Genomic DNA, 56,223 nt, shown 5'->3' with positions numbered 1-56,223 from the left:
CCGCCGTGGACGACGTGATCCTGGGCTGCGCCAACCAGGCGGGCGAGGATAACCGCAACGTCGCCCGCATGGCCGTGCTGCTGGCCGGGATGCCGGTCGGCGTGCCGGGAACCACGGTCAACCGCCTTTGCGGGTCGGGCATGGACGCCATCGGCATGGCCGCGCGCGCGATCAGGGCCGGCGACTGCGACTTCGTGGTCGCGGGCGGGGTCGAGTCGATGACCCGCGCGCCCTTCGTCATGCCCAAGGCGGAAACCGCATTCGCGCGGGCGAATGCCGTCTATGACACCACCATCGGCTGGCGCTTCCCGAACCATGCGCTGCGCAAGGCTTACGGCACCGATTCGATGCCCGAAACCGCCGACAACGTGGCCGCCGATTACGGCATCAGCCGCGCCGACCAGGACGCCTTCGCGGCGCGGTCACAGGAACGCTGGGCCGCAGCCCAGGCCGAAGGTCGCTTCGCGGACGAGATCGTGCCGGTGCATGTGCCCCAGAAGAAGGGCGACCACGTCACCGTCGATACCGACGAACATCCCCGTCCCGGCACCACGGTCGAGACGCTGGCCAGGCTGAAGGGCGTGAACGGTCCCGACCTGACGGTAACGGCGGGCAACGCGTCCGGCGTGAACGACGGGGCGGCGGCGCTGGCCATCCTGTCCGGGGAAGCCGCCCGCGCGCAGGGCCTGACGCCCAGGGCGCGGATCGTCGGCATGGCCGCGGCGGGCGTGGAACCCCGCATCATGGGCGTGGGTCCGGTGCCTGCGGTGCGCAGGGTCCTGGCGCGCACGGGCCTGTCGCTTACCCAAATGGATGTGATAGAATTGAACGAAGCCTTTGCCGCACAGGGGCTGGCCGTGCTTCGCGACCTGGGGATTGCCGACGACGACCCGCGCGTGAACCCGAATGGCGGCGCCATCGCCATCGGCCATCCCTTGGGCATGTCCGGCGCCCGCCTTGTCACCACCGCGATGTACCAGCTGATCCGCACCGGCGGACGCTATGCCCTTTGCACCATGTGCGTGGGCGTCGGCCAGGGCATCGCCATCATCATCGAACGCGTCTGAAGGGGAAGACTGCCATGTATGCACAGCTGGTCAAATCCGAAGGGTCCAAGTCCCGCGACGAGATGACGCCCGAGGAGATCGCCTTCCAGGAGCGCATCGACCGGGGCGAGAAGATCGAGCCCAAGGAATGGATGCCCGAGGGCTATCGCAAGACGCTGATCCGCCAGATCGGCCAGCACGCCCATTCGGAAATCGTGGGCCAGTTGCCCGAGGGCAACTGGATCACCCGCGCGCCCACCCTGGAACGCAAGGCGATCCTGCTGGCCAAGGTGCAGGACGAGGCCGGGCACGGCCTTTACCTTTACTGCGCCGCCGAGACGCTGGGCGTCAGCCGCGACGAGCTTCTGGAAAAGCTGCACAGCGGCAACATGAAGTATTCGTCGATCTTCAACTATCCGACGCTGACCTGGGCCGACATGGGCGCGGTCGGCTGGCTGGTCGATGGCGCGGCCATCATGAACCAGGTGCCGCTGCAGCGCACGTCCTATGGTCCCTATTCCCGCGCGATGATCCGCATCTGCAAGGAGGAGTCGTTCCACCAGCGGCAGGGCTACGACATCATGATGAAGATGTGTTCGGGCACGCCCGAGCAGAAGGCGATGGCCCAGGATGCGATGAACCGCTTCTGGTATCCGGCGCTGATGATGTTTGGCCCGTCCGACAAGGACTCGGTCCATTCCGCGCAGTCGATGGCGTGGAAGATCAAGATCAACACGAACGACGAGCTGCGCCAGAAATTCGTGGACCAGACTGTTCCGCAGGCCGAATACCTGGGCCTGACCATTCCCGACCCGGACCTGAAGTGGAACGAGGAAAAGGGCGGCTATGATTTCAGCGAGCCCGACTGGTCGGAGTTCTTCGCGGTGATCGCCGGCAACGGCCCCTGCAACGAGGAACGCCTGGGCGCCCGCGTCAAGGCCTGGGAAGACGGCGCCTGGTTCCGCGACGGCCTGATGGCCCACGCCACCAAGGCCGAGGAACGCCGCCGGTCCGCCCGCCACGCCGCCGAATAACGGCGCAAGCATACCATCCGGGCGCGGCGACGCGCCCGTCCCAGCCACATCCCCGCAGCTTTGGGAGGAGAAGTCATGCCCAGCGAATGGCCGCTTTGGGAAATCTTCATTCGAGGCCAGCACGGCCTGAACCACCGCCATGTCGGCAGCCTGCACGCCCCGGACGCGGAAATGGCGATCCGTCATGCCCGTGACGTTTATACCCGTCGCAACGAAGGCGTGTCGATCTGGGTCGTGAAGGCCAACGACATCACCGCCTCCGCGCCGTCGGAAAAGGGCCCGTTGTTCGATCCGTCGAACAGCAAGGTTTACCGCCACCCGACCTTTTATGACATTCCCGATGAAGTGGGGCACATGTGATGCCGTCGCTTCCCGACATGACCACGCCGAACCTGTCGGAACTGGCAGGCAAGGCCCTGGCCGAAAGCGGCCACGTCACCGTGCCGGCGCCCGACGCCGGGCAGGAACAGTTCAGCGAATGGTTGCAGCGCATGGGCGACAACGCCCTGATCCTGGGTCATCGCGCATCCGAATGGTGCGGCCATGCCCCGGCCCTGGAGGAGGACATCGCGCTTGCCAACCAGGCGCTTGACCTGATCGGCCAGTGCCAGTTGTGGCTGGGCCTTGCGGCCGAGGTCGAGGCCAAGGGCGGCGATGCCGACAGGCTGGCCTATCTGCGCGACGCGGGCGCCTTCCGCAACCTGCTGCTGGTGGAGCTGCCGAACGGCGACTTCGGCATGACGCTGATGCGCCAGTTCCTGTTCGACGCCTTTCACCACACGCTTTTGCTGGCGCTGAAGACCTCGTCCGACAGCCGCGTGGCCGACATCGCCGCCAAGGCGGAAAAAGAGGTCGCCTATCACCTGGAACGGTCCGCCGACCTGGTGATCCGCCTGGGCGACGGCACCGCCGAAAGCCACAACCGGATGCAGGCCGCCCTGACGAAGCTGTGGTCCTATACCGGAGAGATGTTTGCCGACGATGCCGTCGATCAGGCCATGGCCGACGCGGGCATCGCGCCCCTGCCCTCGACCCTGAAGGCCGCCTGGGAAAAGACCGTGACGGCCGTCCTGGACGAGGCGACGCTGGTCCCGCCCGCCAGTGCCTGGCAGCACGGGATCACCGGATCGGGCGGCGGCAAGAAGGGGGTCCATACGGAACATCTGGGCTATATCCTGGCCGAGATGCAGTTCCTGCAGCGCGCCTATCCCGGCGCCCGGTGGTGATGCCATGGCTGCCGCGACCTTGCCCGACACGGACCAGATCTGGGAATGGCTGTCGCAGGTGCCGGACCCGGAAATCCCCGTCATCAGCCTGACCGACCTGGGCATCATCCGCGATGTCGCCTGGCAGGGCGACACGCTGGTGGTGACGGTGACGCCGACCTATTCCGGCTGTCCCGCCACCAGTGTCATCAACCTTGACATCGAAGCGGCGCTGCGCGGCCACGGGATCGAGAAGCTGGAACTGAAACGCCAGCTTGCCCCCGCCTGGACGACCGACTGGATCACCCCCGAAGGGCGCGACAAGCTGCGCGCCTATGGCATTGCGCCCCCTGTCGATGGCACCGCGGCGGATGGCGTCCTGGCAGGCCGCATCGCGCGGCTGACCGGTGAATCCAATCTGACCATCCAGTGCCCGCGCTGCGGATCGACCCATACCCGGAAGGTCAGCCAGTTCGGGTCCACGCCCTGCAAGGCCAGCTATCGCTGCAACGACTGCCTGGAACCCTTCGACTATTTCAAGTGCATCTGACTGCACATCCAAGGAAAGACACCCCCATGGCACGCTTTCTGCCCCTGAAGGTCACCGAAGTGCGCCGCGAGACCCGCGATGCGGTCGTGGTGACGCTGGCCCCGCGCGACGAGGACCGCGCGCTCTTCGACTTCACCCAAGGGCAATACCTGACCTTCCGCCGCGATTTCGATGGCGAGGAACTGCGCCGGTCCTATTCCATCTGCGCGGGCGTGGATGACGGCTGCCTGCAGGTCGGCATCAAGCGCGTGGATGGCGGGGCCTTCTCGACCTGGGCCAACGAGAACCTGGCCCCGGGCGACATGATCGAGACGATGCCGCCCATGGGCAAGTTCTCTCTGCCGCTGGACCCGGATGCGGCGCGCCACTACGTGGGTTTCGCCGCAGGGTCCGGGATCACGCCGGTCCTGTCCATCGTCAAGACGGTGCTGCGGCGCGAACCGAAGTCGCGCTTCACGCTGGTCTATGCCAACCGCCAGATCAGCAGCATCATGTTCCGCGAGGAGCTTGAGGATCTGAAGAACCTTTACCTCGGCCGCTTCTCGGTCCTGCATGTGCTGGAGAGCGAGGCGCAGGAGATCGAGCTGTTCACCGGCCGCATCGACGAAGGCAAGATGACCGCGCTGTTCCAACGGTGGATCGATCCCACTTCCGTGGACGCAGCCTTCATCTGCGGCCCCGAGCCGATGATGCTGACCGTGGCGCAGTCGCTGCGCGACCACGGGCTGCGCGACGATCAGATCCGGTTCGAGCTGTTCGCCTCAAGCCAGCCCGGCCGCGCCAAGGCCCGCCCGGTCTCGAAAGCCACCGAGGCAGGCGAGGGAACGCAGGCCACCGTCACGCTCGACGGCGCCACCCGCAGCTTTTCCATGCCGCGCCAAGGCGAGACGATCCTGGATGCCGCCATCGCCAACCACCTGGACGCCCCCTATTCCTGCAGGGCGGGTGTCTGTTCGACCTGCCGCTGCAAGGTGCTGGAGGGCGAGGTCGAGATGGCCGTGAACCACGCGCTGGAGGATTACGAGGTCCGCGCGGGCTATGTCCTGTCCTGCCAGGCCTATCCGCTGACCGACCGCGTGACCGTCACCTATGACGAATGAGGGGCTACCCATGTCTGAGACGATGAACATCGAGGACTATCTGGCCCAGGGCGGCGTGCTGACCGCGCCCGGCAACGTGCCTGCGCGCTATCGCGGAGAGCTGATGCGGCTGATGTCGTCCTTCGTGGACAGCGAACTGGCGGCATCGGCCGGATTCGCGGGCTCGATCAACTTCGCGCCCGGCATCAAGGAACGGATCGCGGCCAGCCGCATCACCCTGGAAAAGGCCGACCATGCCGAACGCGTGCTGGCGGTGATGGGCGATTTCGGCACCGACACGCGCCGCTATCAGGCCCAGCACGACTGGGCCGCCCGCGTGGACCGCGACAGCGACCTGGGCGCCACCCGGCGCGAAGGCGACATGCGCCTGTCGGTCTTCCATTACCCGATCACCGGCTGGACCGACGCCGTGGTGATGAACGTCCTGCAGGGGCTGGCGACCGGCGTGCAGATGACGGAACTGACCCGCATCTCCTACGCCCCGCTGGCCGAGGTCTTCCGCGACATCGCCCCGCGCGAGGCCCGCCATGCCGAACTGGGGCTGGAGGGGCTGGCCCGGATCGTCGAGAGCGGCGGCCAGCCCGAAGCGCAGGCCAGCCTGGCCTATTGGCGCCCCCGCGTGGCGGCGGGCTTCGGGGTGGCGAACTCGGGCCGCTACGATACGCAGGCGCGCTTCGGCATCCGCCACACCCCGAACGAGACGCTGCTGGCCCGCTGGAACGCGCTGGCCGACGAACATCTGGCCGCCTTGGGTCTGTGACCCGGCTGCTTACGAAGAACTGGAAGGACAAGCCATGACCATCACGCTTCGCGCCCCGCGCCGCCTGGAAAGCCATGTCTGCGGGGAATGGGTGCCCGGCGCGAAAGAAGGGCAGACCCTTCTGGACGCCGCCACCGGCGATCCGGTGGCGACCATCGATTCGACCGGCATCGACTTTGCCGCGGCGCTTGACTATGGCCGCACGAAGGCCGGGCCGAAGCTGCGCGCCATGACCTTTCACGAACGCGCCGGCATGTTGAAGGCCCTGGGCCTGGCCCTGATGGCGCAGAAAGAGGAGTTCTACGCCGAAAGCCTCCATACTGGCGCGACCCGCCCCGACGGCTGGGTCGATATCGAGGGGGGCATCGGCACGATGCTGACCTTCGCCTCCAAGGGCCGCCGGGAACTGCCGAACGCCCGCGTCCTGACCGACGGCGACGTCGAGCCGCTGTCGCGCGACAACAGCTTCAGCGCCCAGCATATCCTGTCGCCGCTGCAGGGCGTGGCGATCCACATCAACGCCTTCAACTTTCCCGTCTGGGGGATGCTGGAAAAGATAGCCCCGACTCTGCTGGCGGGCGTGCCCTGCCTGGTCAAGCCCGCGAGCCAGACCGCCTACCTGACCGAACTGGTGGTCCGCCGCATCGTGGAAACCGGCATCCTGCCGGAAGGCGCGCTGCAACTGGTCTGCGGATCGGTGGGCGACCTGCTGGACCACGTCACCGAACAGGACGCCGTGACCTTTACCGGATCGGCCCACACGGGGCGCAAGCTGAAAACGCATCCGGCGATCGTGCAGCATTCCGTCCGCTTCACGATGGAGGCTGACAGCCTGAACGCGACCATCCTCGGCCCTGACGCCGTGGCGGGCACGCCCGAATTCGACCTGTTCGTGAAGGAAGTCGCGCGCGAGATGACCAGCAAGGCGGGCCAGAAATGCACCGCCATCCGCCGCGTCATCGCCCCGCGCGGCCAGGTGGACGCGCTGATCGCCGCCCTGCGCGACCGGCTGGACAAGACCGCCCTTGGCCTGCCGGGGGACGAGGGAACCCGCATGGGACCGCTTGCCAGCCTGGGCCAGCGGGACGAGGTCCGGGCGCGCATCCGCGAATTGCAGGCGGTGGCGGAAATCGTCGCGGGCAACCCTGACGATGTGCGCATTGCCTCCGGCGATGCTGGGAAAGGCGCCTTCCTGAACCCGGTCCTGCTTTATGCCGACAAGCCCTTCGAGGCGGCTGCGGTCCATGACTGCGAGGCCTTTGGCCCGGTGTCCACCGTCATGGCCTATGACGACCTGGACGAAGCGGTCGCCTTGGCCGCGCGCGGGCGGGGGTCGCTGGTGTCCTCGGTCTTCACCGACGACAAGGACGTGGCCGAACGGGTGGTATTGGGCGTCGCGCCCTTTCACGGGCGGGTGCTGATCGGCAACCGCGCCTCGGCCAAGACCTCGACCGGGCACGGCTCGCCCCTGGCGCCGCTGGTCCACGGCGGCCCTGGGCGCGCAGGTGGAGGCGAGGAAATGGGCGGCATCCGCGGCGTCAAGCATTTCATGCAGCGCACCGCCGTCCAGGGCACGCCGCGCCTGCTGTCCGCCGTCACGGGCCGCTGGATCAAGGGCGCAGACACGCAGCAGGGCACCCATCCCTTCCGCAAGTCCTTGGCGGAACTGCGCATCGGCGACCAGTTGGTCACGGCGGCGCGCAAGGTGACGCAGGAGGATGTCGAGCATTTCGCCAACTTCACCGGCGACACCTTCTACGCCCACATGGACAGCGACGCGGCCAAGGCCAACCCCTTCTTCGACGACCGCGTGGCGCATGGCTACCTGATCGCCAGCTTCGCGGCGGGGCTGTTCGTCGAACCCAACCCCGGCCCGGTGCTGGCGAACTATGGCGTGGACAACCTGCGCTTCCTGACCCCGGTCTATTTCGGCGACACCCTGCAGGTCCGCCTGACCTGCAAGGAGATCAACCCGCGCGAAAACGCCGGTCACGGGGAAGTCCGCTGGGACTGCCAGGTCACGAACCAGAAGGCCGAGGTGGTCGCGCAATACGACGTGCTGACCATGGTGGCGAAGCAGTGGCCGCAGGTCTCGTGATGGCCAAGGTCTATTCCTGGGACGGCATCGTGCCGGTGATCGACGCATCGGCCTTTGTCCACCCCGAGGCCGTGGTGATCGGCGACGTGATCATCGGCCCCGGCGTCTATGTCGGCCCCTGCGCCGTGCTGCGCGGCGATTTCGGCCGCATCGTGCTGGAACAGGGATCGAACGTGCAGGAAACCTGCGTGGTCCATTCCTTTCCCGGCAAGGATGTCGTGGTCGAGGAATCCGGTCATATTGGCCACGGCGCCGTCCTGCATGGCTGCCATATCGGCAAAAACGCCATGGTCGGCATGAACGCCGTGATCATGGACGAGGCGGTCGTGGGCGAGAACAGCATCATCGCCGCCATGGCCTTCGTGAAGGCCGGCGCGCAGATCCCGCCGAATTCGCTGGCCGTCGGATCGCCCGCGAAGGTCGTCCGCGAACTGTCGGCCGACGAGATCGCCTGGAAGCGGCAGGGGACGGGCGTCTATCAGCAGCTTGCAGCCGAGGCGCGTGAGAAGCTGGCCCCCGCAGTCGCGCTGGCGACGGTCGAGCCGGACCGCCGCCGGGCCGAGGCGCCGCGCTATGATCCGCTGGTGATGGCGCGGAAGGGGTTCGAGCAGTAGGCTGCGTGCCTGCCCGCGCGATCCAGCACGCCCTTGGACAGCGCGCAGAAGCAGGCACCCAAGCGTCGCGGGAAGGTGTCTGCCTTGCGGATCAGACATCCGCTGCCAGAAGGACCGGCTCGCCGCCATGGCCACGAAAGCCATGATGAATTGTAAAATCTCGAAAATGTATATCGGGGATTACGGTGCAAATCCCGCGTAGGCAAACCGAAACCAATCAGGATATATATCTATGGAATATATATAGGCCTGTATATATAGGAAATTCCATTTAGTTTTTGGTTTATTTCCCAAATGAATTTTTTTGACTCTTTAATATCTATATTGTTGCGATCTTTGCGTGAATGAATTAATATGCGTGCAATGCCGCCGCCTCTGTGGCCCGATCGAATTTTTCCTGGATGGATATTTACAGGATATTCGCTTCCTCGGTCACGGGAGCATCGGCAGTCTGGCAAACTACACGCGGGGTGCTTCGATGAAAGGTTTTCCGAAGCAAGTTAGTTTCTGAACGCATGCCCTTGTTTCTGGCGGAAGAGCCAAGACGAACTTGGAGCAGCAGCGGGACGCCGGCATAAGCCCGGACGTCCGGCAAAGCCGTTCGCCTCACATGCCCATTCCGTGCTTCAGGCTGTCGCATGCATCCCTGATCGCCAAATAGCGGGTGGATGCGCGCCAGCCGGCAAGTCCGTCGTGCCCTCCTGACTGCAGGGCGGCAGCGAGGCTCCTCAAAACAGGCGTGCCACAACGCCCTTAACACCGGCGTTGCCAAATCCGGTGCCCTCTCGATACCGCCCTGCCGAACTGGCCGTGCTGCGGAGAGAAGGCACTTTCATTCTCAACAGTCGAGTGCGCGCAGCGCCTCAGTCAATGGAGTTCGCAATGTCAAGGTTACTCGTGTTTGCCGCCACAGCGTCGCTGCTTTCGGTCACAGGGCAGGCAGCCCTGTCGCAAGGGGTTCATGAACATCCCGAATCAAAGCCGGGAACCTCGGTAGTGACCCGGGTCGAGGTCAGGGCGGGCAGTGTGTATGACTCGCACGACCTTGCCAACAACGGCATGGCCGCAGGAGACAGGATCTGGGTCACGAAATTCCCGTCCTCGGGGATGATCGACGGTCCCAGCCGTGATGATTGATGACACGGCCAGCGTCCTGCTGGCAGCCGGCGTGCCGTCGCGGTGACCGCGCGGCCCCGACAAACGCATCGGCCCCGGATGAGGCGTAGTGCGCGAAGATCCTGCCAAGGGCTCTTGGCGTCTCATCCACATCTTTGTCGGCGCGCTCAGCGCACCGCCTTGATCCCCTCCAGGATCAATGTCGTTGCCACGTCCGCGTAATCCTCGCGGCTGATCCGCCCGCCGTCCTTGAACCACATGTAGACCCAGTTCATCATGCCGAACAGTGACATGGTCACGGGCATCAGCAGCGGGCGCTCGCGGGTGTTCAGGTCCGGGTTGATCTGTTCCAGCACCGCCGAGAACCGCTTCACGATCCCCCGCTCGACCGCCATGATCTGGGCCTTCTGGTCCTCGGTCAGGGCAGCGGTGGCGTTCAACTGCACCTTGTGCTGGTTGTCGGCGCCGCGATAGCTTTCCAGGACCGCGCCGACCAGGCTGCGCAGGCGCTGGTGCGGGGGCAGCGCGGGGTCGTCGGCGGCTTCGATGGCGTCCTGCAACTCCTCCAGATGCGTCATGATGATCGCGAAGATCAGCGCGTCCTTGGAAGGATAGTAATGATACAGCAACGCCTTGCTGACCTGGGCCTGCTGGGCGATCTGCGACATGGACGCCTTTTCCATGCCCTGTTCGGCAAAGACAAGCGCCGCATGATCCAGGATGCTGCGGCTCTTTTCCTCGAAATCCTGTGCTCGCGTCCGAGCCATGTCCAATGTCCTGCCTGCGTCTTGCCACGCCGCTTTAGCCGGGGGTCGGGGCAAAGTCACCACCACCCCCGCAAGACGGGTTACTCTTTCGGGCGGTTGTCGATCACGCGCTTGGCCTTGCCTTCCGAGCGGGCAACCCCGCCGGGATCAAGCACCGTGATCCGGGTCGAGACACCCACGACCGACTTGATGTGATGCGCCAGTTCCTTGGCGGACGCGGCGCGGGCCTCGGACGCGCAGTATTCCTCGACGCATTCGACATGCACGGTCATGCAGTCCATCCGCCCCTCTCGGGTCAGCTCGATCTGGAAATGGGGCGCGAGGCCGCGGCATTTCAGGATCTGCTCTTCGATCTGGGTCGGGAAGACATTGACGCCACGCAGGATGATCATGTCGTCGCTGCGGCCGGTGATCTTCTCGATTCGGCGCATGGACCGCGCTGTGCCGGGCAGAAGGCGGGTCAGGTCGCGGGTGCGGTAACGCACCATCGGCAGGCCTTCCTTGGTCAGCGTGGTGAAGACCAGTTCGCCCATCTCGCCGTCGGGCAGCACTTCGCCGGTCACGGGGTCGATGATTTCGGGGTAGAAATGGTCTTCCCAGATGTGCAGCCCGTCCTTGGTTTCCACGCATTCCATGGCAACGCCGGGGCCCATGATTTCCGACAGTCCATAGATGTCGACGGCGTGCATGTCGAAGGCCTCCTCGATTTCCTGGCGCATGGCATTGGTCCAAGGCTCGGCGCCGAAGATGCCGACCTGCAGAGAGGATGCACGCGGATCAAGGCCCTGGCGGCGGAACTCGTCCAGGATCGACAGCATGTAGGAGGGCGTCACCATGATGATGCGCGGCTTGAAATCGTTGATCAGCGTCACCTGGCGTTCGGTCATGCCGCCCGACATGGGAACGACCGTGCAGCCCAGACGCTCGGCCCCGTAATGCGCGCCCAGCCCGCCGGTGAACAGGCCATAGCCATAGGCGTTGTGCAGCATGTCGCCGGGGCGCCCGCCGCCCGCGCGGATCGACCGGGCGATCAGGTTCGCCCAGTGATCGATATCGGCCTGGGTATAGCCCACGACGGTCGGCTTGCCGGTCGTGCCCGACGATCCGTGGATGCGCACCAGCTTTGATTGCGGTACGGCGAACATGCCGAAGGGATAGCAGTCGCGCAAATCCTGCTTCACGGTGAAGGGGAATTTCGCGATGTCCTTCAACGACTTCAGTTCCTCGGGTTGGACATCGGCCTCGATGAACTTCCTGCGATAGAAGGGAGAATTCTCGAAGGCGTGCTTCAGCGACCGCTTCATGCGGTGGAATTGCAGCGCCTCGATTTCGTCGCGTGACGCGGTCTCGATCGGGTCGAGATCCTTGGGGTTCGGGGTCAGGTCTTCCATGGTTCTCCTCCCTGGAATGCGGATCAGGCGGGCAGGTGCGTGCCCTTGACGGTGCGCGAATGGCCGCGGAACTCGGCCACGTGGTCGCCGTCCTGGTTGGTGATGCGGATGTCGTAGATGCCCGACCGGCCCCGGCGCGAGGTTTCCGTGGCGGTGGCCGTCAGCCGGTCCCCGATGCGGCCGGGGATCAGATAGGTGACCGAGCAATGCTGCGCCACGGCCATCTGGTTGTAGCTGTTGCAGGCGAATGCGAAGGCGCTGTCGGCCAGCGTGAAGATATAGCCGCCATGGCAGTTGCCGTGCCCGTTCGACATGGCCTCGGTGATGGTCATGGACAGGGTCGCCTCGCCGGGGGCGATGCGGTCAAGCGTCATGCCCAGCCGCTGGCTGGCGGCATCGTCGTTCCACATGGCCTGGGCCGAGGCTTCGGCGACTTCCTGCGGGGTCATGTCGGAAACGGGTTTCATTTGCCGCTGAACCTCGCCGGGCGCTTTTCCAGGAAGGCGGTCACGCCCTCGGCATAATCCGCGCTGCGGCCTGCCTGCTGCTGGGCGTCCCGTTCCGCGTCAAGCTGCTGGTCGAGGCTGTTGGTTGCGGCCTCCTGGATCAGCCGCTTGGTCAGCCCAAGGCCCAGGGTCGGCCCTGCCGCGAGGCTTGCCGCAAGGGCCTGCGCCTCGGCCATCAGCGATGCGTCCTCGACCGCCTTCCAGATCAGGCCCCAGTCGGCGGCCTTTTCGGCCATCAGCGGTTCCGCCGTCAGCGCCAGCGCCTTGGCGCGGGGTTCGCCCAGGATGCGCGCCAGGGACCAGGTGCCGCCCGCATCGGGGATCAGGCCGATCTTCGCAAAGGCCTGGATGAACTTCGCCGATTTCGCCGCCAGCACGATGTCGCAGGCAAGGGCGATATTGGCGCCCGCCCCCGCCGCCACGCCGTTGACGGCGCAGACGACGGGCTTTTCCAGCGAGCGGATCAGCCGCAGGGTCGGGTTGTAGAACGTCTCGAGCGTATGCCCCAGGTCGGGCGCGGGCCCACCCTTGCGCGGGTCGCGGTCGCCCAGATCCTGTCCGGCGCAGAAGCCCCGCCCGGCCCCGGTCAGCAGCACCGCGCGCACTTCCGAATCGTCATGCGCCCGCCTGATCCCTGCGCGCAGGGCCAGGTGCATCTCCTCGTTGAAGGAATTCAACTTCTCGGGGCGGTTCAACGTCAGCGTCAGAACGCCATCGGCCAAGGCCGACAGCACCGTGGGGGATGCGGTCATGGTCTTCTCCCTTGCGCACCGATTTCTCGGGCTCCTCGAAGAAATGTGTTGCATAGACCGACCGGCCGGTCAATGATATTTCCAAGCCGGAGGAGGAACCGGCGGAGGAGCCCATGACCGAGTTTTTCGCCCGCCATCGTCGGATGCTGGATGACGCCGTTCAGGCGCTTCACGCGCGGACATTCTGGACGCCCTTCCCCGAGGTGCCCAGCGGCAAGATCTATGGCGAAAGCGCCAGGGCGGACGGCGAGGCTGCCTATGCCGCACTTCCGGGCCAGCCCTTCGCACTGCCAGGCCATCCCGAACAGCGCCGCCTGGGGGCTGAAGTGTCGCCTTGGGGCGAGGCGCTGCGAATCACCTATCCGGCGGCGGATGCGCCCGCGCTGATCGCGGCGGCGCAGGCTGCGGGTGACGATCTGGCGGCGGCAAGCGTGGAACAGCGCGTCGGCGCCTGCCTGGAAATCCTGGTGCGGCTGAACCGGATCAGCTTCCTGCTGGGCCATGCGACGATGCACACCACGGGGCAGGCCTTCGCCATGGCCTTCCAGGCAGGCGGGCCGCACGCGCAGGATCGCGGGCTGGAAGCCGTTGCCGTGGCCTGGACCGAGATGACCCGCTTCGCCGAGGCCGCCCGCTGGGAAAAGCCGCAGGGCAAGGCCCCTGCCCTGGTGATCGACAAGCAGTGGACGCTGGTGCCCGCCGGGGTTTCGCTGGCCATCGGCTGCAACACCTTCCCCACCTGGAACAGCTATCCCGGCATCTTCGCCAGCCTGGCGACGGGCAACCCGGTGATCGTGAAGCCGCACCCCGCCGCGATCCTGCCGCTGGCGCTGACGGTGCAGGTCGCGCGCGAGGTTCTGGCCGAGGCCGGCCTGCCTGCCGACGCGATCCTGCTGGCCGTTGACGAGCCGGGAGCCGAGATCACCAAGCAGCTTGCGACCGACCCCGCCGTGCGGCTGATCGACTATACCGGGTCTGCCACCTTCGGAACCTGGCTGCGAGAGAATGCCCGGCAGGCGCAGCTTTTCTCCGAGGAAACCGGCGTCAACAGCGTGGTCATCGCCGCGACGGACGATTTCGACGGCATGTGCGCGAACCTCGCCTTCTCGCTGTCGCTCTATTCCGGGCAGATGTGCACCTCGCCGCAGAACCTTTACGTGCCGAAGGACGGGATCGAGACGGACGGGGGGCACAAGTCCTTCGATCAGGTGGCCGAGGGTCTGGCCCGGGCCATCGACGTGCTGCTGGGCGATCCCAAACAGGCGGCGGGCATCTGCGGCGCCATCGCAAACCCGGCCACGCGCGACCGTGTGGAGAAGACCCGCGCCCAAGGCCGCGTCATCCGCGACGGCACGCCGCTGCTGCTGGTGGTGGATGCCGATGCGCCCGTCGCGCAGGACGAATGCTTCGGACCGGTCGTCTTCATCATCCCCTGCGCGGATGCCGACGACGGCATCGCCCGCGCGGCCGGGCTGGCTGCGGCCAAGGGCGCCATCACCGCCGCACTCTACGATACCGACGAGGCCCGCATCCGCCGCGCCGTCTGGGCCTTCGCCCGCGCGGGCGTCAACCTGTCGGTCAACCTGACCGGCAACATCTTCGTCAACCAGTCGGCGGCCTTCAGCGATTTCCACGTGACCGGCGCGAACCCCGCCGGCAATGCCAGCCTGACCGACACCGCCTTTGTCGCGACCCGCTTTCGCCGCGTGATGTGGCGCAGGCCCGCCGCCGCCACCGCTTGAACACGTTCTCTGGGGAGGAGACGACCATGCAGAAGACCCTGACCACCACGGCCCTTGCCACGCTGCTGGCCCTTGGCGCGACCGCCGCATCCGCCGAAATCCGCATCGGCGCGTCCCTGTCCGCGACCGGCCCCGCCGCCTTCCTGGGCGACCCCGAGGCGAAGACGCTGGAGATGCTGGTCGAGCAGATCAACGAAAAGGGCGGCATCAACGGCGAGGAAGTCGCCCTGACGCTCTATGACGACGGCGGCGATCCGAACAAGGCGCGCACCTTCGCCACCCGCCTGATCGAGGATGACGAGGTCGTGGCGATCATCGGCGGCTCCACCACCGGCACCTCGATGTCGATCCTGTCGGTCGCCGAGGACAACGAGATCCCCTTCATCTCGCTGGCCGGGGCCATCGAGATCATCGACCCGGTCAAGCCCTTCACCTTCAAGACGCCCCATACCGACCGCATGGCCTGCCAGAAGATCTTCGAGGACATGCAGAAGCAGGGCATCACCAAGATCGGCATGATCTCGGGCACCGACGGCTTTGGCGCATCGATGCAGGCGCAGTGCAAGGAGGTCGTCGGCGAATACGGGATCGAGGTTCTGGCGGACGAGACCTACAACCCCACCGACGCCGACATGACCACGCAGCTGACCAAGATCCGCAACACCGAAGGGGTGCAGGCGGTGCTGAACCCCGGCTTCGGCCAGGGGCCGTCGATCGTCACGCGCAACTATCGCCAGCTGGCCATCGACCTGCCGCTTTACCAATCGCATGGCGTGGCCTCGGACGGCTTCATCGAACTGGCGGGGGCGGAAGCCGCCGAGGGCGTGCGCCTGCCCGGCACCGCCCTGCTGATCGCGGACCAACTGCCCGCGGACGATCCGCAGAAACCCGTCGTGGACGCCTACAAGGCCGCCTTCGAGGAAAAGACCGGCACGGCGGTCGGCACATTCGGCGGCTATGCCCATGACGCCTTCCTGATCCTGACTGACGCCATCACCCGCGCGGGCAGCGCCGAGCCGCAGGCCATCCGCGACGCCATCGAGCAAACCAGCGGCCTCGCCGGCACCACCGGCGTCTACACCATGTCGCCCGAAAACCACCTGGGCCTGGACCTGTCCGCCTTCCGGATGCTGGAAATCAAGGGCGGCGAATGGGCCGTGGTGGAATGATCCGCTGACCGCCGCGCCCCATCCGGGCGCGGCATCCCCTGCCAGAAAGGGTCATCATGCCGGAACTGCTGCAATTCCTTTTCTCGGGCGTGACGGTGGGCGCGGTCTATGCGCTTGTCGCGCTTGGCTTCACGATCATCTACAACGCATCCGACGTGGTGAACTTCGCCCAGGGCGAATTCGTCATGCTGGGAGGCATGCTGACCTTTGTCTGCCACGCGGCGGGCCTGCCCCTGCCGCTGGCCGCGCTGATCGCCATCGCCGCCACCTCGGCCATCGGCGTCTTGATGAACAAGCTGGCGATCGAGCCCGCGCGCGGCGCGCCGGTCGTGTCGCTGATCATCATCACCATCGGCGCGTCCATCTTCATCCGGGGCGGGGCGCAGCTTCTGTTCGGCAAGCAGATCCACAGCTTTCCGGCGTTCTCGGGCGACACGCCCCTGCGTATCGGGGGCGCCACGATCCTGCCGCAAAGCCTGTGGGTGATCGGCGGCGCGGTGGTGGTGTTCATCGGGCTGTGGCTGTTCTTCACCCGCACCCTGACGGGCCGCGCGGTGCTGGCGACATCCAACAACCGGCTGGCCGCGCAACTGGTCGGCATCAACACCAATTTCGTGATGACGCTGTCCTTTGCGCTGTCGGCGGGCATCGGCGCGCTTGCGGGCGTGCTGGTGACGCCGATCACGCTGACCTCTTATGACGTGGGGCTGGCGCTGGCGCTCAAGGGCTTTGCCGCCGCCATGCTGGGCGGGATGGGCAACCCCAAGGGCGCGCTTGCGGGCGGCATCATGCTGGGCCTGCTGGAGTCGCTGACGGCGGGCTATCTGTCCTCGCAATACAAGGACGCGGCGGCCTTCGTGGTGATCCTGCTGGTGCTGTTCTTCATGCCGCAGGGCCTGTTCGGCCAGAAGTCGGTGGATCGGGTGTGACCATGAGACTGTCTGCCAAATCCGCGACCCTGCTGGTTCTGATCGCCCTTGTCGCGCTGTCGCCCATCCTGTTTCCCTCGGGCTATTACTACCGGGTCGGCGCACTGATCTTCGTCAACGCCATCGCCGTCACCGGCATCGTGATCCTGACCGGATACGCGGGGCAGATCAGCTTGGGCCATGCGGGCTTTGCCGGGATCGGCGCCTATGCCTGCGCCTTGGCGCCCGTGCATCTTGGGCTGCATCCGTCGCTGGCGCTGGTCCTGGGCGCGGCGATCTCGGGCGTCATCGCCTTCCTGGTGGGCCGCCCGATCCTGCGGTTGAAGGGATACTACCTGGGCGTCGCCACGCTGGGCCTTGGCATCCTGGTGTCGATGGTGCTGAACAACGAACGCCAGCTGACCGGAGGCCCGGACGGGATGGAGGTGCCGGACCTGGGCCTGCGCGGGCTGCTGAAGGACGCGGGCCTGGACCTGACCAACGGCCAGTTCTGGTATTTCTTCTGCGGCCTGGCCCTGATCCTCGGGGCCTGGCTGGCGCTGAACCTGTATAACAGCCCCACCGGCCGCGCGCTCCGCGCCCTGCACGGATCCGAGGTCGCGGCCCGCACCGTGGGCATCGACGTGGCGCAGTTGAAGCTGCGGGCCTTTGTCATCTCGGCGGTCTATGCGTCCGTGTCCGGCTCGCTTCTGGCGCTGCAGAACAAGTTCATCACGCCGGACGTCGCGGGCTTCATGCACTCGATCGAGATGGTGACCATGGCCGTCCTGGGCGGCGTAGGCTCCATCCTGGGCGCGATCTTCGGGGCCGCCGTGCTGACGTTGCTGCCCCAGGTGCTGACGGTCTTTGCCGAATACGAACAGCTGGTGCTGGGCCTGGTGATGATGCTGGTGATGATCTTCCTGCCGCAAGGATTGCTGCCGTCGATCCTGCGCAAGGTCCGGGGGAAAGGCGAATGACCGCGCTTCTGTCAGTCGAGGGACTGGGCATCAGCTTCGGCGGCCTCAAGGCCGTGAACGATGTCAGCTTCACCGTCCGGCCCGGAGAGATCGTGTCGGTGATCGGGCCGAACGGCGCGGGCAAGACCACGCTGTTCAACATGATCTCGGGCGTCTACCAGCCTGGCAGCGGGCGCGTCGTGCTGGGGGGTGAAAACGTCACCGGCATGGCCCCGCATCTGCTGGCCCGGCGCGGCATGTCGCGGACCTTCCAGAACCTGCAGATCTTCCAATCCATGACCGTGCTGGAAAACGCCATCTCGGGCTATCACCTGAAGGAACGCGGGCCGGTGCTGGCGGACCTGTTCGGCCTGCCGTCCTCGCGCCGCCGCGCGGCCGAGGCGCAGGCCGGAGCGCGCGAGTTGCTGGCCCGCGTCGGCCTCGACCGCGCGGCGGAGCGAGAGGCCGGGAACCTGTCCTATGGCGCGTTGAAGCGGCTGGAGATCGCCCGGGCCCTGGCGCTGTCGCCGAAAATCCTGCTGCTGGACGAACCCGCCGCTGGCTGCAACGCCGTCGAGACCGAGGAGATCGACCACCTGATCGCCGAGGTCGCGAAGTCGGGCGTGGCGATCCTGCTGGTCGAACACGACATGAAGATGGTCATGCGCATTTCCAACCACATCGTCGTGCTGGACCATGGCGAGAAGATCGCCGAGGGCGATCCTGCCACGGTCAGCCGCAATCCGGCGGTGATCGCCGCCTACCTTGGCACTGATGCAGGAACGGAGGCCGCCCATGCTGACGGTTGAAGGGCTGCGGTCGCGCTATGGCCGGATCGAGGTCCTGCACGGGATCGACCTGACCGTGGACTCGGGCGAGATCGTCACGGTGGTCGGCGCCAATGGCGCGGGCAAGACGACGCTGCTGAAATGCCTGTCGGGCACGCAGCCGGTATCGGGCGGCACCATCACCTTCCGGGGCGAGACGCTGACGGGCGTTCCCGCGCATCGCCGCCCGGCACGCGGTCTGACGCAATCGCCCGAGGGGCGCCAGATCTTCACCAACCTGACGGTCGAGGAAAACCTGCGCCTCGGCGCGTACCTCTTCACCGACGACCGCGTGGAAAAGGACATGGAGGACGCCTTCCGGATGTTCCCGATCCTGCGCGAGAAACGCAACCTGCCGGCGGGCGGGCTGTCGGGCGGGCAGCAGCAGATGCTGGCCATGGCCCGCGCGCTGATGGGGCGTCCGTCCTGCCTGCTGCTGGACGAGCCGTCCATGGGCCTTGCACCGATCATCGTGCAGCAGATCTTCGACGTGGTCAGCGGGCTCAAGGCGCTTGGCGTCACCGTGCTGCTGGTCGAACAGAACGCCTTCGGCGCGCTGAAGATCGCGGACCGGGGCTATGTCATGGAAACCGGCCGCATCACCATGTCAGGCGCGGCGGATGAGCTGATCGCCGACCCCCGCATCCGCGAAGCCTATCTGGGGATCTAGCATGTCCGTTGTCAGCATCGACCATCAGGGCGACATCGCCATCGTCACCGTGGACAACCCACCCGTCAACGCGCTGTCGAAGGCGCTGCGGCAGGGGCTGTGGGATGCCGTCGAGACGCTGGACGCCGACCCTTCTGTTCGCGCCGCCGTGCTGATCTGCGCGGGCCGGACCTTCATCGCCGGGGCCGACGTGACCGAGTTCGGCAAGCCCCCGCAGGAACCCCACCTGCCCGACCTGGTGGACCGGATCGAAGGCGCGGAAAAACCATGGATCGCCGCCATCCACGGCTCGGCCCTGGGAGGTGGTTTCGAGGTTGCCATGGGCTGCCGCTTCCGGGTGGCGCTGGACAGCGCCTCGGTCGGCCTGCCCGAGGTGTCCTTGGGCATCGTGCCCGGCGCATCCGGCACCGTGCGGACGCCGCGCCTGGCGGGGGTCGAGGCCGCCGTCGACCTGGTCACCTCGGGCAAGCCCGTGCGGGCCGCGAAGGCGCTGTCCCTCGGCCTGATCGACGCGGTTTTCGCGGGCGACCTGCAAGCCAGCGCGGTGGCCTTTGCCCGTGACGCGCTGACCCGCGACCTGCCGCCGCCGGTATCGGAGCGTCCCGTTACCGCCCCGGACGACGCCTTCTGGGACGACCGCCGCAAAACCGTCGCCAAGGCCGCCAAGGGTGCCGACGCACCGCTGCGCGCGCTCGACTGCCTGCGCAAGGCGGCCGAAGCGCCCTTTGCCGAAGCCATGGCCCATGAGCGCCAGACCTTTCTGGAGCTGCGCGGATCGGACCAGGCGGCGGCCCTGCGCCACGTGTTCTTTGCCGAACGCGCCGCGCCGCGTCCCCCCCATTTGCGCGACGTGGACCCCCTGCCCCTGCGCCGCGTGGGCGTGATCGGCGGCGGCACCATGGGCGCGGGCATCGCGGCCGCCCTGCGCGACGCCGGTCTGCCGGTGGTGCTGGTCGAACGCGACAGCGAGGCCCTGGCGCGCGGCACGGCCAACCTGCGCGCGATCTTCGAGGGCGCCGTGAAGCGCGGCAAGCTGTCCGACGCGCAGGCCGAAGCCCGCATGGCGGGCGTCACGGCCACCACCGATTACGCCGCCCTTGCCGATGCCGATCTGGTCATCGAGGCCGTGTTCGAGGAGATCGCCGTCAAGCGCGCCGTCTTCGACCAGCTTGCCACCGCCTGCCGCCTGGATGCGGTGCTGGCCACGAACACCTCCTACCTCGACCCCCGGCTGATCGCCGACGGGCTGCCCAATCCCGACCGCTTCCTCGGCCTGCACTTCTTCAGCCCCGCCAACGTGATGCGCCTGCTGGAGATCGTGCCGGTCCCCCAAACCTCGGACCGGACGCTGGCCACGGGCTTTGCGCTGGCCCGCGCGCTGAACAAGATCCCGGTGCAATCGGGCATTTGCGAAGGCTTCATCGGCAACCGCATCCTCAAGCGCTATCGCGCCGGGGCCGAGGCCCTGGTCCGCCAGGGCGTCCCGATTGCCGAGATCGACGCGGCGATGCGTGCCTATGGCCTTGCCATGGGCCCGTTCGAGGCACAGGACCTGGGCGGGCTCGACATCGCCTTCCTGCAGCGCGAAGGCGCGCGGGCCTTGGGCCAGGACGTGCCGGAAACGCTGGGCGACATCCTGGTCCGCGCGGGCCGCAAGGGGCAGAAGACCGGCGGCGGCTGGTATGACTACACCCCGGGCGACCGCAGGCCGCAGCCCTCGCCCATGGTCGCCGCGTTGCTGGCGGGCCGGATCGCCGGGACCGCCGCAATGGACCGCGATGCCATCGCCCGCCACCTGGTCGGCGAAATGGCCGCCGAAGGGCAGGCCATCCTGGACGAAGGGATCGCGGCCCGGGCATCGGACATCGACCTTGTGGAAATCCACGGCTATGGCTTCCCGCGCTGGCGCGGTGGGCCGATGTTCGCAAGCGCGGCCGGGACCCGGACGGTCTAGCACGGGGCTGCCTCGGCCAGTGACAGCACAGCCGGCGGCAGCCGGATCGGGTTGACGCGCGGCTGCGACCTCTTCTAGGGTCTTGCCACGGGGCCTGCGACTGACCCTTGAGGCGCCAGCCGAAGATCGCGTTCCACATCCCCTTGCAACAGGAGGAACGCTCTTGCCTGCACCCGATCCCATGTCACCCGACAGGCTGGCCCTCTCGCCTGGCCTGTCGCGGATCCATTCCGACGGCCTGGAACAGCCCGAGGCCGGGATGCCGGTCCATGACGCCTTCCGGCGTCGGGCGCGCGATGCGTCGGACAAAGCCCGCTACCGGCCCACCAACAAGCCGAAGACCCCATGATGCAGCATCAGCCCCTTTCGAGCCGCCCGTATCCGACCCTGGCGCAGGCCACGCGCATCTGGGCGCGCATCGGGCTGCTGAGCTTTGGCGGACCTGCGGGCCAGATCGCGCTGATGCACCGCATCCTGGTCGAGGAACAGAAATGGCTGGGTGAGCAGCGTTTCCTGCACGCGCTGAACTTCTGCATGCTGCTGCCCGGACCCGAGGCGATGCAACTGGCCGTCTATATCGGCTGGCTGATGCACCGGACCCTGGGCGGCATCATCGCGGGGCTGCTGTTCGTGTTGCCGGGACTGGTGTCGATCATGGCGCTGAGCTGGATCTATGCCATCTGGGGCGATACCGGCCCGATGGCGGCGCTGTTCTTCGGGTTGAAGGCCGCCGTGCTGGCCATCGTGGTGCAGGCGGTGATCCGCATCGGGTCGCGCGCGCTGAGGAACGGCGCTATGATCGGCATCGCGGCGGCGTCGTTTGTGGCGATCTTCGCCTTTGGCGTGCCCTTTCCCGTCATCATCCTGGTGGCGGGGCTGATCGGCTTCTGGGGTGCGCGGGCGGGGCTTCCGGCCTTCCGGGACGGGGGCGGCCATGGCAAGGCGGGCGGCGTGGCCGTGGCCGATGCCGACACCCTGCTGGGCGAGGAAGCTCCCGACCACACGCAGGTCAGCGTGGCCTGGGCTTCGCGCATATCCGTGGTGTTCCTGGCGCTGTGGCTGGTGCCGGTGGCCGCGCTGGCCCTGCTGGCGGGTCCGGCCAACGTGTTCTCGCAGATCGCCGCCTTCTTCAGCGTCATGGCCGTGGTGACATTCGGCGGCGCCTATGCGGTCCTGGCCTATGTCGCCCAACAGGCGGTCGAGACCTATGGCTGGCTGGCCCCCGGAGAGATGCTGGACGGCCTGGGCATGGCCGAGACGACCCCCGGGCCGCTGATCATGGTCACGCAATTCGTGGGCTTCATGGGCGCGTTCCGCGAGGCGGGCGGGATGCCCCCGTTGCTGGCGGGCACCCTGGGCGGGCTGCTGACGACCTGGGTGACCTTCGTGCCCTGCTTCCTGTGGATCTTCCTCGGCGCGCCCTTCATCGAGCGGCTGCGCGACAACCGCGTCCTGACGGCGGCGCTGACGGCGATCACGGCGGCGGTGGTGGGGGTGATCCTGAACCTTGCCGTCTGGTTCGGGCTGCATGTGCTGTTCGGCCAGTTGCGCCCCCTGACGGCCTGGGGGCTGGATCTGGACCTGCCGGTCTGGCGCACGCTGGACGTGGCGGCCGCGATCCTGGTGGTCGCGGCCGCAGTCGCCGTGTTCCGCTTCCGGCTGGGCGCGGTCACGGTGCTGGCGGGCTGCGCCCTGGCCGGGCTGGCCCTGCGCCTGACCGGGATCGCCTGAACGGGCGGCGGGGCCAATCCCTCAGTTCGTGAAGGCGTCGATCAGGTTGAGCACGGCCAGCACCTTTCGCGTGCTGCTGTCCACGCGATAGACGCGGTCATTGTCGCGGTAATAATCCCACCCGCGCCGCGTCTCGAGGTCATAGCGCCGTGGTTCCCGGATCACCACGTAATCGCCAACACGCAGCACATCGCCGACCCGGTTGCCGTAATGGACCGGCTGCTTGCGCGCTTGGCCGGGCGGGACGCAGGGCGGGTTCTTCTTGGCAAGGCCCGGCGGGCAATCCGCCACATAGCCGGCGCGGGCGGCCCGGCGGTCGTGGTCCCGCCGTTCCTTGTGGGCCTGGCCCTTTGGGCCATGGCCGTTGCCCCGGCCGGGTTCGGCAAAAGCCGGGACGGTGATTGCCAGGCTGGCGATGGCCGTGGCGAAAATGAACTGTTCGATGCGCGACATCGTGATCTCCAAGGTAAGATGCTGCAGTTAAACGCTATTAATTACCGCTTCGCACATCACATTGTTCCGATCCGGCAAAATGGCGCGCATGGGGACCAGGTCGCAGCCTGGCCCCGCGTCACCGTTCTGCGCCGGGGCCCTGCAGGCCGGGCGGCGGCATGGCCGGTGCGTCGGGATCGCGGCCATGCTTGCGGTCCAGCAGGCGCATGATGGGCGTCACGGTCAGCCCGTGCATCAGGACCGAGATCGCGACCACCAGGCCGACGATGGCCCAAAGGCGCTCGGCTGTTCCGCCGACTTCCATGTGGTTGAGCCCATAGGCCAGATAGTAGAACGAGCCCACGCCCCGGATCCCGAAGAAGGCGATCGTCAGCTTTTCGCTCCGGGCGGCCCGGAACCCCCAGAGGCCGATCAGCCCGGTCACCGGCCGGATGACCAGCAGGATGACCAGCGCGGCGGCGACATCGGGCCAGGACAGCCCCGCCAGCAAGCCCCCGGCCATCGCACCCCCGAACAGCAGAAGCAGCACCATCATCGCCACCCGCTCGACCTGTTCGGTGACATCGTGCATCTCGCGGTGGAAGTCGTGGCTGCGATGCGCATGGCGGAAGGCCAGCGCCGTGACGAAGACCGACAGGAAACCATAGGAGTGGATGATCTCGGTCAGCCCATAGGACACGAAGGTCGCGGCCAGCGCGATCATGCCGTCTCCGGTCTGGGCAAGCTTCGTCTCGGCCGGGATCCGGAAGGTGGCCCAGCCAAAGGCGCGGCCGATCAGATAGCCGCCAACGACGCCCGCACCGATTTCCCACAGCACGTTGTAGGTCAGCCACTTCATGGCCCAGGGCTCTCCGGTGCTGGCCGCCAAGGCTAGGGCGATGGCCAGGTGCACAAAGGGAAAGGCGGCGCCGTCGTTCAAACCCGCTTCCGAGGTCAGGCCGAAGCGCACCTCGTCCTCCTCTCCGGTCTTGGGCGGGCCGACCTGCACGTCCGAGGCCAGGACCGGATCGGTCGGTGCCAGTGCCGCCCCCAGAAGCAGCGCCACGGGCCAGGGCAGCCCGACCAGCATCCCGAACAGAAGGGTGATGGCGCCGATGGAAAGCGGCATTGTCACAAGGATCAGCCGCCAGGTTACCTGCCATCGGTGCAGGCCGAAGACCCGGTCCAGCTTCAGCCCCGCCCCCATCAGCGCGATGATCACCACGAATTCGGTGAAGCGCTCGGCGATCTCGGGATAGTTCAGGGGCGAGGGGTTCAGGCTGACCTGCGGCAGCGAGAACAGGGCCGTTCCCAATGCGATGCAGACAATAGGCAGCGACAAGGGCAACTGCCGCAGCGCCAGCGGCAGCCAGGCCACCAGGGCGATCAGGAAACCGGCGCCCGTCAGGACAAGGATGTAGGGATCGGGTTGAAGCAGCTCTGCCATGACCGACAACGCGGCAGGCCGGGTTTTGCTCCCGGGGGCGTCAGACCACGGCGCCGATCTGCCAGGGCACGAATTCGTGGTCGCCCAGTCCCAGATCCTCGGACCGGGTCGCCCGCCCCGAAGCGGTCGCCAGGATCAGATCGACGATCTCGCGCGCCTTGGCCTCCAGCGACACGCCCCGCGACAGGATGTCGCCGCAGTTCAGGTCCATGTCGTCGGGCATGGCCGCGAAAAGCGCGTCGTTCGTGGCCAGCTTGATCGTCGGCGCGGGCTTGGACCCGAAGGCCGATCCGCGCCCGGTGGTGAAGACGATCAGCTGCGCGCCGCCCGCGATCTGGCCCGTGGCGGAAACCGGGTCGTAGCCGGGCGTATCCATGAAGTTCAGCCCCGGCGCGGTGATCGCTTCCGCATAATCAAGCACTGCGTTCAGCGGCGTGGCCCCCGCCTTGGCCACGGCGCCCAGGGATTTCTCCAGGATCGTGGTCAGCCCGCCCGCCTTGTTGCCGGGGCTTGGATTGTTGTCCAGGGATGCGCCGTTGCGGGCGGCGTAATCTTCCCACCAGCGGATGCGCTCCAGCAGCTTTTCGGCGATGTCGGGCGCGGCCGCGCGGTCCAGCAGCAGCCGTTCCGCGCCATAGATCTCGGGCGTCTCGGACAGCACGACCGAGGCGCCCTGCGCGGCCAGCATGTCGCAGGCAACCCCCAGCGCGGGATTGGCGGTGATGCCGGAAAAGCCGTCCGATCCGCCGCATTGCAACCCGATCTTCAGCGCGGCTGCGGGCGCGGGCGCGCGGCGGATGTCGTTGACCTGCGGCAGCATCGCGCGGACGCGGGCCTTGATCGCGTCGATGGTGGCACGGGTGCCGCCATTGTCCTGGATGGTCAACCCGTGGAAACGCGCGGCCTCGCCCAGTTCCTGCTTCATGCGGGCGATCTGCATCACCTCGCAGCCCAAGCCCACGAACAGCGCCGCGCCCACGTTCGGGTGGCCCGCATGGCCGGTCAGCACCCGCTGCAATGCGATCCAGCCCGGCCCGCTGTCGGCCATGCCGCAGCCGGTACCATGGGCGAATGCCACGACGCCATCGACATTCGGATAGGGGGCCAGCGCGCCCTCGATCCGCAACTCCTCGGCCGCGCGGCGGATCACGGTGGCCGAGCAGTTCACCGTCGCGACCAGGGCAATGAAGTTGCGCGTGCCGACCTGCCCCCCTGCCCGGTGATAGCCGTCGAAGACCAGCTCGGGGCCGCGATGACGCTCCAGCGCCGCCTGTGCCGCCTCCAGCCCCGCCCCGGGGCGATAGTCGCGGCCATGCTCGCCAAAGGCGCAGTTGTGGCTGTGGACATGGGCGCCCGCCGCGATGGCTTCGGTCGCATAGCCGATGGTCTGGCCGTATTTCACCACCGCCGCGCGGGGCGCAATGTCCACGCGCGCGATCTTGTGCCCCGCCGGGGCGATCCCCCGCTCGGTCAGGATCGCCACATTGTCGGCAGGGTTCAGGACCAAGGGCTCAGGCATCGACCGCGCCCTGGACGCTGGCCCTTGCGCCGTCGCGGACCAGCCTGGACAGCGCGTCCGTCAGGTCGGCGGCAAAGCCCGCGTCGTCGCGCAGCGCGGGCGGAAACACCTCGGCCAGGTGCAGGAAGCCCTGGGCCGTCCGCGCCGGATCGTCGCGCCAGAGGGCGGCAAGGCGGGGGGCCAGCGGGTCCTTGACCTCGATTGGCCGGCTCTTTTCGTCGCGGCCCGACACATAGCGCATCCAGGCCGCCACCGCGAGCGTCAGCCCCGGCACGGCACGGCCAGCCGCGCGGCTTTCGGCGATCGTGCCCAAGATGCGCTGCGGCAGCTTCTGGCTGCCGTCCATGGCGATCTGCCAGGTTCGGTGCCGGATCGCCGGGTTGGCGTAGCGCGCGGCCAAGGCCTCGGCATAGGCGCGCAAGTCCTCTCCGGGCGGTGGGATCAGCGCCGGAATGATCTCGTCCCGCCACAGGCTGCGCACGAAGTCCGCGAAGACCCGGTCGGCCATGGTGTCCGCAATGGTTTCGTGGCCCGCCAGATAGCCCAGATAGGCAAGGCTGGAATGGGTGCCGTTCAGCATCCGCAGCTTCATGTGCTCATAGGGCGTGACATCGGCGACCATCTGCACGCCGACCGTCTCAAGCGCCGGGCGGGGGCCGCAGAAGCTGTCCTCGATCACCCATTGGCGGAAGGGTTCGTGCATGACCGGGGCCTCGTCGCGGTATCCGGTCGCGGCCTCCAGCCGGTCGAGATCGGCGGCGGTGGTGGCAGGAACGATGCGGTCCACCATGGTCGAAGGGAAGGCGCCGTTCGCAAGGATCCAGTCTGCCAGCACCGGGTCGATCAGGCGGGCCAGTTCCAGAACCACGCCCCGCACCACCCGGCCATTTTCCGGCAGGTTGTCGCAGCACAGCACCGTGAAGGGCGGCAGCCCCGCCGCATGGCGGGCGGCCAGCGCGCGGACCAGGAAGCCCGGCGCGGAACGCGGCAGCGGATTCGCCAGATCATGCGCGATGTCGGGATGGTCGCGGTTCAGGCGACCCGTGGAGGGTTCATGGCAGTAGCCCTTTTCCGTCACCGTCAGGCTGACAATATGGGTTTCAGGCGCGGCCATGACGTCCAGCACCGCCTGAGGGTCTTCGGGCGCGACCAGCACGTCGCGCAGCACCGTCACCACCTGCGGCTTTTCGCCATCGGGGCCAAGCTCCAGCGCCGTATAGGCCCAGCCTTGCGGGCGCAGCTTGTCACGTGTGCCGGGCGATTGCAGGGATACGCCGGTGACGCCCCAACCGCCTGCCTCGGCCACATAGATCGCGCCATGCGCGCGGAAAAAGGCGCCCAGGCCCAGGTGGACGATGCCCCCCGCAGTCGTGGGTTCGCGGTAAAGCCTACCTTGCAAGCCAGCCTCCATCGACATTCAGCACCGCGCCGTTGATGTAATCGGACGCGGGTGCGGACAGGAACACGGCGGTCTGGCCGATATCCTCGGGGTGGCCCCAGCGCCCGGCGGGAATGCGGTCCAGGATCGCGCGATTGCGGTCGGGATCGGCGCGGAGCGCGGTGGTGTTGTTCGTCTCGATATAGCCGGGCGCGATGGCGTTGACGTTCAGCCCGCGCGCCGCCCATTCGTTGGCCATCAGCTTGGTCAGGCCCGCGACGCCGTGCTTGCTGGCGGTGTAGGACGGAACGCGGATGCCCCCCTGGAAGGACAGAAGGCTGGCGATGTTGACGATCTTGCCCCGCCCGCGCGGCAATGCCGCCTTGGCGAAGGCCTGGCAGGTGAAGAACAGCGCCTTGAGGTTCGTGTCCATCACCTCGTCCCAATCGGCCTCGGTGAAGTCCACCGCATCGGCGCGGCGGATGATGCCCGCGTTGTTGACCAGGATGTCGATCCGTTCGGATGCGAAGACATCGCGCGCGGCCATCGGGTCGCTGAAGTCCAGCCGCAGCCCCCTGCCCGCCTTGTCAGAAACTTGGCCCATCAGCGCCAGCGTCTCGTCGCAGTCGCGGCGGCCTGCCGCGATGACTTCGGCCCCGGCCTGCGCCATGGCAACCGCAATCGCCTGGCCGATGCCGGTATTGGCGCCGGTGACAAGCGCTACCTGGCCCTCCAGGGAAAACGCGCTCACCGCAGGTCCCCGGGCTGGATGAAGTCCATGTCGGTGTAATCCACATTGTCCCCGGCCATCGCCCAGATGAAGGTATAGCCGCCGATCCCCGCGCCCGAATGGATCGACCACGACGGAGAGATTACCGCCTGTTCGTTGGCGACGAACAGGTGCCGGGTTTCCTGCGGCTCACCCATCAGGTGCAGGACGCGCGCCTCAGGCGCCATGCCGTGATAAAGGTAGGCCTCCATCCGCCGGTCATGGACATGGGACGGAATGGTGTTCCAGACCGATCCGTCCTCCAGCGTAGTATAGCCCAGCACAAGCTGGCAGCTTTCCATCACCAGCGGGTGGATGAACTGCCGGATGGTGCGCTTGTTCGATGTCTCCACCGCGCCGGTCTTCATCTCCTTTGCGTCTTCGACAGTGATCAGCCGGCAAGGCAGTTCCCGATGCGCGGGGCAGGACGTGATGTAGAACCGGCCCATGCCGCTGAACGTCACCGCGCCCGATCCCATGCCCAGGTAAAGCACGTCGCCCTTCTTCATCTGCCAGGTCTGGCCCGCCGCCGTGACGGATCCGGCATCGCCGATATTGACGATGCCCATCTCGCGCCGTTCCATGAAGGTCGCGGTCCTGGTTTCCTCGATCTTGTCCAGCCTCAGGTCAGACCCGTTCGGCACCGCGCCACCCACCACGAAGCGGTCGTAATGGGTATAGACCAGCCGGATCTCGGCATCGGCGAACAGGCCCTCGGTCAGGAAGTTCCGGCGCAGTTCCTCGGTGTCCATGCGTTTCGCATGATCGGGATGGATCGCGTGGCGTGTTTCGACATGGATGGTCATGCATTGGCCTTTCACAGGAAATCGTCGCGGCGGGGGGTGAAGCTGTCGATCAGTTCCCCCCCTTCAAGGCAGGTGCAGCCGTGTTCTGCACCGGACGGAATGACGAAGGCATCGCCCGGACCGACATCGAAATCGTGGCCGTCCACGGTGAAGCGGTAGCGGCCCGACTGCACATAGGTCGATTGCACATGGGGGTGGCTGTGCAGCGCGCCCCGGTCGCCCGCCCGGAAGGCGAAGCGGACGACCATCAGTTCGGGGCTATGGGCAAGCACGGTGCGGTCGGGACCCTTCACTTGAACACCCCCGGCAGCCACAGGGACAGGGCCGGAACATAGGTGACCAGCAGCAGCACGATCAGACCCGCGGCGTAGAAGGGCCAGACGCTGCGCATCGCCTCCCAGATCGAGATGCGGGCCACGGCGGCGGCGACGAACTGGACTGGCCCCAGCGGCGGGGTGTTCAGCCCGATCCCCAGGTTCAGGATCATGATGACCCCGAAATGGACCGGATCGACGCCGAAGGCCGCGACGACCGGCAGGAAGATCGGCGTGGTGATGATGATCAGGGGCGACATGTCCATGAACGTGCCCAGCACCAGCAGCACGATGTTGATCATCAGAAGGATCACCAGCGGGTTGTCGGACACCGACTGCATCCAGTTGAGCGAGATCTGCGCCACGTGCAGATAGGCCATCAGCCAGCCGAAGGCGCCCGCCATGCCGATGATCAGCAGGACCATCGCGGTGGTGCGCACCGCCTGCTGCGTGGCGTGGACAAAGTCCATCCAGGACATGCTGCGATAGACAACCGCCGTGACCAGAAACGCATAAAGCACCGCGATGCAGGAGCTTTCGGTGGCGGTGAAGACCCCGGACCGGACGCCGCCGAAGATGATCGCGATCAGCAGCATCCCAGGGATGGATTGCAGCAGGAAGTATCCCACGCGGGCGAAGCCGGGAAAGGGCTCGGTCGGATAGCCGCGCTTGCGGGCGACGACATAGGCCGTGACCGACAGCGCGCCCGCCAGCAGCAGGCCGGGGATGATGCCAGCCGTGAACAGGTCGGCGATGGAGATGCGCCCGCCGCCCGAGATCGAATAGATGATCATGTTGTGGCTGGGCGGCAGAAGCAGCGCGATCAGCGCCGCCATCGAGGTCACGTTGACGGCATAGTCAGCGCCGTAACCGCGTTCCTTCATTTGCGGGATCATGATGCCGCCCACGGCCGCGGCCTCGGCCACGGCGGACCCGGAAATGCCGCCGAACAGGGTGGACGCGGCGATGTTGACCTGGCCCAGCCCGCCCCGGACATGGCCGATCAGCGACCCGGCGAAGGCCACGATGCGCGCCGCGATTCCGCCGCGCACCATCAGGTCGCCCGCGAAGATGAAGAAGGGGATGGCCATAAGCGTGAAGACCGAAATCCCCGCCGACAGGCGCTGGAAGACCACCAGCGGCGGCAGGCCCAGATAGCCGACGGTCGCCAGGCTGGAGATGCCCAGGCAGAAGGCAATCGGCGTGCCGATCAGCATGAGCGCGGTAAAGACGCCGAAAAGGATCAGATATTCCATGTCAGGCCTCGGTCATGAGGATGTCTTCGGCGTCGGGTTCGGCTTCGACCTTGCGGCCCGACAGGCGGTTCAGCAGGTGTTCCAGCACGAACAGCGTCATCAGCACGCCCCCCGCGAACAGCGGCATATAGGCGAAGCCGCCCGGCAGCCGGATCACCGGCAGGGTCGAATCCCAAGTCTTCGCCATCAGCTGCCAGCCATAGACCGACATGCCGATGCTGAAGGCCAGCACCGCGAAGTCGGACAGCGCCCTCAGCCATGTCCCGGCGCTCTCGGGCAGGAAGAACAGCAGCACGTCAAAGCCCATGTGGAAGCTTTCATGGACGCCCACCGCGGAGCCCAGGAAGATGAACCAGCTCATCAGCAGGATCGCCACGGGCTCCACCCACAACAGGCTGTCGTTCAGGACATAGCGGAAGAAGACCTGCGCGAAGACGATGATCGTCATCGCCACAAGCCCGGTGCCCGCCAGCCAGAGACTGATCCGGCAAAGCCAGGAATTGAGACGTGATAACGCGGCGATGCTGCCTTGCATGGCGTCACCTTTCGATTGCATGAAGCGAAGGCCCGCGGCGGCTGCGCCGCGGGCCGTGCGGTCACTTGGTTTCCTGGATGCGCTTGACCAGATCCTGCGCCTCGGGCGTGGTCACGTATTTTTCATAGACCGGGGCCATCGCCTCTATGAAGGCGGTCTTGTCCACCTCCTTGATGACCTCGGCGCCGGCAGCGATGACCTTCTCCTCGCTGGCCTTTTCCTGCTCGGCCCAGAGCTTGCGCTGCAGCGTGGCCGAGTTCTTCGCGGCCGTGCGCATGATCTCCTGGTCCTCGGGGGACAGCTTCTCCCAGGTGGTCTTGGACACGGCGACCAGTTCCGGGACCATCAGGTGCTGGTCCAGCGTGAAGTATTTCGCCACCTCGGCATGGCCCGAGCTGTCATAGGAGGGGAAGTTGTTCTCCGCCCCGTCGATCACGCCCGTCTGGATGGACGAATAAACCTCGCCATAGGGCATCGGCGTGGCGTTGGCGCCAAGCGCCGACATCATGTCCACGAAGACGTCGTTCTGCATGACGCGGAACTTCATGCCCTTCAGGTCTTCCACCGTCTTGATCGGCTTTTGCGAGTTGTAGAAGTTGCGTGCCCCCCCGTCGTAATAGGCCAGGGCGATCAGGTCCTTTTCGGCGAAATCCTCGGCGATCTCCTCGCCGATGGGGCCGTCCAGGACCGCGTGCTGGTGTTCGGGCGAGGTGAACAGATAGGGCAGCGACAGGGTCTGCGTGACCGGCACGATGTCGTTGAACGACCCGAAGGACGCGCGCACCATGTCGATGACGCCGAACTGGGTCTGCTCGATCGTGTCCTTTTCCTCGCCCAACTGGGAGGACGGGAAAACCTCGATGCAGATGCGGCCTTCGGTCTTTTCCTTGACCTCGGCGGCCATCGCCTTGACGCCCTCGACGGTCGGATAGCCGTCGGGATGGGTGTCGGACGACCGCAGGGTGATCTCGCATTCCGCAGCCGCGGCGCCTGTGACGACGGCGGCCGACAGCAGCAATCCGGCGAAAGTGGTGGTGACGAACTTCATGGTATCCTCCCGTTGGTGAAGCTCAGAGTTTGTAGGCCTTCTTGGCGAGGCCGTATGTCAAGTCATGCGCAAGTTCGGGCGCTTCCTCCTCGTGAAGGCGTCCGGTTGCGACCAGGGTGGCAAGGAAGGCGCAATCCACGCGGCGCGCGACATCGTGGCGCGCGGGGATCGAGCAGAAGGCGCGGGTATCGTCGTTGAAGCCGACGGTGTTGTAGAAGCCCGCGGTTTCCGTCGCCATCTCGCGGAAGCGGCGCATCCCCTCGGGGCTGTCGTGGAACCACCAGGGCGGCCCAAGCCGCAGGCAGGGATAGGCCCCGGCCAAGGGCGCCAGCTCGCGCGAATAGCTGGTCTCGTCCAGCGTGAACAGGATCACCGTCAGTTCCGGCCGCATCCCCACGGCGTTCAGCAGCGGGCGCAGGGCCGCGACGTAATCCGTGCAGCCGGGGATGTCGAAGCCCTTGTCGCGGCCGTGCATGGCCATCACCGGGTCCGAATGGTTGCGCCGCGAACCGGGATGGATCTGCATGACAAGGCCGTCATCCAGGCTCATCCGCGCCATCTCGGTCAGCATCTGGCCGCGGAAGGCATCGGCTTCGTCCGGGCTGCACTGGCCGCGCAGGGCCTTCTGGAACAGCGCGGCAGCCTCGGCCTGGGGCAGGTCCTCGGTCCGGGCCGTGGCATGGCCATGGTCGCTGGAAGTCGCGCCGAAGTCCTTGAAATACGCCCGCCGCGCCCGATGGGCGTCCAGATAGCCGCCCCATGTCGCGGTGTCGAAACCCGTCTGCTGGCCCATCAGCGCGACATTGTCGGCAAAGCCCGCCATTTCGGGATCCACCACGCCGTCGGGGCGATAGGCGGTGACGACGCGGCCATCCCACCCCGAGTCGCGGATCATCCGGTGCCAGCGCAGGTCGTCGGTCGCGGCCTCGGTGGTGGCGATGACCTCGATGTTGAAGCGCTTGAACAGCGCGCGAGGCCGGAATTCGGGGCGCGACAGGCAGTCGGCGATGTGGTCGTAATACCAGTCCGCCGTTTCCGCCGTCAGGCGGCGGTCGATGCCGAAGACATGCTGGAAGCTGTGGTCCAGCCACATCCGCGACGGCGTGCCGCGCAGCAGGTGATAGTGCCGCGCGAACAGGTGCCAGATCCTGCGCCCGTCGGTTTCGGTCGGGCCGCCATCGACGCGCGGCACGCCCAGTTCGGTCAGCGCCACCCCCTGCGAGGCCAGCATCCGGAAGACGTAATGGTCGGGCGTCACGAACAGCTGCGCGGGGTCGGGGAAGGGCTGATCCTCGGCGAACCAACGGGGGTCGGTATGGCCATGAGGGCTGACGATCGGCAGGTCGCGAATCCGGGCATAAAGGTCGCGCGCCAGATCACGGGCGCGCCCTTCCAGTGGATACAGACGATCGTCGTCCAGAAGCGGCATCTGCAAGTCTCCTCCCGAATCGCCTTGCGGGCCTTCTAGTCATCTAATATGCTAGTCTGGCAAAAGCGTCAACGTGGTGGTTCCGACATGCCGACAGAAGCCGCAGCAGCCCTGCCCGTTCTGGATGATCTGCGCCCGCGCACGGTGACCGACCAGATTTATGACGCGCTGTATGAACGGGTCATCAACCTCAGCCTGCCCCCCGGCGCCAAGCTGTCCGAGGCCGAGGTCGCGGCCCAGATGGGCGTGTCCCGCCAGCCGGTGCGCGACGCCTTCTATCGGCTGTCGCAGCTGGGCTTCATCCTGATCCGGCCGCAGCGGGCAACGGTCGTCACCCTCATTTCCGAGGAAGCGATCCGGCAGGCCTTCTTCATCCGCCTCGCGCTGGAGATCGCCTGCATTCGCGAGGCCGTCCACAAGCTGACCCCTGGGCATCACGACGCGCTGGCTGGCCTGATCGCGCGGCAGCAGGCCGCAATCGAGGCCGATGACCGCGGCGGCTTCCACGCGCTGGACGACCAGTTCCACCACGACATCTGCGCCTATTCCGGGCTGGAATTCGTCTGGACGCTGGTCAAGGACAACAAGGGCCACATGGACCGTGCGCGTTGGCTGTCGCTGTCCTACAACGCGCGCAACGCCATGGAGGAGCACAAGGTGATCCTCTCGGCGCTGCGCGAGCGGGACGAGGACAAGGCCGTGGCGGCCATCGGGCTGCACCTGTCACGCATCAACGAAACGCTGGAACGGCTGCGCGCCGAACAGCCCGACATGCTGGGCCATTAACCCGGCAACCAAGGACCGACATCGTTCGGGGGAGGAATGAATGCGACACACCTGGCGGTGGTTCGGCCCGCAGGACCGGGTCTCGATCGACGACATGCTTCAGGCGGGGGTTCAGGGCGTGGTCACCGCCCTGCACCACGTGCCCACCGGCGCCGTCTGGACGCCCGAGGAAATCACCGGGCGCCAGCGCCAACTGGCGGCGATGACGGATGGCGCGCCATCGGGCCTGGCATGGGAGGTCGTCGAAAGCCTGCCCGTCAGCGAGGCGATCAAGACCCAGACCGGCGACTGGCGGGATCATGTGGCGAGCTGGATCGCCTCGATGCGCAACCTGCACGCGGCGGGGATCCGGGTGATCTGCTACAACTTCATGCCGGTGCTGGACTGGACGCGCACGGATCTGGCCTGGCGGCGCCCCAACGGCGCGCGCTGCATGCGCTTCGACTATACCGACTTCGCCGCCTTCGACATCCATATCCTGCAACGCCCCGGTGCCGAGGAGGATTTCCCCGAAGCCGTCCGCGACGAGGCCGCCCGCCGCTTTGCCGCCATGGATGACCCCACGCGCCAGGCCCTGGCCGGGAATGTCGTCTTCGGCCTGCCGGGTGCCGCGGAGCATTTCACCCTGCCCGACGTGCGGGCGCTGCTGGACAGCTATCGCCCGGTGACGGACGCGGTGCTGCGCGGGCATTTCCACGACTTCCTGGAACAGGTGGCGCCTGTCGCGCAGGACCTGGGGATGCGCCTGTGCTGTCATCCCGACGACCCGCCCTTCCCGCTGCTGGGCCTGCCCCGCATCATGTCCACCGAGGCCGACTATGCCGAACGCATGGCCGCCGTGGACCTGCCCGCCAACGGGATCACGCTCTGCTCGGGGTCGCTGGGCGCGCGGCCCGACAACGACCTGCCCGGCATGATGGACCGATTGGGCGAGCGCGTGCATTTCCTGCACCTGCGCAATGTCCGGCGCGACACCGACGCCATTGCCGGTTCCTTCTTCGAGGACGAGCATCTGGCCGGCCAGACCGACATGGTGGCCCTGATCGCCGCCATCCTGCGCGAGGAAAACCGCCGCCGCGCCGCGGGGCGAGAGGACTGGACCATCCCCATGCGCCCCGATCACGGCCAGGACATCCTGGACGACATCGGGCGCGGCGGCCAGCCGGGCTATCCGGCGATCGGCCGGCTGAAGGGTCTGGCCGAGTTGCGCGGCGTCGAGACCGCGTTGTCCCATTCCGCCATGCAGGGGGTCCGGTCGTGACAGCGCCCCTGATCCTGTCCATCGGCGAGGCGATGGTGGAACTGTCCCAGGCGGGCGGCGATCTGTGGTCGCTGGGCATCGCGGGCGACACGCTGAACACGGCCTGGTATCTGCGCCGCTGCCTGGGCCCGGACTGGCGCGTGGGCTATTTCAGCCGCGTCGGCACCGGCGAGTTCTCGCAGAAGATGCTGCGCTTCCTGGATGCCGAGGGGATCGAGGCCGGCCATGTATCGCAGGACCCGGAGCGCGAGATCGGGCTTTACGCGATCTCGCTGAAGGATGGCGAGCGGAGCTTTTCCTATTGGCGCGGGCAGTCCGCCGCCCGGGGGCTGGCCGACGATCCGCAGCGCCTTGCCCAGGCGCTGCGGGACTGCCGCGTCGCCTATCTTTCCGGCATCACGCTGGCGATCCTGCCCGATGCGGGCCGGACCGCCCTGCTGGAGGCGGTGGCAGGCGCGCGGGCCGCAGGCTGCCGGATCGTCTTCGACCCCAACCTGCGCCCCCGGCTGTGGCAGTCCGCCGAGGAGATGCGCCACTGGATCGAACGGGCGGCAGGCGGTGCCGATCTGGTCCTGCCCAGCTTCGACGACGAAGCGGTCCACTTCGGCGATGCGGACCCCGAGGCCACCGCCGCGCGCTATCTGCGCCTTGGCGCAAGTGAGGTGGTCGTCAAGAATGGCGGCGGGCCGGTGCGTTACGCGGGGCCGCAGGGCGCGGGGCTGATCGACGACCTGGCCCGCATCGCCCCGGTTGACAGCACCGCCGCGGGCGACAGCTTCAACGCGGGATATCTTGCCGCGACGCTGCAGGGCGCGGACTCCGCAGCCGCGATCCGCGCCGCCCATGCGCTGAGCTTGCAGGTCGTCTCGCATCCCGGCGCCCTGGTCCGGCAGGCCGTCTTCGGGGATAGCCCGGGCCGCCCTGGCCTTTCAGGATCAGCGCCGCGCCGCTGATGACCAAGAAGATCAGCGCCGCCAGACGCAGGGCCGGGCCGTGGATGCACGCATGGACCCTGCGGGACAGCGCGCTGCCGATCAGGACAGCGGGGGCCAGATACACCGCCCCCGACATGCCCGCGATGAACATCCGGTCTGGCGAGACGGCCAGCCTGCTGCTGGCGCGTCTGGCGCGGCAAGGCTGCAACCCCATTGCCGCCCTTGTCGGCACTGCCCAGCGCACCAGCCAGATGGGAAGCGCCGAGGCCCGCCATCACGCGCCTGCACGGCCCCTGCCCAAGGCGCGGGCCTCGGCCCGGATGCGGATGCTCAGGACGGCGGCGTTCAGGATGCTGAACACCAGCGCGACGGGCCAGAGGCCCAGCACCATGGGGGCGACGAAGATTTCCGCCACCACCACGGCATAGTTGGGATGGGCCATCCAGCGATAAGGGCCGCGCCTGACCAGGGGCTCGTCCAGGACGATGATGCGCGTCGTCCATCGCGGCCCAAGGCTTGCCAGAACCCAGAAGCGGCAAAGCTGCAGGACCGCGAATAATGCCAGCCAGCCCGGGCTGACGGGCCTGGACCAGCCCCAGACACAGATCGCCAGAAGCCAGGCCGCATGCAGGATCACGATCAGCGCGTAATGGCCGGCGCCATGTTCGACGGCGCCGCGGTCCAGCAGCCTGCGCGTGTTGTGGCGCGCCAGGATCAGTTCCGCCCCGCGTTGCAGCAGCAGAAAGGCAATGAAGGCCAGGGTTGCGGGATAAACCTCGGCCATTCAGCGCACCGTGATCGGAAGGGTGGACAGCGTGAACCCGGGCCCCAGGGCCAGCGCCATCAGGTCGCCGCGCTGGCCGGAACGCAGCACCGCCTCCAGGACGAACAGCACGGTCGGCGCCGACATGTTGCCATAGCGGGACAGGACCTGCCGCTCGATGTCCAGAACCCCCTCGGCCAAGTCCAGCGTGGTTTCCAGCGCCGTGATGACCTTGGCGCCGCCGGGATGGCAGACATAGCGATCCACCGACCGGTCGGGCGCCAGGGCGTCCAGCGCCGCGCGCAGCTCGGCCTCGGCAAAGGTCGGGATCGAGCGGTCGAAGACGACGCCCAGGCCGGTTTCCTCGACCGTCCAGCCCATGATTCCGAGGGTGTCGGGCCACATGTGCTGCCGCCCCTGCCCCAGTTCGGGCTGTGCGTCAGCCCCGTCAACGCCCGCCCGCAGCACGACCGCCGCCGCGCCGTCGCCAAACAGCGCGGTCGCGATGATGTCGGCCTTCGTCAGGCGATCCAGGCGGAACAGGACGGTGCATGTCTCGACCGCGACCATCAGGACGACCGCGCCGGGACGGGCGGTGGCCAGGTCGCGCGCGATCGACAGCCCCGACACGCCCCCGGCGCAGCCCAGGCCAAAGACGGGAACGCGCATGGCGTCGGGGCGAAACCCCATGGCCCGGGCGGTCAGCGCCTCGAGCGTGGGGGTCACGATCCCGGTCGATGATACCGTCACCACGATATCGACCTGGGCGGCGGACAGGCCCGCCTGGTCCAGCGCCCCGCCTGCCGCCTCGCGGAACAGCCGGGTGGCGCCCGCCGCATAGGCTTCGGTGCGGTCGACCCATCCATGCGGATGGCGGAACCAGTCCAGGGGCACGACCGAATGGCGCGTGTCGATGCCGGCGTTCTGGAAGGCCGGGGCCAGACGGTCGAACTGGGAAAAGCGCGCCTGCAGCAGCTCGCGGGATTCCTGGATGATGTGATCCTGGATCAGCACTTCGGGCGGCACCGCCGTGGCGATGGAAAGCAGTCGCGGCGGGCGGAAGGGCTGCGGGATCATGTCCTGGCACCATCGCAGGGGGCTGTTCGACACGGAACGCGCGGCCATGCCGAAACGGTGCCGGGTCCGGAACAACTTTCTGTGGCGTGACCTTGCGCCTGACCCGCAGGTCGGGCGGGGCTTGCGGGCGGCAAGGACCGGAGCGCCGTCCCGCGCGGCGGCCATGAACAAGCGGCTATACCAGAAGACTTGCCCCGTGATAGGATCGCCTCGGTCCGGATGCGGGTTGTTCATCCGTTCCAGAGGCAACACGAAGCGTCGCCCGGCGGTCCGTTGCGCTGCCGCGGGAAAGACCGTTTCGGACATCCGCCCTGCAGGAAGGGTCTTCGACCGGCCCTCGTGCTTCGTGCGGCCTCTCGGGACGGCGGGACAGGGCTTCACGGGCGGCTCCGAACAACAGCTTGACACAGGACGGATTGCCATTGCGAAGATTTGCCACCATGAACGTGTCGCAGTTCCGCTTGAGGCTTCGGATGGGTGCATTGTCGTTCCTGATGTCGGCAGGTTTGCTTGGCGGCGGCACATCGGCGCAATCCGCCGATCCCCAAGAGCCCAGACGAGAGATCGCCGACATCAATGGCCAGTCGATAGAGGTCTTTGTCTATCGGCCCCCGTCCTGCGTTTCCCCTTCTTTCCTCTTTGTCTTCCACGGCAACGGCCGGGCAGCCAGATCCTATGCCGGGTCCGCCCGCGAGATCGCGGACCGCGCCTGCCTGACCGTCTTCGCCCCCCTGTTCGACGAGGAGCGCTTTCCCAACCGCGAGTATCACCGCGGAGGCGTGGTGGATGACGGCGAGTTGAAGCCGCGCGACGAATGGACGACCGGCATGGTTTCGGACCTGATTCGCTGGGCCGAGGACTTCGAGGGCCGCCCGGGGCAGGACATCTATCTGTTCGGCCATTCGGCAGGCGGGCAGTTCCTGTCGCGCGTCGCAGCCTATGACCTTCCCGAGGGGGTCGACAGGGTGGTGATCGCCAATCCCTCGACCTATGTCCTGCCCAGCATGGAAGAAAAGGTCCCCTACGGCTTTTCCGGCCTGCCCCCCAAGGCCGCGACCGAGCTCACCCGAGAGTACCTGGCCGCGCCGGTGACGATCTTCCTGGGCGAGGAGGATACGGGCGACAAGGATCTGGCCCGCAACGACCAGGCGGAGCGGCAGGGCGAGAACCGGCTGGACCGGGGAGAGCGCACCTTCGAACTGGCGCGGCAGGTGGCCGAGCAGAACGGCTGGGACTTCAACTGGCGGCTGGTCTATGCCGAGGATGTCGGCCATTCGGGCCGCGGCATGCTGCAGTCCGATTACATGATCGAAGCATTGCGCTAGGTCCGCGCCCACGACCCGCAGAAGCCTGAAACCATGTCTGCCGGGCGCGGAACGCCCTGGCAGCAGAACTGCGGCTGCGTTGCGCGTCCCGTCGGCCAAGCGCACCGGCCGGCAGGGCCGTGTCGATTCGCCCCCTGGCGCCGCCCGTCCGATGTGCCTTGCGGAAAGTGAGGGATGCAGGACGGTCATCCGTCCCCTGCGGCAGCTCGCGCGCCGGTGGCGGCGCAACAAACTCCAGGCCAGCCATAACATGAATTGACTTCTTTTATATACCTATTCTCAATAAATATTTTTGTCCGGCTTTTATTTGTACACTATAATTTTCTTGCTTTATCAGGAGAAAGTTAAATTCCTTGAACAACCATTTGGGGTATTTTTCTGAAGAGTTTGGCGGTAATTCGCCTATCAAAGGCAATTTACAATCCAGTCCCTTTAGCTACTTTCATTTCAACGGTTATATGCGATTCTGAATACACGACTATTTCTCCGTGTGCGTCGGGGGCGGTGATGAGTTATGAATTCCTGAAGCGTGATCGTCTGCGGAAGGTCAAACGTGCATTTAGTACTCGTCGCGTTCCGCCTCTTTCAATGAGGACACTTCTTACGAAGGCGGTTCAGCCGCGTACGGGCGATCTGGTCCTGGCGCGCGTCGACGAGATCTGGAACCACCGAAAGATCGAACTGACCGACGGCCGGCGCGCCCTGATGTTTCCTGGCGATGAAATCATCGTATGCTATGGAAACCGTTATGCGCCCGACCAGTTCGAGGCGATCGTGCCCCCTGACCTGATGCCCTGCGATCTTGTCGCGGCCGGCGGGATCGCGGCGAACGAGCTTACGCGTCACCAGCGCATGAAGCCGCCGACCAAGATCACGCCGCTTGGCCTGATCGGCGATGCCGAGGGGCGGCGGCTGAACGTGCTGGATTTCCGCATCGACGCGCCCGACCATCGGCCCGAACTGCCGGCGGTGCTGGCGCTTGGCACATCCATGAACGCGGGCAAGACGCTGACCGCGACATCGATGGTCCGCGGCTTCAAGCGGGCGGGGATGAAGGTGGCGGCGCTGAAGATCACCGGCACCGGCGCGGGCGGGGACATGTGGATCGTCCGGGACGCAGGCGCCGACATGTCGCTGGACTTCACCGATGCGGGCTACGCAAGCACCTATCTGGCCCCGATCAACGACATCGTGTCCCTGACCTATCGGTTGATGAACCATTGCGCGCGCAACGGCGCGCAGGTCGCCGTGATCGAGATTGCGGACGGCCTGCACCAGCTGGAAACGTCGCAGCTGATCCGCCGGCCGGAAATCCTGGAGATGGCCGTGGGCACGGTCTTCGCCTCCTACGACGCGATGGGCGCCGTGCAGGGGGTTCACGAACTGCGCGAAGCGGGCCACGACGTCCTGGGGCTCAGCGGGCAGCTGGGCCGGGCGCCGCTGGGCGTCCGTGAGGCCGAGGCCGCGACCGGGCTGTCGGTCTTCTCTCCGTTCGACATCCAGGATGGCGCGCTGATCCCCGTGATCCGGGACCGCGCCGCCGCCAAGATGAGGCAGAACGGCGGGGACAATCGCTATCTTCGCGCGCTGGCCGCCGCCAAGATCCCCGTCGAGTCGATCCCGGACAACCTTATCGCGATGCCGGGTTTCACGCGTCCCGCCGACCGGTTCACCTCCTGGACGGAACTGGAACAGGACATCCTTTCGCTTGCGGCGCATTGCGTCATGCAGTCCGATGCGGACCAGCTTTGCGTCACCGGAAAGAACGGCAAGCGCCGCGACTGGCGCAAGGGCATGCAGCGGCTCAGGTGGGACACGGAACTTGGGCGGATCGACCTGAAGGTGCCGCGCCTGAAGGTCGCGAAATACGAGCCGAGATTTGTCGCCTCGCGCAAGGTGCCCCTTACCCGCATCCAGAGCGTCATCGCGGCAGATGACGAATCGCGCAAGAAGAAGGTGGAAAGCCTTCTGGCCGCGCTGACCCGCCGCCGCATCGGCGAGGCGCGGCTGGCAAGCCTGCTGGCCAGCATCGAAACCCGCATATCCGAGGCTGCGGCCACCACCTGGCTGCCGGCAAGCCAGGCGGGGGAAGCGAGAACCGTCAACTTCTGGCCGGTCGAACCCATGACCTCCGACACCGAGCTGGACGAGTTGCACCATGCCGAGCTGGAGATTTCGTTGCTGGACCGGGCAAGCGCCTGACGGGGCGCGGGCAAGTAAATGGTAACGGCGCGTGACGCCAGGACGAACAGAAGGCAAATCATGGCCATAAGAGCGCGTCGGAAGCCCGGAACGGGAACGGTCATCAGGGCCGCCTGGGCTGTGTCCCGCCCGGGGCTGTTCGCCGCCTTCCTCTTCACGACGGTGTTCAACGTCCTGAAGTTCGCCTTGCCGCTTTACCTGCTGCAGGTCCTGGACCGCGTGCCCTCCAGCCGCAGCATCGAGACACTTGTGATGCTGACGATCGCGGTGCTGATCGCGGTCTTCTGCGGGATGTTGCTGGACATCATCCGGCGGCGGATGTTCGTCCGCTGGGGCAACTGGATCGAGGCGCAACTGGCGCCGCGCATCCTTCACCAGGGCCTGGCCGAGGCCCGCAGCGAGCGAAACGAGGACGACACCTCCCGCGGGCTGGACGACGTGGCCAGGCTGCGCACCTTCGTGGCAGAGACCCTTGCGTCCTGGATGGATGTCGTCTTTGCGCCCTTGTTCTTCCTGGGGGTCTTTCTGATCCACCCGACGCTGGGCTGGGTCGCCCTGGGCGCTCTGGTTCCCTTGTTCCTGGTCTCGGTCGCGGCCGATCAGATGACCCGCGACCAGCGCCGCGCGGTGGGGGACGCGGGCCGCGAAGCCGGTTCGATCCTGACCAGCGCCGAGGTCAACAGGGAAAGCGTCGGCGGCCTGGCGATGGCCAATACCCTGGCCGAACGCTGGCGCGGCGTTGCCGAATCGCGGGCGGGCGAACGCAACACGGCCCAGGGGCGCGATGTCACCTTCCGGGCCATCCTGCGCACGCTGAGCCAGTTGCTGCGGATCGCGATGATCGCCGTGGGCGTCTGGCTCTACGTTCAGGGATCGTTGACGCTGGGTGGCATCTTCGCGGCACGCATCCTAGCCGGCTTCGGCTTCACCCTGGCCGAAAAGGCCTTGGCGCGGTGGCGAAACCTGCGCGAGGCGCTTGCGTCCTATCGCAGCATCCGCAAGCGGCTGACGATCACGCAGACGTCCTCGATTTCGGTTCTTCCCAATCTCGAGGCCGACGACATCATCCTGGATGGGGTCACCTTCCGCTATCCGAACGAACGGCGCGACCTTTATCGCCGGCTGTCGCTGCGCTTCGGACCGGGGCAGATGCTGCTGATCAGCGGCAGCGCCGGCGTGGGCAAATCGACCCTTGCGCGGCTTCTTGTCGGAACGCTGAAGCCGCGCGACGGACAGGTTCGGATCGGCGACATGGAGATCTGCCGCCTGCCGCCCGAACTGCGGTCGCGGATGATCAGCTATCTTCCCCAGCATACCGAGATTTTTGACGGCACCGTGCGGGAAAACATCGCCCGGATGCAGAACGGCGACCTGCTGGACGTGATGGCGGCCGCAAGGCTGGTGGGGATCCACGATCTCATCATCCAGCTGCCCGAGGGCTATGACACCGTGATCGGCCCCAGCTATCCCGGGCTGTCGGGCAGTCAGCGCAAGCGCATCGCGATTGCGCGCGCCTTTTACGGGCGTCCGCGCATGATCGTGATGGACGAACCCACCGCCAACCTCGACCGCGTGTCCCGCCGGATGCTGGACGCGGCCCTGGCCCAGCGGAAGGCCGCGGGAACGTCGCTGGTGATCACGCAGTCGCTCCATTCCGAACGATCCGCGGCCATGGCCGATGTCACGCTGTTCCTGAGCGAAAGCAAGCACGAGATCCGCAAGGGCGGCGGTGGCGGCGGTGGCGGCGGCGGCGAGGACCAGCGCGGCGCGGTCCGTCCCAACAGACTGAGGAGGATCAAGTGAGCGTAAGCGAGGAAACCCCCGCCGCCGTTCCGGTCTGGCTCAATCCCCGGATCGAGGATCGTAGGCCCTTCGGCCGGGTGCTGATCGCTTGCGGGTTCGCCGTCATCATGGTGTCCGGCGGGGCCTTTTATGGATGGGCCTCGACCGCCCCGGTCGCGGGGGCCGTGGTCGCGCCCGGCGTCATCAATGTCGATTCCAACGTCCGCGCCATCCAGCATCTGGAAGGCGGCATCCTGAAGGAGATCCTGGTCCGCGAGGGCGACCCGGTCCAGGGTGGGCAGGTCCTGCTGCGGCTGGACGACACCGCCACCAGTTCCAGCCGGAACGAGTTGCTGGGGCAGTATTACGAAGGCCTTGCGGCCGAGGCGCGCCTGCTTGCGGAACAGGCCGGGGCCGACAAGATCGACTTTCCCAAGGAGTTGACCGACAAGTTCGGCGATGCCGCGATCGCGCGCGCCATGAAGGGGCAAGAGGATATCTTCAAGTCCCGCGTGTCGCTGCTGGCGGAACGGCTGGCCATCGGCGATCGCACGCGCAAGCAGCTAGACAGCCAGATCCAGGGTTTGAGGGACCAGATCGCCGCGGCCGAACGGCGCCTTGCCCTGCTGCGCGAGGAAGCTACCCAGATCGAGAGCCTGCTGGCCAAGAACCTTGTTCCCATTACGCGGCAACTGGACATCCGGCGTTCGACCGCCGAACTGGAAGGTGAGATCGCCAGCTATCAGGCCGCAATCGCAACCGCCGAACAGAGGATCGAGGAAGAGGCCCTTCGCATGGCCGACCTTCGCAACACCCAGGCGAACGAGGTCGTCGAAGAGCTGCGCACCACCCGCGCCCGCAACTATGAGCTGACCGAGCAGCTGCGGACCGCCGAGGACGTGCTGGAGCGCGGCGAGATACGCTCGCCCGTCGCCGGCGTGGTGAAGGGCCTCCAGGTGCACACGATCGGGGGCGTCATCTCTCCCGGACAGACGCTGATGGAAATCGTCCCCGTCAGCGACAAGCTGGTCGTCCAGGCGACCATCGACCCGATGGACATCGACCAGGTGCGCCCGGACATGTCCGCCCAGGTCTGGCTGGCGGCCCTGAACCGCCGCACCGAAGCGCCCTTCGAAGGCCGGGTCACGACGGTGTCGGCGGACCGGCTGGTCGATCAGGTGACGGGCGCGCCCTATTACCTCGCGCGGGTGGAACTCGACAACGCTTCGCTGGCCGACGAGACCGTGCCGATCCAGGCGGGCATGAGCGCCGAAGTCATGATCCGCACGGGCGACCGGACCACGTGGGAATACCTGATGACGCCCCTTGTCCAGTTCTTCCGGAACAGCCTGCGGGAAAGCTGAAAAGACCCCAATGACGGAGAGGATCCCCATGCAAATCGACCAGAGCAGCTTTATCCTTCCTGGCAATGTCTATTCTCGCGGCGCCATTTTCCGCGCGACCTCCGCGGAAGCCGCGGAAAAGGTGATCGACCCTCAGGCCATCCGCCGCCTGCGTCGCGCATTGGCCTTCATGCGTCCCGCGATCCTGGACTTTCCGGGCGGACGCCGCCTGCGTCGATCCGAGACCGCCTGGCCCGCCGCCGCGGTGGCCGAGGTGATGGCCGTCATCGCGCAACGCTATGTCGCGTGGCCGGTGTCGTTCAGTGCCTATCGCCCCGCCGATGCCGGGCGCGCCGCCGAGGGTGAAGGCACGGCGGACGGCGAGACCGCTGCGCAGACCGAGCGCCCGGCGGACAGCGAGCGCGCCGCGGAAGGCGAGAGCGCTGCGGAGGGCACAGGCGCCGCGGATGGCGAGGAAAACGCGCCCACGTCCCGCCAGGCGCAGGGCACTGCCATCTTCGAGACGACGAATGCGCAGATCGGCCTGGCCGCCGCGCAAGCCGGATTCGCGGTCGCGCAGGCGCTGGTGGACGGTGTCCAGGGCCCTCAGCTGCGCAGCGCCGTGCGGAACGCGCTGCGCGGGTACCTGAAGGCGACGCTGCCCGTGACCCCGGGTGCCGACGGGCTGCTTCTGGCGAAAATGGCCGGACAACGCGGCCTTCCGTGGCATGTCGTCACCGGCTCCAAGTATATCCGCGTGGGGCTGGGCCCGCAGGCCCGGTTCCTGAAGGGAACGGAATCGACCACGACCAGTTCGATCGGCGTCAAGCTTGCCGGTGATAAGAGCATGGCCAACCGCCTGCTGGCCGAGGCCGGGCTGCCGGTGGCCAAGCAGCGCACCGCCCGCACCGAGGAGGAGGCCGTGGCCGCTGCCGGTGAGCTGGGCTATCCGCTTGTCATCAAGCCCTTTGACGGCAACATGGGCAGGGATGTGACCCTGGCCATCTCGAACGAGGACGAAGTGCGCGCGGCATTCGCCCGCGCTGTGCGCCGTTCTGAAAAGGCCGTGATCGAGACGATGATCATGGGCGACGAAATGCGGCTGCTGGTCGGCAACGGCAAGCTGCTTTCGGTGACGGTCCGGCGGCCCGCCCAGGTCATTGGCGACGGCACGCGTACTGTCGCGCAACTGGTCAGGGAAGAGAACAGGCGCCCGGAACGCGACACGCTTCTGAAGGGCTCCTATGCCTTGATGAAGTTGATCCAGCTGGACGAGGACGCCCTGGCGCTGCTGACGAAGCAGGGACTCACGCCGGATTCGGTTCCCGAGGAGGGGCGGCAGGTGTTCCTGCGGCTGGAATCCAACGTGTCCCGCGGCGGCTCGTCGCTGGATGTGACGGACCAGATTCATCCGTCCATCATCCGCGCTGCCGAAGCCGCCTCGCGCGTCCTGCACATCGACGTCTGCGGGGTCGATTTCGTCACCACCGACCTGAGCCGTCCCTGGCAGGAAACCGGAGGCGCGATCTGCGAGATCAACAGCCGTCCCGGCCTGCACATGCAGGTGCTTACCGCCCCCGAGGAACGGCGCGAATCCATCGTGTCGGGCGCGTTCGATGCCCTGCTTGGCGAAGCCGCGAGCCAGAGCCTGCCCGTGGTCGCGCTTGTCGGGCCGATCGAGGCGACCAGGGGACTGCGCCAGACCCTGGAGACGCTGGCCCAACGTGCCGGCCGCAAGCTCGGGATCGTCGGCGAGGCCGGACGGCTGGCCCCATCCAGCCAGCCGCTGAAGACAGTGGCGGATCTGTTCCAGGCCAATGACATCGACGCTGCCGTGATCCTTGTGAAGCCCCGGGACCTGCTGGAACAGGGGCTGGGCTTGCCGCGCATCGCGGCGGCGCTGATGCCGCCGGATCTTGGCGCGCGGACCGGGGGGGTGCGCAGGCTTCTCAACAGGGTCGCGAACCGCGCGGTGGTGACGGCAGACGATCCTGCCGCGCTGGAACGCCTTGCGACGGCACTGAACCTGCCGACGGACTCGCTCGCCTCGACCTGGCCGGCGGCGCGGGAACCGCTCTCGGCCGAAGATGATGGCCGCAACAAGAACGCGGGCGCCTACACCGTCCTGTTCGCCGGGGACGTGGGCTTCGGCGAATCCTATCTCAAGTCCCCGCGCATGGCCGGACTGCGGGAAGTTCTGTCCTCGCAGGGCCACGGACATTCCATCAGCAACCTTGTCGGGTTGCTGCAAAGCGCGGATCACGTCATCGGCAACCTCGAGGTGCCGCTGGCCGAAAGCCCGGACCCGGCGCTTGCCGGCCGCAAGAACTATCTCGGCTGGAGCGATGCGGACCGCACCGTCGCGGCGCTGCGCGAGGCGGGCTTTGACGCCCTGAGCCTTGCCAACAACCATGCCCTGGATTGCGGCGCCGCCGGACTGGCCGAGACGATCCGGCGCCTTGATGACGCCGGCATCAGGCACTTCGGCGCCGGCGCAAGCCGCGACGACGCGCAGAGGCCCTATCTGCACAGCTTCTCGGCCGGAGGGTCGCCGCGCACGCTGGTCGTGTTCGGCGGGTTCGAATATCGCACCCGCTATCAGCAGCAATATCGCTGGTACGCCTCGCGGGCGGTGGCGGGTGTCGGAGTGATCTCGCCACGCTGGATCGGCGAATGGATCAAGGCCAACGGCAGCGGCCTGACAAATCCGACTTTCGTGGCCTTCCCGCACTGGGGCACCGACTATGAAGGCATCACCAAGACCCAGCGTGACACGGCGTCCGAGCTGATCGATCAGGGCATCGACCTCATCATCGGTCACGGGGCGCATGTCGCCCAGCCGGTCGAGATCGTCGGGGGCAAGACCGTCGTCTTCAACCTGGGCAACTTCATCTGGAACACGCCCGGCCGCTTCGACCGCTTCAAGGCACCACCCTATGGGGTCGCCGCGGCGCTGCGCTTCAACGAAGACGCCGGCTCGGTTCCGACGTTGAACCTGTATCCCCTGATGATCGACAACGAGGTCACGAACTTCCAGAGCCGTCCCGTGACCGGGCTCGAGGTGGAGCCCTCGCTCGAGGTACTGACTCAGGCGCTTCCCAGCCGCCCGCCTGCGGCCAACGACAGCATAGGCCACCATCTTCGCTTGGCCATCTGACCTTGCGCAGGCCTCGGATCATGACATGGCTGACGACATCCCGCATGTCGTCAGCGCATGCGTTCATAGGCAAAGTTTCGCGGACACAATCCCCTAAACCTCCTAACATATTGAATAGACGCAGCGTCTGATAAATAGAACAGCGATCGCCTGCTGATGGTCAGACTGCAAATCGGCATAGGATCGCCTATAGGTTGTATTAATGGAACCTTTCTCATCCTTTGGTTGACTCTAACATAATGTCCGGGTAATTCCTTGGGTGAGCACCAGGGAATGCGAAGGAGGTTTTCGCGATAACATTGAAATTTCTGGCGATAATCGGTGACAGTTTAGTTATTGGTTGCCGTAGACCAAGAATCCCTTTTTCTCCTGGATAAGATTCCACGGGCACAAGGCGTAATTCTCTTCAGGTAATTCATGACAAGCAGACAGCAGATCGACTGCCGTTATGGCGTGTCCTTCGGAAACACCTGACCATGTAGCAGGATTTGCAAACGGCCTCTTTTATCCGTCAGGACCAGAAGAAGGCCAAAGCGGACCAGGCGCTGATTGCATGCCGCCTGACCCCCCAACCAGATTGAACCAGTCGAACAGGCTCGGGCGGATTTCTCCGCCGGATGGATCACCCATGCCGAAGAGCCTTGTCGATGAACAAAAAACCATGATCCGAAAGGCTTTGCGCCTTTTCGGAACGGAAAGGAGATTGAACAAGGGCAAGACCAGCCAGACAAACATGTCGGTGGATTGATAGCTAGCTTGTTGACGTATTTTCGTCGCAGCCCGCCATCGCGCAATTTCCAGCCTTTGCAGGAATGTTGACAGGCCACGCTGACCAACCGGCCAGCGAGGGCGCGGGCATCCCTTGCCGAACGGCAGGCAGGATCCATCCATCGTTCATTGCAGAACACATCACAACGCAATCAACCAGACGGGCGGCATAACGCCTGCTGACAAAAAAACACGACTCTTCGAGGGATTGATCAAATATGGCACTCAACCTGTCCGCTGCCCCGCGGGGCGAACAGACCCTGGACGTGAACTTCGGCGGCACCACGCTGAAAACCTTCACCTATCGCCCCGACGGCGAGATCAAGGGCGTACTGCTGAACTTCCATGGCTCCAGCCGAAATGCCGAAGGCGCGCGCGACGCGGCCATCAGGATTGCGGATGAAAAGGGCCTTTACGTGGTTGCGCCGTTGTTCGAGGAGTCCGACTTCTCGGGCAAGGACTACCAGATGGGCGGCATCGTCGGCAGCAACGGCCAGCTTCGCTCGCAGGACGACTGGACCATCTCGCTTGTCGACGACATCGCCGAATGGGCCCATGCCAAGGTGGGCAACGACCCTGCCGACGAAACCATCGGCTTCGGTCATTCGGGGGGCGCCCAGTTCCTCAGCCGCGTGGCAGCCTTCGGCCCCGACATCTTCGACAAGATGATCGTCGCGAACGCGTCGACCCATGTGCGTGCAAGCCTGTCCGAAGACCTGCCCTATGGCTTCGGCGGCGACCTGTCGTCCGCTGACCGGGAGGCCTATCTCAAGGACTATCTTGCCGACCCGGTGACGATCTATGCGGGTTCGGCAGACGACGACCCGAATGCCTCGGACCTGGCGACCGGCTCGGCAGCCATGCGCCAGGGCGACAACCGGCTGGAACGGGCCGAATTCGTCTATGAGGAGGCCAAGGAGCTTGCCGAGTCCAAGGGCTGGGATTTCAACTGGGAACTGGTCGTCGCTGACGGGGTGACGCATTCGGCGCGCAAGATGTTCAACGCGCCCGAGTTCGACGAGGCCTTCGACGGACGGACCGGAGGCGGCGGCGGTTCGGCACCCCAGACCCCGGGAACCCAGACCCCGGCACCCCAGATCCCCGCGCCCTCGACCAGTGATGTGTTCGAATTCGACACTGCGTCCGAATGGGACGGCACGGTCATCGACGATTTCGCGCAGGGCGATGTGTTCGACTTCAGCGGCATCGACGCGAACACGACGCGAAGGGGTGACCAGGCCTTCGACTTCCTGGGTCTGGCCGGCTCGGGCGCCTTCACCACGGACGGCGCAGAAATCCGGGTGCGCCATTATCAGGGCGATACCTATCTGTACCTCAACACCGATGGGGACAGATCCTACGAGGCCAAGGGCATGATCGAAGGCATTCACGACCTGACAGCCAGCGACTTCCTGCTGTAACGGTCGCATGACCTTCCGGCGGGACCCACAGGGTCCCGCCTTTCCTGTCCGACCCTGCATGACGGCCGCATCCGCGTCTTCAACGTCCGGCGGGACAAAGCGGTACGGGCTCCGTGTCGAAGTGAGGTCGTCAAGGCAATCAGGCAGGTGGATGGCAGCACATCCGCAGGAGACCTGTTTCGCGAAGGCTCAACGACGGGGCCCGGGCCGTTCCGTTCCGGGCTGCCCCAGAAAGAAGCGCACCATCTCGGCGCTGGCATCAGGGCCCTGAAGGTCGGTGTAGGACCCGCCAGGCCTGCCGCCGGACCAGGCATGGCCCAGACCCTCGACTACCCAGTGATCCAGAAGAACGCGGCCATCCAGTGCCGTCGTGATCTCTCGGCGATAGGCGCGCTTGCCCGCCTTCCCCGTTGTCTGGTCAAGCACCGTCTGCTCTGGCCCCGCGGCCAGCGTATCCGCGGCAATCCGCTCTCCATTCGAGGGGTGCACGGTGCGGTCCGCGCTGCCATGAAAGACGATGGTGGGCGTCGGAACGGATCCCCGCCGAGCCGAGGCATCGGCTGCACCGCCGCCCATCGCCGCAAAGGCCGAGGGCACGTCCCTGGCCGCGCCGAAGGGCAGGCCCGAATGAGCGCCGACGGCTGCAAAGACACGGGGATGGGTCTGGCCCAGGATCACCGCCATGGCCGCGCCTGCCGACAGCCCGGCAACGAAGATCCGATCCTGTGGCACCCGATGCCGGGCCGCCACGTCCAGGACCATCTGCGCGAGGATCTCGGGCTCGCCCCGACCGGGGCGCTGATCGCCCGGGCTGAACCAGTTCCAGCAGGACTGGGCGTTCTCGCCGCGGCATTGCTGCGGATAGACGACGATCAGCCGGTGCTCTTCGGCCAAGGCGTTCATGCCGGTGCCCCGCGCGAAATCGGCATGGGTCTGCGTGCAGCCGTGCAGCATCAGCACCATCCCCCGGATGCCCTGCGGGGCCGAGGCGGGCACATAGGTCATGTATTCGCGGCTTCCGGCGGCACAGGTGAAGCGGTCCGCCTTGAAGCTGGCGCCGGACGGCATGGAGTCCGAAACGGGTGCTGCGGACGGGGCCGTGAAGGGCGGCTCGAAGCCCGCCTGCCCGCCGGGCATGGTCAGCCCATGGCGGGCCAGGGTACGCTGCACCAGATCGCTGGCGCCTTCAAGGCGCAGGCCGTCCATCGCCCGGCGCAGGGCGCCCATGTCCAGAGGTTTCATCGGTTCGTCCTTTGCAAAGGGGTCAGTGAATGCGATCGGCCAGGGCTTTCCTGACCTCGGGGCTGGCTTGCAGCGCGCCCAGGACCGAGATCGACCCGATCGTGGCCCGCGCCAGTTCCGGCGTCACGTCGGCGGCAATGCGCGCGAGGCCCACGACCTTGACATGCAGCACCTCGCCCGCGTCGAGCAGGGCTTGAAGCTCGGCCCCGCCGAAGTCGCGGAGCCCGAGATCCATCGTGTGGCGTTCGATGGTGCGGGCCACGACATCGCGATGGCTGTCCAACTGGTTGCGAATGGCGGTGCGGATGAAATCGCTGCGGTTGGAATAGAACCCTTCCTGCACCAGCAGGTCGATCCGGCCCAGATCAACATAGCCCAAGTTAAGGGTAATCTTTTCACTGTCGGGCGTCTTGTCCCGCAGGGTGCGTATCTCTGCCATCACGATTCTCCATCCACGTGGATGGTATATGGATGTTCCACGGCGAAAGGCAAGCAGGAATTTTCATCCCATGGAGACGCGGCCTCCGATGGCGGAGCAGCAAGGATCACATGCTGCGCCCTTTGCCTGCCTCTCTTTGCTGGAAGGCGCTGTCCGCGCGCGCTTTTCGGGGGAGGATTTCAATTATGACTTGCACGATATGCAAGCGGACAATACCTTGTGGTTGCGAGTCCTGCTCGCACTTACCCCAGAGGACCCTGTGCGCCACGACACGCACAGGGTCTTTTGCTATCTGCGGGAAGGTCGCCGTCATGGCGCGGCTTTCGTTCCCCATGCCGCAGAAGGGTGGCAGCCTTTCGGGCTGGATGGCCGTCGCATACCGGATGGCACATGCGCCACAAAGCATCTTGCCGGCTACGGCCGATGGAGCCTGGACGCAAGCCGGGGCCGTGAAGGGACTGGCCCGACCTTCGCCTGATCCCGGCCTGTCTCATCACGCAAAAGGAAACCGCGCAGCCCGGGTGACCGGCCCGCGCGGGGTTTCAAGCGTGCAGCCGGCGCCCGGAGGACGCCGCCTGCCCGGCTGTCCTGTCCGGCCAGCTACTGGTTTTCCTGCGGGTTGCCCGGCGTCTTGCCGGTCTTTGCGGGGTTCATGACATCGAACTCCTCGGGCGAATGGGGAACGCCCTCGTGCTCGCCCTGGCCATGCTGGCGCGGGGGATCGGTGGCGGGATTGGGCTGCTTGGGCCGTTCACGGGTCATGCTGGGTCCTCCTGTCTGTCAACACATCCCGAAGGCCGATGTTCCGCATGTCCTGCAACGGGAAACGGTATGTGTGTCAATTGCACGGTGGCATGCCTAGAGGCTGGCAGAATGGCCCCGGAAAGGGGCTGCCTAGGTCAGGGTGACAAGGGTCTGGCGGCGATGTGTAGCCGGCCCATCAACTCGTCAGTTCCATGTCACGACGTAGGGGCCGAAGCAGTAGCGGCGCGCGGTGACGTTTCCTCGTTTGTCAGCGACGGAAAAGACACCGATCGTCCATTCGAGCGGATTGCAGGCAAGGCTGAGGACAGGCATGGGGGCATTCCTTAAGCTGGTGCTGGAAACCCAACAGCCGTCACCCCCGATAAGGTTCCGACCCTGCAGACACCAACAGCCAACCTGATGCAGCAAAGGAACACAATGCGCCGCCGGCGCTGTCCTTTAGATGATCCGGCTGGGCTGCCTGAGCGGAGTTTCTGCCCGGATCCGTTCCCGGTCTTTACAAGTTGGCGGGTTCCTGCTGAAACCCTGAAGGGCTTCTTTCTTCTGACCGCCGGTCGTGACAAATAAGCCACAACAAGAGCGGGGCGAATCGCGATCCGCCACAGAGCAGGAGCAGAGTTTCGAGGTGTCTGATCGATACGCGCGGGCCCGACATGACTCCATGCCGGCAAAGGTAGCCGCGTTGCAGGTGCGCGGCCGCTTCCTGACCGTGCTGGCGCTTCGCATCGACACCGATCGCGCGGATGGCCCCTTCTACGCGCAGCTTGACGAGCAGTTTCGCAAGACGCCGCAGTTCTTCTCGGGCGCGCCGGTGGTGCTGGATTTCGCCAACGTCCCCGGCCTCGACGACCCCGATCGTATCCGCGAGCTGGTGGACAACCTGCGTCGCCGCGAGTTGCGCGTCTTCGGAGTGCAGAACGCCCCGGGCTTTGACGAAGCGGCGCTGCAAACGCTGGGCCTGATCCCCGTGAACACGGGCCGCGACGCCCCCCTGCCCCGCGAAACCACGCCCGCCCCTGCGGCCGCTGCCGCGCCGCGCCCGGCCGAGAACAAGGTCATCCGCTCGCCGGTGCGTTCGGGCCAGATGGTCGTGGCCGAACATGGCGACCTCACGGTGATCGGCTCGGTCGCCTCGGGGGCCGAACTGGTCGCTGCGGGGAACATCCACGTCTATGGCTCGTTGCGGGGCCGCGCGATCGCGGGCTGCCATGGCAATGAAAGCGCCCATATCTTCTGCCAGGACCTGAACGCCGAACTGGTCGCCATCGCGGGGCTTTACCAGACAAGCGAATCGCTTGAGGACGCCGCCCGCCAACGCTGTACCCACATATATCTGGAGGACGAGAAACTTCGCATGGAGGTGATCGCATGACAACGGAAGCCAAGAAGAATCCGCCCCTCGGGCGGGTCATCGTGATCACCTCGGGCAAGGGGGGCGTCGGCAAGACGACCTCGGCCGCGGCGATCTCGGCGGGGCTTGCCAAGCAGGGCTTCAAGACGGTCGTGATCGACTTCGACGTGGGGCTGCGCAACCTGGACATGATCATGGGCTGCGAGCGGCGCGTGGTCTTCGACTTCATCAACGTCATCCAGGGCGACGCCAAGCTCAAGCAGGCGCTGATCAAGGACAAGCGGCTCGACACCCTGGCGATCCTGCCCACCTCCCAGACCCGCGACAAGGATGCCCTGACGAAGGAGGGGGTCGAGCAGATCCTCAAGGAACTGAAGGCCGAGTTCGACTATATCGTCTGCGACAGCCCCGCCGGCATCGAGCGCGGCGCCCAGATGGCGATGTATTACGCGGACGAGGCTGTGGTCGTCACCAATCCCGAGGTGTCGTCGGTGCGCGACAGCGACCGGGTGCTGGGCCTTCTGAGCAGCCAGACCAAGCGGGCCGAGACCGAGGGCGCCGAGCCCATCAAGGCCCAGGTCCTGCTGACGCGCTATGACCAGGAGCGCGTGGACAAGGGCGAGATGATGACGGTCGAGGACGTGCTGGAGATCCTGGCCGTGCCGCTTCTGGGCGTCGTTCCCGAAAGCAAGGCGGTCCTGAAGGCCTCGAACGTGGGCACGCCGGTCGTGCTGGACGAGCCCTCGGCCGCGTCCCGCGCCTACGAGGATGCGGTGGCCCGCCTGACCGGAACCCAGGTCGAGATGCGCATCGTGGGGGAACGCCGTCCCGGCCTGTTCCAGCGACTGTTCGGACGCGCGACATGAGCCTGTTCGATCTCATTCGCAAGCCCCGCCCCGCCAAGACCGCGCAGACGGCCAAGGACCGGCTGCAGATCCTTCTTGCGCACGAGCGCGGCAGCGGCGGAGGCAGTGGCGAGGCCAACTATCTGCCGATGCTGCAGCGCGACATCATTGCCGCGATCCGCAAGCACATCCCGATCGGAGACAACGATGTCGAGGTCCGGATGGAGCGGGGCGACCAGATGTCGAGCCTGGAGATCAACATCGAACTGCCCGGAGCGACCCCGTCCAAGGCAGGCTGACGACGCCACTCGCACGTCCCGCAGGCCCGGAGCGATCCCGGCATCCTGGACCGCTGTCCCCATCTGCCGTCGAGTGAGTTGAAAGGCCCGACGCCGGAGCGGCATGGATGTCGTTCAATGGCCTGTTGACCAACTGACTTGCGCGATCAGCAGTGATATGCAGGGTCTAGGTGGGCTGGGGATTGTGCAGTAGGTTCCTGCGGCGCAAGGGCGAGAGTGGCCTGTGATAGGAGCGCAAGCCCCCCTTCCCTGCCCGCAATACCCTCGCCTCGATAAAGGCTCGTCGCAGCCTGCGACACCTCGACCATTGCGCTGAACCTCCCTGAGCAACGTTTATCCCCTTGGCTGCGCCTGTCCGAACCTCAACTTCGGCCTCCGTGATCCGCTCGCCCGTAAGTGCCGGCCTTCTGCGCATAGAGTCGGCAGCGGCCCTTTGGCGCAGCGTTTGGATGCATAGTCCGCCGTGGCTTATTCTTCGTGTCAGGCTTAGGTCGCCGATCCCCTACCCTCTCGAAAGATCAGGGGCGACTGCCAGCGTTATCTACGACCGCGCGGCGTGGCGGGGGCTGGTCTTCTGGCGCTGGTGATCCTGGCTCTGTGCATTGTGCAGGTTGGCCCGGCGCTGGTGGT

Annotated in this window: 52 protein-coding genes (1 of these 52 only partly in view); 31 read left to right on the top strand and 21 right to left on the bottom strand. The window is 66.3% G+C overall.

The features are described 5' to 3' along the window. From pcaF to OU682_RS03630, 10 genes are all read left to right on the top strand, one after another. Positions 1 to 1,067, top strand: the 3' portion of a protein-coding gene (pcaF, locus tag OU682_RS03675; RefSeq protein WP_268940720.1) for a 3-oxoadipyl-CoA thiolase. The gene continues 139 nt to the left of window position 1, outside the view; the window shows 1,067 of its 1,206 coding nt (coding positions 140-1,206); its start codon lies off the left edge, out of view; it ends in the stop codon at positions 1,065 to 1,067. A gap of 14 nt (positions 1,068 to 1,081) precedes the next feature. Beyond that, positions 1,082 to 2,080, top strand: coding sequence for a 1,2-phenylacetyl-CoA epoxidase subunit PaaA (gene paaA, locus OU682_RS03670; RefSeq protein WP_268940719.1), 999 nt, complete (start codon positions 1,082 to 1,084; stop codon positions 2,078 to 2,080). A gap of 75 nt (positions 2,081 to 2,155) precedes the next feature. Next, the gene (gene paaB, locus OU682_RS03665) at positions 2,156 to 2,440 is read left to right on the top strand and encodes a 1,2-phenylacetyl-CoA epoxidase subunit PaaB (protein WP_268940718.1); all 285 of its coding nucleotides are present in this window, start codon (positions 2,156 to 2,158) and stop codon (positions 2,438 to 2,440) included. After that, complete coding sequence (paaC, locus tag OU682_RS03660) at positions 2,440 to 3,306, top strand: 1,2-phenylacetyl-CoA epoxidase subunit PaaC (protein WP_268940717.1); 867 nt, start codon at positions 2,440 to 2,442, stop codon at positions 3,304 to 3,306. Before paaB ends, paaC begins: the two co-directional genes overlap by 1 nt. Positions 3,307 to 3,310: 4 nt before the next feature. Further along, positions 3,311 to 3,835 carry a 1,2-phenylacetyl-CoA epoxidase subunit PaaD gene (paaD, locus tag OU682_RS03655; protein ID WP_268940716.1) on the top strand — a complete coding sequence of 175 codons (525 nt, stop codon included), beginning with the start codon at positions 3,311 to 3,313 and terminating at the stop codon, positions 3,833 to 3,835. A 26-nt stretch (positions 3,836 to 3,861) separates the two neighbouring features. Beyond that, complete coding sequence (paaE, locus tag OU682_RS03650) at positions 3,862 to 4,935, top strand: 1,2-phenylacetyl-CoA epoxidase subunit PaaE (protein WP_268940715.1); 1,074 nt, start codon at positions 3,862 to 3,864, stop codon at positions 4,933 to 4,935. Between the two features lie 10 nt (positions 4,936 to 4,945). Beyond that, the gene (locus OU682_RS03645) at positions 4,946 to 5,695 is read left to right on the top strand and encodes a Phenylacetic acid catabolic protein (RefSeq protein WP_268940714.1); all 750 of its coding nucleotides are present in this window, start codon (positions 4,946 to 4,948) and stop codon (positions 5,693 to 5,695) included. A gap of 34 nt (positions 5,696 to 5,729) precedes the next feature. After that, positions 5,730 to 7,793 (top strand): phenylacetic acid degradation bifunctional protein PaaZ, encoded by a 2,064-nt coding sequence (gene paaZ / locus OU682_RS03640; RefSeq protein ID WP_268940713.1) that lies wholly within the window; start codon positions 5,730 to 5,732, stop codon positions 7,791 to 7,793. Further along, the gene (locus OU682_RS03635; protein WP_268940712.1) at positions 7,793 to 8,407 is read left to right on the top strand and encodes an acyltransferase; all 615 of its coding nucleotides are present in this window, start codon (positions 7,793 to 7,795) and stop codon (positions 8,405 to 8,407) included. Before paaZ ends, OU682_RS03635 begins: the two co-directional genes overlap by 1 nt. An 882-nt stretch (positions 8,408 to 9,289) precedes the next feature. After that, positions 9,290 to 9,544 carry a hypothetical protein gene (locus OU682_RS03630; RefSeq protein WP_268940711.1) on the top strand — a complete coding sequence of 85 codons (255 nt, stop codon included), beginning with the start codon at positions 9,290 to 9,292 and terminating at the stop codon, positions 9,542 to 9,544. A gap of 146 nt (positions 9,545 to 9,690) precedes the next feature. Here OU682_RS03630 and OU682_RS03625 read toward each other — a convergent pair whose 3' ends face one another. From OU682_RS03625 to paaG, 4 genes are all read right to left on the bottom strand, one after another. After that, complete coding sequence (locus OU682_RS03625) at positions 9,691 to 10,290, bottom strand: TetR/AcrR family transcriptional regulator (RefSeq protein WP_268940710.1); 600 nt, start codon at positions 10,288 to 10,290, stop codon at positions 9,691 to 9,693. A gap of 80 nt (positions 10,291 to 10,370) precedes the next feature. Further along, positions 10,371 to 11,681, bottom strand: a complete 1,311-nt coding sequence (gene paaK / locus OU682_RS03620; protein ID WP_268940709.1) for a phenylacetate--CoA ligase PaaK — start codon at positions 11,679 to 11,681, stop codon at positions 10,371 to 10,373. A 23-nt stretch (positions 11,682 to 11,704) separates the two neighbouring features. Next, positions 11,705 to 12,130: a hydroxyphenylacetyl-CoA thioesterase PaaI gene (gene paaI, locus OU682_RS03615; protein ID WP_268940893.1), complete on the bottom strand. Its 426-nt coding sequence runs from the start codon at positions 12,128 to 12,130 to the stop codon at positions 11,705 to 11,707. 14 nt (positions 12,131 to 12,144) lie between these two features. After that, positions 12,145 to 12,939, bottom strand: coding sequence for a 2-(1,2-epoxy-1,2-dihydrophenyl)acetyl-CoA isomerase PaaG (paaG, locus tag OU682_RS03610; protein WP_268940708.1), 795 nt, complete (start codon positions 12,937 to 12,939; stop codon positions 12,145 to 12,147). Between the two features lie 113 nt (positions 12,940 to 13,052). On the opposite strand from paaG, the gene paaN reads away from it, so the two are divergent. From paaN to chrA, 9 genes are all read left to right on the top strand, one after another. Continuing rightward, positions 13,053 to 14,681, top strand: a complete 1,629-nt coding sequence (gene paaN / locus OU682_RS03605) for a phenylacetic acid degradation protein PaaN (RefSeq protein WP_268940707.1) — start codon at positions 13,053 to 13,055, stop codon at positions 14,679 to 14,681. Between the two features lie 26 nt (positions 14,682 to 14,707). After that, complete coding sequence (locus OU682_RS03600; RefSeq protein ID WP_268940706.1) at positions 14,708 to 15,850, top strand: ABC transporter substrate-binding protein; 1,143 nt, start codon at positions 14,708 to 14,710, stop codon at positions 15,848 to 15,850. Positions 15,851 to 15,906: 56 nt separating this feature from the next. Then, positions 15,907 to 16,779, top strand: coding sequence for a branched-chain amino acid ABC transporter permease (locus OU682_RS03595; RefSeq protein WP_268940705.1), 873 nt, complete (start codon positions 15,907 to 15,909; stop codon positions 16,777 to 16,779). Positions 16,780 to 16,781: 2 nt separating this feature from the next. Beyond that, complete coding sequence (locus tag OU682_RS03590) at positions 16,782 to 17,738, top strand: branched-chain amino acid ABC transporter permease (protein ID WP_268940704.1); 957 nt, start codon at positions 16,782 to 16,784, stop codon at positions 17,736 to 17,738. Next, entirely contained in the window at positions 17,735 to 18,526 is a 792-nt protein-coding gene (locus OU682_RS03585; RefSeq protein ID WP_268940703.1) for an ABC transporter ATP-binding protein, read from the top strand. Before OU682_RS03590 ends, OU682_RS03585 begins: the two co-directional genes overlap by 4 nt. Then, entirely contained in the window at positions 18,513 to 19,214 is a 702-nt protein-coding gene (locus tag OU682_RS03580) for an ABC transporter ATP-binding protein (RefSeq protein ID WP_268940702.1), read from the top strand. The genes OU682_RS03585 and OU682_RS03580 overlap by 14 nt, the downstream gene beginning before the upstream one ends. Before the next feature lies 1 nt (position 19,215). Beyond that, complete coding sequence (locus tag OU682_RS03575; RefSeq protein ID WP_268940701.1) at positions 19,216 to 21,168, top strand: 3-hydroxyacyl-CoA dehydrogenase NAD-binding domain-containing protein; 1,953 nt, start codon at positions 19,216 to 19,218, stop codon at positions 21,166 to 21,168. Positions 21,169 to 21,331: 163 nt separating this feature from the next. Continuing rightward, positions 21,332 to 21,517 (top strand): hypothetical protein, encoded by a 186-nt coding sequence (locus OU682_RS03570; protein WP_268940700.1) that lies wholly within the window; start codon positions 21,332 to 21,334, stop codon positions 21,515 to 21,517. Continuing rightward, positions 21,517 to 22,899, top strand: coding sequence for a chromate efflux transporter (gene chrA, locus OU682_RS03565; protein ID WP_268940699.1), 1,383 nt, complete (start codon positions 21,517 to 21,519; stop codon positions 22,897 to 22,899). Before OU682_RS03570 ends, chrA begins: the two co-directional genes overlap by 1 nt. A gap of 21 nt (positions 22,900 to 22,920) precedes the next feature. Here chrA and OU682_RS03560 read toward each other — a convergent pair whose 3' ends face one another. The 11 genes from OU682_RS03560 to uxaC form a co-directional block, all read right to left on the bottom strand. Further along, on the bottom strand, positions 22,921 to 23,352 hold the full coding sequence (locus OU682_RS03560) for a hypothetical protein (protein ID WP_268940698.1): 432 nt from the start codon (positions 23,350 to 23,352) through the stop codon (positions 22,921 to 22,923). Positions 23,353 to 23,470: 118 nt separating this feature from the next. After that, the gene (locus OU682_RS03555) at positions 23,471 to 24,778 is read right to left on the bottom strand and encodes a cation:proton antiporter (protein ID WP_268940697.1); all 1,308 of its coding nucleotides are present in this window, start codon (positions 24,776 to 24,778) and stop codon (positions 23,471 to 23,473) included. Between the two features lie 40 nt (positions 24,779 to 24,818). Next, a complete protein-coding gene (locus OU682_RS03550; RefSeq protein WP_268940696.1) occupies positions 24,819 to 26,297 on the bottom strand; it encodes a UxaA family hydrolase in 1,479 nt (492 codons plus the stop codon). Further along, entirely contained in the window at positions 26,290 to 27,708 is a 1,419-nt protein-coding gene (locus OU682_RS03545; protein ID WP_268940892.1) for a mannitol dehydrogenase family protein, read from the bottom strand. Before OU682_RS03545 ends, OU682_RS03550 begins: the two co-directional genes overlap by 8 nt. Further along, on the bottom strand, positions 27,686 to 28,426 hold the full coding sequence (gene kduD / locus OU682_RS03540; protein WP_268940695.1) for a 2-dehydro-3-deoxy-D-gluconate 5-dehydrogenase KduD: 741 nt from the start codon (positions 28,424 to 28,426) through the stop codon (positions 27,686 to 27,688). Before kduD ends, OU682_RS03545 begins: the two co-directional genes overlap by 23 nt. Next, positions 28,423 to 29,250 (bottom strand): 5-dehydro-4-deoxy-D-glucuronate isomerase, encoded by an 828-nt coding sequence (gene kduI / locus OU682_RS03535; RefSeq protein WP_268940694.1) that lies wholly within the window; start codon positions 29,248 to 29,250, stop codon positions 28,423 to 28,425. The genes kduD and kduI overlap by 4 nt, the downstream gene beginning before the upstream one ends. A gap of 11 nt (positions 29,251 to 29,261) precedes the next feature. After that, entirely contained in the window at positions 29,262 to 29,498 is a 237-nt protein-coding gene (locus OU682_RS03530) for a cupin domain-containing protein (protein WP_268940891.1), read from the bottom strand. 41 nt (positions 29,499 to 29,539) lie between these two features. Further along, complete coding sequence (locus OU682_RS03525; RefSeq protein WP_268940693.1) at positions 29,540 to 30,820, bottom strand: TRAP transporter large permease; 1,281 nt, start codon at positions 30,818 to 30,820, stop codon at positions 29,540 to 29,542. Between the two features lies 1 nt (position 30,821). Then, entirely contained in the window at positions 30,822 to 31,355 is a 534-nt protein-coding gene (locus OU682_RS03520) for a TRAP transporter small permease (RefSeq protein WP_268940692.1), read from the bottom strand. Positions 31,356 to 31,416: 61 nt separating this feature from the next. Next, positions 31,417 to 32,403: a TRAP transporter substrate-binding protein gene (locus tag OU682_RS03515; protein WP_268940691.1), complete on the bottom strand. Its 987-nt coding sequence runs from the start codon at positions 32,401 to 32,403 to the stop codon at positions 31,417 to 31,419. Positions 32,404 to 32,425: 22 nt separating this feature from the next. Further along, positions 32,426 to 33,832 carry a glucuronate isomerase gene (gene uxaC, locus OU682_RS03510; RefSeq protein WP_268940690.1) on the bottom strand — a complete coding sequence of 469 codons (1,407 nt, stop codon included), beginning with the start codon at positions 33,830 to 33,832 and terminating at the stop codon, positions 32,426 to 32,428. 87 nt (positions 33,833 to 33,919) lie between these two features. Here uxaC and OU682_RS03505 point away from each other — a divergent pair, with 87 nt between their 5' ends. Genes OU682_RS03505 through OU682_RS03495 form a run of 3 tightly spaced genes read left to right on the top strand, consistent with a single transcriptional unit; the run spans position 33,920 to position 36,832 of the window. Then, positions 33,920 to 34,618, top strand: coding sequence for a GntR family transcriptional regulator (locus tag OU682_RS03505; RefSeq protein ID WP_268940689.1), 699 nt, complete (start codon positions 33,920 to 33,922; stop codon positions 34,616 to 34,618). A 40-nt stretch (positions 34,619 to 34,658) separates the two neighbouring features. After that, positions 34,659 to 35,879: a mannonate dehydratase gene (gene uxuA, locus OU682_RS03500; RefSeq protein WP_268940688.1), complete on the top strand. Its 1,221-nt coding sequence runs from the start codon at positions 34,659 to 34,661 to the stop codon at positions 35,877 to 35,879. Continuing rightward, complete coding sequence (locus OU682_RS03495; RefSeq protein WP_268940687.1) at positions 35,876 to 36,832, top strand: sugar kinase; 957 nt, start codon at positions 35,876 to 35,878, stop codon at positions 36,830 to 36,832. The genes uxuA and OU682_RS03495 overlap by 4 nt, the downstream gene beginning before the upstream one ends. Positions 36,833 to 37,088: 256 nt before the next feature. Here the strand turns inward: OU682_RS03495 and OU682_RS03490 are convergent, their stop codons facing one another. Further along, the gene (locus OU682_RS03490; RefSeq protein ID WP_268940686.1) at positions 37,089 to 37,598 is read right to left on the bottom strand and encodes an isoprenylcysteine carboxyl methyltransferase family protein; all 510 of its coding nucleotides are present in this window, start codon (positions 37,596 to 37,598) and stop codon (positions 37,089 to 37,091) included. Beyond that, entirely contained in the window at positions 37,599 to 38,654 is a 1,056-nt protein-coding gene (locus tag OU682_RS03485) for a type III polyketide synthase (RefSeq protein ID WP_268940685.1), read from the bottom strand. A gap of 473 nt (positions 38,655 to 39,127) precedes the next feature. On the opposite strand from OU682_RS03485, the gene OU682_RS03480 reads away from it, so the two are divergent. The 6 genes from OU682_RS03480 (at position 39,128) to OU682_RS03455 (ending at position 50,652) form a co-directional block, all read left to right on the top strand. Then, positions 39,128 to 39,979, top strand: coding sequence for an alpha/beta hydrolase (locus tag OU682_RS03480; RefSeq protein ID WP_268940684.1), 852 nt, complete (start codon positions 39,128 to 39,130; stop codon positions 39,977 to 39,979). A 588-nt stretch (positions 39,980 to 40,567) separates the two neighbouring features. Further along, on the top strand, positions 40,568 to 42,181 hold the full coding sequence (locus tag OU682_RS03475; protein WP_268940683.1) for a hypothetical protein: 1,614 nt from the start codon (positions 40,568 to 40,570) through the stop codon (positions 42,179 to 42,181). A 60-nt stretch (positions 42,182 to 42,241) separates the two neighbouring features. Next, positions 42,242 to 43,984 carry a type I secretion system permease/ATPase gene (locus OU682_RS03470; RefSeq protein ID WP_268940682.1) on the top strand — a complete coding sequence of 581 codons (1,743 nt, stop codon included), beginning with the start codon at positions 42,242 to 42,244 and terminating at the stop codon, positions 43,982 to 43,984. Beyond that, positions 43,981 to 45,327 carry an HlyD family type I secretion periplasmic adaptor subunit gene (locus OU682_RS03465; RefSeq protein WP_268940681.1) on the top strand — a complete coding sequence of 449 codons (1,347 nt, stop codon included), beginning with the start codon at positions 43,981 to 43,983 and terminating at the stop codon, positions 45,325 to 45,327. Before OU682_RS03470 ends, OU682_RS03465 begins: the two co-directional genes overlap by 4 nt. Before the next feature lie 28 nt (positions 45,328 to 45,355). Next, a complete protein-coding gene (locus OU682_RS03460) occupies positions 45,356 to 48,463 on the top strand; it encodes a CapA family protein (RefSeq protein ID WP_268940680.1) in 3,108 nt (1,035 codons plus the stop codon). A 986-nt stretch (positions 48,464 to 49,449) separates the two neighbouring features. Continuing rightward, a complete protein-coding gene (locus tag OU682_RS03455) occupies positions 49,450 to 50,652 on the top strand; it encodes an alpha/beta hydrolase family protein (protein WP_268940679.1) in 1,203 nt (400 codons plus the stop codon). 189 nt (positions 50,653 to 50,841) lie between these two features. On the opposite strand, the gene OU682_RS03450 is transcribed toward OU682_RS03455, so the two are convergent. From OU682_RS03450 to OU682_RS03435, 4 genes are all read right to left on the bottom strand, one after another. Continuing rightward, positions 50,842 to 51,894, bottom strand: a complete 1,053-nt coding sequence (locus OU682_RS03450; protein WP_268940678.1) for an extracellular catalytic domain type 1 short-chain-length polyhydroxyalkanoate depolymerase — start codon at positions 51,892 to 51,894, stop codon at positions 50,842 to 50,844. A 22-nt stretch (positions 51,895 to 51,916) separates the two neighbouring features. Next, positions 51,917 to 52,333 (bottom strand): ribbon-helix-helix domain-containing protein, encoded by a 417-nt coding sequence (locus tag OU682_RS03445; protein WP_268940677.1) that lies wholly within the window; start codon positions 52,331 to 52,333, stop codon positions 51,917 to 51,919. A gap of 600 nt (positions 52,334 to 52,933) precedes the next feature. Further along, positions 52,934 to 53,095 (bottom strand): hypothetical protein, encoded by a 162-nt coding sequence (locus tag OU682_RS03440; protein WP_268940676.1) that lies wholly within the window; start codon positions 53,093 to 53,095, stop codon positions 52,934 to 52,936. Positions 53,096 to 53,281: 186 nt separating this feature from the next. After that, complete coding sequence (locus OU682_RS03435; protein ID WP_268940675.1) at positions 53,282 to 53,410, bottom strand: hypothetical protein; 129 nt, start codon at positions 53,408 to 53,410, stop codon at positions 53,282 to 53,284. A gap of 349 nt (positions 53,411 to 53,759) precedes the next feature. Between OU682_RS03435 and minC the strand changes: the two genes are divergently transcribed. From minC to minE, 3 genes are read left to right on the top strand one after another with little or no spacing between them, the layout of a single operon-like run. Continuing rightward, positions 53,760 to 54,470, top strand: a complete 711-nt coding sequence (gene minC, locus OU682_RS03430) for a septum site-determining protein MinC (RefSeq protein WP_268940674.1) — start codon at positions 53,760 to 53,762, stop codon at positions 54,468 to 54,470. Then, the gene (gene minD, locus OU682_RS03425) at positions 54,467 to 55,315 is read left to right on the top strand and encodes a septum site-determining protein MinD (RefSeq protein WP_268940673.1); all 849 of its coding nucleotides are present in this window, start codon (positions 54,467 to 54,469) and stop codon (positions 55,313 to 55,315) included. The genes minC and minD overlap by 4 nt, the downstream gene beginning before the upstream one ends. Beyond that, on the top strand, positions 55,312 to 55,593 hold the full coding sequence (minE, locus tag OU682_RS03420; RefSeq protein WP_268940672.1) for a cell division topological specificity factor MinE: 282 nt from the start codon (positions 55,312 to 55,314) through the stop codon (positions 55,591 to 55,593). The genes minD and minE overlap by 4 nt, the downstream gene beginning before the upstream one ends. Positions 55,594 to 56,223 lie beyond the last annotated feature (630 nt).

It is taken from the genome of Paracoccus benzoatiresistens (genome assembly GCF_026913015.1).
Lineage (GTDB): Bacteria > Pseudomonadota > Alphaproteobacteria > Rhodobacterales > Rhodobacteraceae > Paracoccus > Paracoccus benzoatiresistens.
This window is presented reverse-complemented; position numbering and strand designations above follow the sequence as displayed.

What these genes read in the sequence shown, in the direction of transcription:
- paaA (WP_268940719.1), top strand. Translation starts at nt 1,082, where the DNA reads ATGTATGCACAGCTGGTCAAATCCGAAGGGTCCAAGTCCCGCGACGAG.
- paaB (WP_268940718.1), top strand. Translation starts at nt 2,156, where the DNA reads ATGCCCAGCGAATGGCCGCTTTGGGAAATCTTCATTCGAGGCCAGCAC.
- paaC (WP_268940717.1), top strand. Translation starts at nt 2,440, where the DNA reads ATGCCGTCGCTTCCCGACATGACCACGCCGAACCTGTCGGAACTGGCA.
- paaD (WP_268940716.1), top strand. Translation starts at nt 3,311, where the DNA reads ATGGCTGCCGCGACCTTGCCCGACACGGACCAGATCTGGGAATGGCTG.
- paaE (WP_268940715.1), top strand. Translation starts at nt 3,862, where the DNA reads ATGGCACGCTTTCTGCCCCTGAAGGTCACCGAAGTGCGCCGCGAGACC.
- OU682_RS03645 (WP_268940714.1), top strand. Translation starts at nt 4,946, where the DNA reads ATGTCTGAGACGATGAACATCGAGGACTATCTGGCCCAGGGCGGCGTG.
- paaZ (WP_268940713.1), top strand. Translation starts at nt 5,730, where the DNA reads ATGACCATCACGCTTCGCGCCCCGCGCCGCCTGGAAAGCCATGTCTGC.
- OU682_RS03635 (WP_268940712.1), top strand. Translation starts at nt 7,793, where the DNA reads ATGGCCAAGGTCTATTCCTGGGACGGCATCGTGCCGGTGATCGACGCA.
- OU682_RS03630 (WP_268940711.1), top strand. Translation starts at nt 9,290, where the DNA reads ATGTCAAGGTTACTCGTGTTTGCCGCCACAGCGTCGCTGCTTTCGGTC.
- OU682_RS03625 (WP_268940710.1), bottom strand. Translation starts at nt 10,290, where the DNA reads ATGGCTCGGACGCGAGCACAGGATTTCGAGGAAAAGAGCCGCAGCATC.
- paaK (WP_268940709.1), bottom strand. Translation starts at nt 11,681, where the DNA reads ATGGAAGACCTGACCCCGAACCCCAAGGATCTCGACCCGATCGAGACC.
- paaI (WP_268940893.1), bottom strand. Translation starts at nt 12,130, where the DNA reads ATGACCCCGCAGGAAGTCGCCGAAGCCTCGGCCCAGGCCATGTGGAAC.
- paaG (WP_268940708.1), bottom strand. Translation starts at nt 12,939, where the DNA reads ATGACCGCATCCCCCACGGTGCTGTCGGCCTTGGCCGATGGCGTTCTG.
- paaN (WP_268940707.1), top strand. Translation starts at nt 13,053, where the DNA reads ATGACCGAGTTTTTCGCCCGCCATCGTCGGATGCTGGATGACGCCGTT.
- OU682_RS03600 (WP_268940706.1), top strand. Translation starts at nt 14,708, where the DNA reads ATGCAGAAGACCCTGACCACCACGGCCCTTGCCACGCTGCTGGCCCTT.
- OU682_RS03595 (WP_268940705.1), top strand. Translation starts at nt 15,907, where the DNA reads ATGCCGGAACTGCTGCAATTCCTTTTCTCGGGCGTGACGGTGGGCGCG.
- OU682_RS03590 (WP_268940704.1), top strand. Translation starts at nt 16,782, where the DNA reads ATGAGACTGTCTGCCAAATCCGCGACCCTGCTGGTTCTGATCGCCCTT.
- OU682_RS03585 (WP_268940703.1), top strand. Translation starts at nt 17,735, where the DNA reads ATGACCGCGCTTCTGTCAGTCGAGGGACTGGGCATCAGCTTCGGCGGC.
- OU682_RS03580 (WP_268940702.1), top strand. Translation starts at nt 18,513, where the DNA reads ATGCTGACGGTTGAAGGGCTGCGGTCGCGCTATGGCCGGATCGAGGTC.
- OU682_RS03575 (WP_268940701.1), top strand. Translation starts at nt 19,216, where the DNA reads ATGTCCGTTGTCAGCATCGACCATCAGGGCGACATCGCCATCGTCACC.
- chrA (WP_268940699.1), top strand. Translation starts at nt 21,517, where the DNA reads ATGCAGCATCAGCCCCTTTCGAGCCGCCCGTATCCGACCCTGGCGCAG.
- OU682_RS03560 (WP_268940698.1), bottom strand. Translation starts at nt 23,352, where the DNA reads ATGTCGCGCATCGAACAGTTCATTTTCGCCACGGCCATCGCCAGCCTG.
- OU682_RS03555 (WP_268940697.1), bottom strand. Translation starts at nt 24,778, where the DNA reads ATGGCAGAGCTGCTTCAACCCGATCCCTACATCCTTGTCCTGACGGGC.
- OU682_RS03550 (WP_268940696.1), bottom strand. Translation starts at nt 26,297, where the DNA reads ATGCCTGAGCCCTTGGTCCTGAACCCTGCCGACAATGTGGCGATCCTG.
- OU682_RS03545 (WP_268940892.1), bottom strand. Translation starts at nt 27,708, where the DNA reads ATGGAGGCTGGCTTGCAAGGTAGGCTTTACCGCGAACCCACGACTGCG.
- kduI (WP_268940694.1), bottom strand. Translation starts at nt 29,250, where the DNA reads ATGACCATCCATGTCGAAACACGCCACGCGATCCATCCCGATCATGCG.
- OU682_RS03530 (WP_268940891.1), bottom strand. Translation starts at nt 29,498, where the DNA reads ATGGTCGTCCGCTTCGCCTTCCGGGCGGGCGACCGGGGCGCGCTGCAC.
- OU682_RS03525 (WP_268940693.1), bottom strand. Translation starts at nt 30,820, where the DNA reads ATGGAATATCTGATCCTTTTCGGCGTCTTTACCGCGCTCATGCTGATC.
- OU682_RS03520 (WP_268940692.1), bottom strand. Translation starts at nt 31,355, where the DNA reads ATGCAAGGCAGCATCGCCGCGTTATCACGTCTCAATTCCTGGCTTTGC.
- OU682_RS03515 (WP_268940691.1), bottom strand. Translation starts at nt 32,403, where the DNA reads ATGAAGTTCGTCACCACCACTTTCGCCGGATTGCTGCTGTCGGCCGCC.
- uxaC (WP_268940690.1), bottom strand. Translation starts at nt 33,832, where the DNA reads ATGCCGCTTCTGGACGACGATCGTCTGTATCCACTGGAAGGGCGCGCC.
- OU682_RS03505 (WP_268940689.1), top strand. Translation starts at nt 33,920, where the DNA reads ATGCCGACAGAAGCCGCAGCAGCCCTGCCCGTTCTGGATGATCTGCGC.
- uxuA (WP_268940688.1), top strand. Translation starts at nt 34,659, where the DNA reads ATGCGACACACCTGGCGGTGGTTCGGCCCGCAGGACCGGGTCTCGATC.
- OU682_RS03490 (WP_268940686.1), bottom strand. Translation starts at nt 37,598, where the DNA reads ATGGCCGAGGTTTATCCCGCAACCCTGGCCTTCATTGCCTTTCTGCTG.
- OU682_RS03485 (WP_268940685.1), bottom strand. Translation starts at nt 38,654, where the DNA reads ATGATCCCGCAGCCCTTCCGCCCGCCGCGACTGCTTTCCATCGCCACG.
- OU682_RS03480 (WP_268940684.1), top strand. Translation starts at nt 39,128, where the DNA reads ATGGGTGCATTGTCGTTCCTGATGTCGGCAGGTTTGCTTGGCGGCGGC.
- OU682_RS03475 (WP_268940683.1), top strand. Translation starts at nt 40,568, where the DNA reads ATGAGGACACTTCTTACGAAGGCGGTTCAGCCGCGTACGGGCGATCTG.
- OU682_RS03470 (WP_268940682.1), top strand. Translation starts at nt 42,242, where the DNA reads ATGGCCATAAGAGCGCGTCGGAAGCCCGGAACGGGAACGGTCATCAGG.
- OU682_RS03460 (WP_268940680.1), top strand. Translation starts at nt 45,356, where the DNA reads ATGCAAATCGACCAGAGCAGCTTTATCCTTCCTGGCAATGTCTATTCT.
- OU682_RS03455 (WP_268940679.1), top strand. Translation starts at nt 49,450, where the DNA reads ATGGCACTCAACCTGTCCGCTGCCCCGCGGGGCGAACAGACCCTGGAC.
- OU682_RS03450 (WP_268940678.1), bottom strand. Translation starts at nt 51,894, where the DNA reads ATGAAACCTCTGGACATGGGCGCCCTGCGCCGGGCGATGGACGGCCTG.
- OU682_RS03445 (WP_268940677.1), bottom strand. Translation starts at nt 52,333, where the DNA reads ATGGCAGAGATACGCACCCTGCGGGACAAGACGCCCGACAGTGAAAAG.
- OU682_RS03440 (WP_268940676.1), bottom strand. Translation starts at nt 53,095, where the DNA reads ATGACCCGTGAACGGCCCAAGCAGCCCAATCCCGCCACCGATCCCCCG.
- OU682_RS03435 (WP_268940675.1), bottom strand. Translation starts at nt 53,410, where the DNA reads ATGCCTGTCCTCAGCCTTGCCTGCAATCCGCTCGAATGGACGATCGGT.
- minC (WP_268940674.1), top strand. Translation starts at nt 53,760, where the DNA reads ATGCCGGCAAAGGTAGCCGCGTTGCAGGTGCGCGGCCGCTTCCTGACC.
- minD (WP_268940673.1), top strand. Translation starts at nt 54,467, where the DNA reads ATGACAACGGAAGCCAAGAAGAATCCGCCCCTCGGGCGGGTCATCGTG.
- minE (WP_268940672.1), top strand. Translation starts at nt 55,312, where the DNA reads ATGAGCCTGTTCGATCTCATTCGCAAGCCCCGCCCCGCCAAGACCGCG.